General features: G+C 68.5%; 28 protein-coding genes, 1 tRNA gene and 3 pseudogenes. 9 read left to right on the top strand and 23 right to left on the bottom strand.

Features of this window, described 5'->3' with window-relative positions:
* The 3 genes and pseudogenes from ABD056_RS17450 to ABD056_RS17460 all read left to right on the top strand — a co-directional run.
* A pseudogene (locus ABD056_RS17450) lies at positions 1 to 777 on the top strand (hypothetical protein); the annotation flags it as partial.
* A complete protein-coding gene (locus tag ABD056_RS17455) occupies positions 777 to 1115 on the top strand; it encodes a hypothetical protein (protein WP_343868732.1) in 339 nt (112 codons plus the stop codon). The pseudogene ABD056_RS17450 and the gene ABD056_RS17455, both read left to right, overlap by 1 nt.
* A gap of 182 nt (positions 1116 to 1297) precedes the next feature.
* A complete protein-coding gene (locus ABD056_RS17460) occupies positions 1298 to 7267 on the top strand; it encodes an anti-phage protein ProA (RefSeq protein ID WP_343868734.1) in 5970 nt (1989 codons plus the stop codon).
* Positions 7268 to 7319: 52 nt separating this feature from the next.
* Here ABD056_RS17460 and ABD056_RS17465 read toward each other — a convergent pair whose 3' ends face one another.
* From ABD056_RS17465 to hsdR, 9 genes are all read right to left on the bottom strand, one after another.
* The gene (locus ABD056_RS17465) at positions 7320 to 8306 is read right to left on the bottom strand and encodes a restriction endonuclease (RefSeq protein WP_343868736.1); all 987 of its coding nucleotides are present in this window, start codon (positions 8304 to 8306) and stop codon (positions 7320 to 7322) included.
* A 14-nt stretch (positions 8307 to 8320) separates the two neighbouring features.
* Entirely contained in the window at positions 8321 to 10009 is a 1689-nt protein-coding gene (locus ABD056_RS17470) for a DUF262 domain-containing protein (protein WP_343868738.1), read from the bottom strand.
* 86 nt (positions 10010 to 10095) lie between these two features.
* Positions 10096 to 10629, bottom strand: coding sequence for a hypothetical protein (locus tag ABD056_RS17475; protein WP_343868740.1), 534 nt, complete (start codon positions 10627 to 10629; stop codon positions 10096 to 10098).
* A gap of 99 nt (positions 10630 to 10728) precedes the next feature.
* Positions 10729 to 12225 carry a restriction endonuclease subunit S gene (locus tag ABD056_RS17480; protein WP_343868742.1) on the bottom strand — a complete coding sequence of 499 codons (1497 nt, stop codon included), beginning with the start codon at positions 12223 to 12225 and terminating at the stop codon, positions 10729 to 10731.
* A complete protein-coding gene (locus ABD056_RS17485) occupies positions 12222 to 13682 on the bottom strand; it encodes a class I SAM-dependent DNA methyltransferase (protein WP_343868745.1) in 1461 nt (486 codons plus the stop codon). Before ABD056_RS17485 ends, ABD056_RS17480 begins: the two co-directional genes overlap by 4 nt.
* Before the next feature lies 1 nt (position 13683).
* Positions 13684 to 14430, bottom strand: a complete 747-nt coding sequence (locus ABD056_RS17490; RefSeq protein ID WP_343868747.1) for a TIR domain-containing protein — start codon at positions 14428 to 14430, stop codon at positions 13684 to 13686.
* A gap of 10 nt (positions 14431 to 14440) precedes the next feature.
* Complete coding sequence (locus tag ABD056_RS17495) at positions 14441 to 15046, bottom strand: hypothetical protein (protein ID WP_343868749.1); 606 nt, start codon at positions 15044 to 15046, stop codon at positions 14441 to 14443.
* Positions 15039 to 15368, bottom strand: coding sequence for a hypothetical protein (locus tag ABD056_RS17500; protein ID WP_343868751.1), 330 nt, complete (start codon positions 15366 to 15368; stop codon positions 15039 to 15041). Before ABD056_RS17500 ends, ABD056_RS17495 begins: the two co-directional genes overlap by 8 nt.
* A 98-nt stretch (positions 15369 to 15466) precedes the next feature.
* Entirely contained in the window at positions 15467 to 19018 is a 3552-nt protein-coding gene (gene hsdR / locus ABD056_RS17505; protein ID WP_343868752.1) for a type I restriction-modification system endonuclease, read from the bottom strand.
* Between the two features lie 520 nt (positions 19019 to 19538).
* Here hsdR and ABD056_RS22970 point away from each other — a divergent pair.
* Positions 19539 to 19706 (top strand): hypothetical protein, encoded by a 168-nt coding sequence (locus ABD056_RS22970; RefSeq protein ID WP_486303417.1) that lies wholly within the window; start codon positions 19539 to 19541, stop codon positions 19704 to 19706.
* Positions 19707 to 19756: 50 nt separating this feature from the next.
* On the opposite strand, the pseudogene ABD056_RS22975 reads toward ABD056_RS22970, so the two are convergent.
* The 3 genes and pseudogenes from ABD056_RS22975 to ABD056_RS17520 form a co-directional block, all read right to left on the bottom strand.
* Positions 19757 to 19846, bottom strand: a pseudogene (locus ABD056_RS22975) (hypothetical protein); the annotation flags it as partial.
* Between the two features lie 1220 nt (positions 19847 to 21066).
* A tRNA-Ala gene (locus ABD056_RS17515) sits at positions 21067 to 21142 on the bottom strand.
* Between the two features lie 145 nt (positions 21143 to 21287).
* Positions 21288 to 21617: a TIGR02300 family protein gene (locus ABD056_RS17520; RefSeq protein ID WP_343868753.1), complete on the bottom strand. Its 330-nt coding sequence runs from the start codon at positions 21615 to 21617 to the stop codon at positions 21288 to 21290.
* A gap of 252 nt (positions 21618 to 21869) precedes the next feature.
* Between ABD056_RS17520 and aroA the strand changes: the two genes are divergently transcribed.
* The 5 genes from aroA (at position 21870) to ABD056_RS17545 (ending at position 26763) form a co-directional block, all read left to right on the top strand.
* Positions 21870 to 23243, top strand: coding sequence for a 3-phosphoshikimate 1-carboxyvinyltransferase (gene aroA / locus ABD056_RS17525; protein ID WP_343868755.1), 1374 nt, complete (start codon positions 21870 to 21872; stop codon positions 23241 to 23243).
* A gap of 26 nt (positions 23244 to 23269) precedes the next feature.
* Positions 23270 to 23908, top strand: coding sequence for a (d)CMP kinase (gene cmk, locus ABD056_RS17530; RefSeq protein WP_343868775.1), 639 nt, complete (start codon positions 23270 to 23272; stop codon positions 23906 to 23908).
* Positions 23909 to 24025: 117 nt separating this feature from the next.
* Entirely contained in the window at positions 24026 to 25780 is a 1755-nt protein-coding gene (gene rpsA, locus ABD056_RS17535; RefSeq protein WP_343868777.1) for a 30S ribosomal protein S1, read from the top strand.
* A 310-nt stretch (positions 25781 to 26090) separates the two neighbouring features.
* Entirely contained in the window at positions 26091 to 26393 is a 303-nt protein-coding gene (gene ihfB / locus ABD056_RS17540; RefSeq protein WP_343868757.1) for an integration host factor subunit beta, read from the top strand.
* Between the two features lie 25 nt (positions 26394 to 26418).
* Positions 26419 to 26763, top strand: coding sequence for a lipopolysaccharide assembly protein LapA domain-containing protein (locus ABD056_RS17545; protein ID WP_343868758.1), 345 nt, complete (start codon positions 26419 to 26421; stop codon positions 26761 to 26763).
* Between the two features lie 116 nt (positions 26764 to 26879).
* Here the strand turns inward: ABD056_RS17545 and ABD056_RS17550 are convergent, their stop codons facing one another.
* The 11 genes and pseudogenes from ABD056_RS17550 to ABD056_RS17600 form a co-directional block, all read right to left on the bottom strand.
* Entirely contained in the window at positions 26880 to 28178 is a 1299-nt protein-coding gene (locus ABD056_RS17550) for a bifunctional folylpolyglutamate synthase/dihydrofolate synthase (RefSeq protein WP_343868760.1), read from the bottom strand.
* A 13-nt stretch (positions 28179 to 28191) separates the two neighbouring features.
* Positions 28192 to 29178 carry an acetyl-CoA carboxylase, carboxyltransferase subunit beta gene (gene accD / locus ABD056_RS17555; RefSeq protein WP_343868762.1) on the bottom strand — a complete coding sequence of 329 codons (987 nt, stop codon included), beginning with the start codon at positions 29176 to 29178 and terminating at the stop codon, positions 28192 to 28194.
* Positions 29179 to 29359: 181 nt separating this feature from the next.
* Positions 29360 to 31375 (bottom strand): methyl-accepting chemotaxis protein, encoded by a 2016-nt coding sequence (locus ABD056_RS17560; protein WP_343868764.1) that lies wholly within the window; start codon positions 31373 to 31375, stop codon positions 29360 to 29362.
* 256 nt (positions 31376 to 31631) lie between these two features.
* Positions 31632 to 32558 (bottom strand): DMT family transporter, encoded by a 927-nt coding sequence (locus tag ABD056_RS17565; RefSeq protein WP_425545054.1) that lies wholly within the window; start codon positions 32556 to 32558, stop codon positions 31632 to 31634.
* A 71-nt stretch (positions 32559 to 32629) separates the two neighbouring features.
* A complete protein-coding gene (locus tag ABD056_RS17570; RefSeq protein WP_343868766.1) occupies positions 32630 to 34288 on the bottom strand; it encodes an ABC transporter ATP-binding protein in 1659 nt (552 codons plus the stop codon).
* A complete protein-coding gene (locus tag ABD056_RS17575) occupies positions 34285 to 35322 on the bottom strand; it encodes an ABC transporter permease (protein ID WP_343868768.1) in 1038 nt (345 codons plus the stop codon). Before ABD056_RS17575 ends, ABD056_RS17570 begins: the two co-directional genes overlap by 4 nt.
* Positions 35323 to 35336: 14 nt before the next feature.
* Complete coding sequence (locus ABD056_RS17580; protein ID WP_343868770.1) at positions 35337 to 36440, bottom strand: microcin C ABC transporter permease YejB; 1104 nt, start codon at positions 36438 to 36440, stop codon at positions 35337 to 35339.
* 24 nt (positions 36441 to 36464) lie between these two features.
* Positions 36465 to 38402, bottom strand: coding sequence for an extracellular solute-binding protein (locus tag ABD056_RS17585; protein WP_343868771.1), 1938 nt, complete (start codon positions 38400 to 38402; stop codon positions 36465 to 36467).
* Between the two features lie 155 nt (positions 38403 to 38557).
* Positions 38558 to 39355: a histidinol-phosphatase gene (gene hisN, locus ABD056_RS17590; RefSeq protein ID WP_343868772.1), complete on the bottom strand. Its 798-nt coding sequence runs from the start codon at positions 39353 to 39355 to the stop codon at positions 38558 to 38560.
* A gap of 95 nt (positions 39356 to 39450) precedes the next feature.
* Positions 39451 to 40182, bottom strand: a complete 732-nt coding sequence (locus tag ABD056_RS17595; RefSeq protein ID WP_343868773.1) for an SIMPL domain-containing protein — start codon at positions 40180 to 40182, stop codon at positions 39451 to 39453.
* Between the two features lie 82 nt (positions 40183 to 40264).
* Positions 40265 to 40680: pseudogene (locus tag ABD056_RS17600) on the bottom strand (hypothetical protein); the annotation flags it as partial.

Consider the following 40680-nt stretch of genomic DNA (forward strand, 5'->3'; position numbering starts at 1 on the left):
GTCGCCTGGGACGCCACCACCGACTGGGCCAAACCGACCACCAGCCCGTGGCTGAAGGAGAAGGGCGTGCCCGGCTTCGGCGTCCGGTCGACGCCCGACGGCGGCATCGCCGTGCCCCTGCGCACCCTCGCCGGCCGCATTGAGGACGTGCTGCTGATCGACCCCGCCGGCGTCGGCCGCCGCGTCGTCGGCGCCGAGGTGCCCAAGCCGCTGGTGCATGTCATCGACCCGCGCGACCGCCTCGGCAGCGGGCCGGTGGTGATCGCCACCGGCTACGCCGAAGCCGCCGCCATCCACCGCGCCACGGCGGCGCCGGTGGTGATGGCCGCCGATGCGGCCGACTGGCCCGCAATCGCCAAAGCCCTGACGGACAAGCACCCCGACACCCGCATCGTCCTCGCCCTGCCACCGACACTCGCCGTAGCAGCGGCCGAGCCCGCCGCCGAGCTGGGCGTGACGGTGGTCGCCGAGGACGTGGCAAACCGCACACGGCCGGAGCACGCCAAGGACCTCCGCCGCCTGTTCGCCGCAGCGCTGGACGACCAGGTGCTCCTGCGCTGGGACGCTGCTCGCCCCGCCACCCGCGACGACATCGCACCCACCCCTGGCTCGCCGCCGGCCGGATCACCGCCGGCGCCCGCATCGACGACGCCGGCGACGTCCTGCTGCCGCTGCGCGACGCCGACCTGCGTCACGCCGGTCTGCTGGCCGTCGACACCGCAGGCCGCGAACGCTGGCACCTCGACGACCTGCCGGCCGACGCGCCCAAGACCCTGATGCACGTCCTCGGCGGCTGGCTGGGCGGCAAGGACAGCGGCCCGCTGGTGGTCGCCGACAGCCTGCCGGCGGCGCTCGCCCTCCACCGCGAAGTCAAGGCGCCGGTGGTGCAGGCCGCCGGCCACTTGGCCGCCACCGTGGCGGCCCTGCGCAGGCGCTTCCCGGAACGGCGGATGCTGCTCGCGTCGGCATCGCCAATGCCGCTACCAGCACCCCGGAAGGTCGAGCCGCTGGCGATGCCGGTTACCTGCGATTGTCGCCGGCAGATCCATGCCGCCGCGAGAGCGCGTGGCTTGAATCCGCGTGACCAACGAAAAGTGATTGCCATAGTACCCTAAAATGCGCCGACCGGCTGCTGGACTGCGCTAAGATCTGGCTGCTCCGCTTGAACTGAGCGCTCCTGCAGGAAAGCGTCATTAAGACGGTATCGCTTCACTTCGCACCGTCACCCTAATATTTGCTACCGTAGTGCTCTGTGGTAGAGGTGGACTCCTCACGATATTCCTGGGGGAGGCGGGTAATGGAAGGTGATGCCGTCGTTGCGGAACTCGAACAGCGTCCGGCGCTGGCGATTTCTGTCTCGCTAGCGCCGAAGCTGAATCTGGCCTTTCATCAGAACGCGGTCCCGTTTCTCCGGGAACTGGCCCTGGTGAATGCGGCCGAGACACCCATAGCCGACGTGACGCTCACCTTGACGTCCGAACCGGCATTCCTGAAGCCCCGATCCTGGTCGCTTCAGGAAGTCGGTGCCGGCCAGACATATCATCTGCGGGATCTGGACACGGCACTGGACAGCGCCTTGCTGGCGACGTTGACCGAGGCGCAGGCGGCCCGGGTGACGATCACCGCCTCGGCAGGGGGTGATGTCCTGGCTCGCCTCGACCATCCCGTCGAACTGTTGGCGCGCAACCAGTGGGGCGGCGTCGGCCACATGCCCGAACTTGTGGCGGCTTTCGTGCAGCCGAACGATCCGGCGGTCGACCGTATCCTCAAGAAGGCGGCGGACATCCTGCGCGACCACGGCAAGTCGGCCGCCCTCGACGGTTACACGCACGACGCGAAGCGCGCCTGGGAGATCACCTCGGCGATCTGGAGTGCGCTCGGGTCCATGGGTCTTGACTACGCCCTGCCGCCGGCGAGCTTCGAGCAGACCGGCCAGAAGGTCCGCAGCCCGTCGCAGATCGCCGACGGCGGCCTCGCCACGTGCCTTGAAACGACGCTTCTTCTCTGTGCGGCCATCGAGCAGGCCGGCCTCAATCCGCTGATCGTCTTCACGCGGGGGCACGCCTTCGCCGGCGTCTGGCTGAAGGACGAGCAGTTCACGACGGTGGTCGTCGACGATGTTACGGCGCTCCGCAAGCGCGTTCGCCTCAAGGAACTGGTTCTGTTCGAGACGACGCTGACCACCCAGCGCCCCTGCCCGGCTTTCAGCATCGCATCGGAGCGGGGAGCGCGTCAGGTTTCGGAGGCCGAGGAAGACGCCTTCGAGTTGGCCGTCGACCTGCGTCGCGCCCGCATGCAGCGCGTGCGGCCGCTGGCGAGTGATGCCGCCCCGAAGATCGCCGATGCGGCTCCGGCCGTCGCAGATCTGGTGCCCGTCTTCGAGGATGCACCGGATCTTCCGGCCGACGACATATCCCGGCCGCAGGAGGATGCGCCTCAGACGCCGAAGGGAAGGCTCGACCGCTGGCAGCGCAAGCTGCTGGACCTGTCGCTGCGGAACGCACTGCTCAACTTCAAGGTCGGCAAGCGCGCCATCCGGCTTGATGCGCCGGATCCCGGACGCCTGGAAGACCTGCTGGCCGATGGCAAGGCCGTGCGCCTGCTGCCCCGCCCGGACCTGATGGACGGGCAGGACCAGCGCAGCCGGGCCATCCACGAGAGCCGCACGCTTGAGGACGTCCGGCGGGGTCATGCGCTCGATGCACTGTCGCGTGCCGAGGTCCTGGTCGACATGCGCCAGGACGAGTTGGACACCCGGCTGGTCGATCTCTACCGCACCGCCCGCGCCACGCTTCAGGAAGGCGGCGCCAACACGCTCTTCCTTGCGCTTGGCTTCCTGTCGTGGACGCGGGACGAGCGCGACGACAAGCGGTACCGGGCCCCCCTGATCCTCATCCCGGTGACTCTGAACCGCAAGAGCGTGCGGTCGGGCTTCAGCCTGACGCTGCACGACGACGAACCGCGCTTCAACCCAACCCTGCTGGAGATGCTTCGGCAGGACTTCAAGCTGACGATCCCGGTCGCGGAGGGCGACCTCCCGAAGGACGCTAGCGGCCTGGATATCGACGGCATCTGGCGTTCGGTGGCGGAAGCCGTCAAGGATATCCGCGGCTGGGAGGTTTCCGAGGAGGTGGTGCTTGCCACGTTCTCCTTTGCCAAGTACCTGATGTGGAAGGATCTGGTCGACCGCACCGACCAGCTGAAGCAGAATCCCGTTGTCCGCCACCTGATCGACACGCCGCGCGACCCGTATCCTTCCGACCTTGCCTTCCCCGACCCGCGACGGATTGATGCGGACCACGGGCCGGAGCAGGTGTTCTGCCCGCTCCCGGCGGACTCGTCGCAGCTTTCCGCGGTGCTTGCGGCGGCCAAAGGCAAGGACTTCGTCCTCGTCGGCCCGCCGGGCACCGGCAAGAGCCAGACCATCGCCAACATCATCGCGCAGTGCCTCGCCGAAAAGAAAACGGTGCTGTTCGTATCTGAGAAGATTGCGGCGCTCGATGTGGTCTACCGCCGCCTGCGCGATGTGGGTTTGGGCGAGTTCTGCCTGGAGTTGCATTCGAGCAAGGCACGCAAGCTCGATATTCTCGACCAGCTCCGCAAGGCGTGGGAGGCGAAGGGCGCCGTCGATACCGCGGCTTGGCGCACTGAAGCGGCACGCCTGAAGGATCTGCGGGACCATCTCAACCGCTACGTCGCTCGGTTGCACCATCGGTATCGCAATGGCCTGACGCCACATCAGGCGCTTGGTCGTGTCATCGCCGGGCGCGACATGCCGTCAGTGGCCCTGTCCTGGCCGTCGCTCGACGCACACGACGAAGCCGCCATGCAGGCGCTGCGGGATCTGGCCGAGCGCCTCGACATCAACGCGACGGAAGTCGGCGGTGTGGCCGACAGTCCGTTGTCGGTCATCGCCCGCGGCGACTGGTCGCCGAGTTGGCAACAAGCGCTCCTGACGGCGGCCGGCGAGGCCGTGCCTGCCGCGCAGGACCTGGAAACGGCGGCGCGGGCACTGCGCGAGGCAATCGGCCTGCCCGACCTGCCGCTCGACCGACGCACACGGGACGCCCTGGCAGGCCTCGCCAAGGTACTGCCCAAGGCGTCCGGCCGTGACTGGCGCTTCGTCCTGCGGCCCGATATCCGCTCCCTCGCCGACCAGATGGCGCAGGGTCTGGACCTCATCCGGCGCCACGACGAAGCGCGGGATCGACTGTCGATTGCCTATCCTGACGCGGCGCTGTCGACTGATCTCGACGGTCTGAAGGCACAGTGGCAGGAGGCCGATCAGGCCTGGTTCCTGCGCGCCTGGTCGCTCCGCCGGGCGGTACGATCGGCCCTGGCGGCGGCGGCAGGCGGGCGCCGCACCGAGGCGGTGGCGCCGGACCTTGATGTCCTGCTGCAGATACGGGCGCTACGGGCGGAGATCGCCGAACTCGATCCGCTGCAGGCTCAGACCGGCGGACTCTGGGCCGGTCTGAAGACCCGGCGTGAGGATCTCGACGCCGCCCTGACCTTCCAGCAGGACTTGGCCTCCGCCATGGCCGCCCTCGCGCGGACGGCCGATGAACTCGCCGCCGTGCGGGGACCGATCGAGCGGTTGCTCGGCGAGGGCAATGCGCTGCTGGACCCCGCTGGCCCCATCGTCGGCGCCGGACGCGCCTACGCCGAGGCCGCCGCACGATACCAAGAGAAGTTCGACTCCTTCGCCGGCTTGGTCGGTGTAGCGGCCGATGAGCTATCCTCAGCGCACTGCACGACGCCGGCGGATCTGGTGGAGGTATGCCGCGGCATCCTGCCGCTGGCGCCGAAGCTGCATGCATGGTGCGCCTGGCGTTCCGTGCGGCGCGACGCGGCGGCACTCGGGCTCGCGCCCCTTGTCGAGGCGCTGGAGCGAGGGCAGCTCGCGCGCGGAACCGTCGCAGAAGTCTTCGAGGTCGCTTACTGCCGCTGGTGGATCAATGCAGTGGTGGACGCCGATGACGTGCTCCGCAGCTTCGTCTCCGCCGAGCACGAGAAGCGTATCGCCGACTTCCGCCTTCTCGACGACCGTTTTACTGTCCTGACGCGCGAGTATCTCCGCGCCGGCCTGTGCTCCGAACTCCCTGACCGGGACGATGTGAGTCGATCGTCCGAATGGGGTCTGCTGCGGCGCGAGATGGAGAAGAAGAAGCGTCACCTGCCCCTGCGAGAGCTGGTCAGCAGCCTGCCCACGGCGCTGACCAAGCTGGCGCCCTGCCTGCTCATGAGCCCGCTGTCCATCGCCCAGTACCTGGCGGCAGGCACCGCCATGTTCGATGTTGTCGTCTTCGACGAGGCGTCGCAGATCCCGGTGTGGGACGCCGTCGGCGCCATCGCCCGCGGCAGGCAGGTGGTCATGGTCGGCGACCCGAAGCAGCTGCCGCCCACCAGCTTCTTCGACCGCGCGGAAGCCGATGCGGACGACGACGACATCGACGTCGAGGGTGATCTTGAGAGCATCCTCGATGAATGCCTCGGTGCCAACCTGCCCACCATGAACCTCTCGTGGCACTACCGCAGCCGCCACGAAAGCCTGATCGCGTTCTCCAACCACAACTACTACGGCGGCGGCCTGGTGACCTTCCCGTCGCCGGTGACGGAGGACCGCGCTGTCTCCTTCCATCACGTCGCCGACGGCGTTTACGAGAAGGGCGGAGCACGCATCAACAAACCGGAGGCGAAAGCGCTGGTCGCCGACATCGTCCGGCGCTTGAAGGATCCTGCGTTCAAGGCCGCCGGCATGACCATCGGCGTCGTCACATTCAACGGCGAGCAACAGCGGCTGATCGAGGACCTGCTCGACGAGGAGCGCCGCAAGGACCCGTCCATCGAGCCCTTCTTCGCCGAAGACGCCCTCGAACCGGTGTTCGTCAAGAACCTGGAGAGCGTGCAGGGCGACGAGCGCGACGTCATGTACTTCTCCATCACCTATGGGCCGGACAAGACGGGCCACGTCTCCATGAACTTCGGCCCGATGAACCGCGACGGCGGCGAGCGCCGCCTAAACGTGGCCGTCACCCGGGCGCGGCACGAATTGCGGGTGTTCTCCGGCCTGCGGCCGGAACAGATCGACCTGTCGCGCACCGCGGCCATCGGTGTGCGCCATCTCAAACACTTCCTCGAGTTCGCAGAGCGCGGCCCGCGCGCCATCGCCGAAGCTGTCATGGGCTCCATCGGGGACTTTGACAGCCCCTTTGAGGAGGCTGTCGCAGAGGCCCTCAATCGCAAGGGGTGGCAGGTTCATCCGCAGGTCGGTGTTTCGGCGTTCCGCATCGATCTCGGGGTGGTCGATCCCGATGCGCCGGGGAAGTACCTTGCCGGCATCGAGTGCGACGGTGCCACCTATCACCGTTCCGCCACCGCCCGCGACCGCGACAAGCTTCGCGAGCAGGTGCTGCGCGGCCTGGGCTGGGAGATCCTGCGCATCTGGTCGACCGACTGGTGGCACGACGCGGGCGGGGCGCTCGAAAAGGTCCACGTTCGCCTTCAGGCCCTGCTGGAGGAGGTGCGAACCCGGCGAGCGGCCGAAGAAGAACAGGCTCGCGCCGCGGCTGCCGAGGCGGAGACCGTGGTGGAGGGGCAGGACACGCCGGACGACACGGGCGTGCCGGGTGATGCCCCCCTGACCTCGGAAACGCAGGACAATCAGGCTGTCTGCGGAGTCGCAGCCGAGATCAAGCGCCAGCCTGCCTATGCCCGAAACGCAGCGGCTCCCGCCCCCGCGGCCTCGACTGCGACAGTGAACTTCGTGGAGGCTGATCCGCTCGCTGCCGTTCCCGCAGCCGATGCCAACGTCTTCTTCGAAGCCACCTATGACGACACGCTGCTTGCCATGGTGGCGCGCGTGATCACGGAGGAAGGCCCGGTGCGGGAGGATATTCTGGCCCGCCGCATCGCCCGTGCCCACGGGTGGGTCCGCACCGGCGGCCGCATCCGGGATCGCGTCAGCGAGATCGCCGGCCGCCGCCACCGTCACACGATGGAGGACGTCGGCCTGTTCTTCTGGCCGGTCGGGGCCGAGATGGGGTGGTGCGCCACTTTCCGCCGCCCCGGGATCACCGATCCCCGCAGCGTAGACGAGATCGCGTTGCCCGAACTCGTGGCGCTCGCGCGTGAGATGAGGGCATCCGGCCTGACGGACGAAGAGGCGATCACCGCCATGGCGCGAGAAGCCGGTCTCCAGAAGCTGCGCCAGACCGCGCGCGACCGCCTTGAGGCCGCCTGGCGGGCCGCCATGGCGGAAGCCTGACCGGAAGACAAAGCCCCTGGACCGTCTCCCGGTCCAGGGGGCTTCGTCTTTCCTACGCCGGCCACCACAGCCGCTTGAGTGGCAGCAGGCGTTGCGTGTCGACCGTAAGGCGGTCGTAATGCTCCAGCGTCAGTTCGACCATCATGTCGAGGTCGACCAGGGTGATTGGCACAGCCGCCCGTTCCGCCTCGTAGTGGGCCTCTCGCGCGAAGCCGCCGGTGCTGACGAACAGGCAACGATCGCCGGGCCGCCGGCCGCCGAGGAAGCGGCGAATTTCCGGCGCTCCCATCCGGCCGTTGCGGTGTCTCACCTCGACGAAGATGCGCGGGTCCTGCAAGCCGAGACCGTCGGGAGAGGCCAGTACGTCAAGGCCGCGATCGGGCCCGACCGGCGTCACCCGGCTCTTGTAGCCCATGCCGCGCAGGAGGCCGGCGACGAAGTGCTCCATGTCGCGCGCCGACAGGCGGGTCAGGCGGTCCTTGATGAACTCCACCGCCTTGACTTCCAGGTCATCGAACAGGACCTGCTCGGCCTCCTCCTCGGCCTCCGCCGGCGGTGAGACGGCTTTTCCGGCCAGCGCGGCGAGCAACTGCTCGGATACCGCAGGCGCGATCTGGAAAAGCGTCGACGCCGAGCCGAGCGAGTTCTTCGCGTCCATGGAAAGCGCATCGCGCGGCACCTCACCATCCCACTCCACCGCCCGACAGTTGGGATGCCGCTCGTCGAAGGTGGGATCGTAGACGTAGCCGCCGGTGATGCGGCCTACCAAGTAGGTGCGAGCGTCGGGATCGTAGGTAACCATCCGGTCGCCCACCTCCATTTCGCAGCGGAAGCGGTAAACTTGGCCAGCGTTCATGCCGACCTCGTACTGGTTGGACTCCGCCCAGACGGCCCGCACTTTCTCAGCCACGGCCTCGCGGGAGTCGAGGCCGTCAAGCGGGCCCAACTCGTGCCAGCCGATGGCAACCCTCTTTTCCTGCCGGAAGCGGGAGAACAGGGTGCCGCCGCGGCCGGAGCGGACCATCCAGGTGTTGGGCATGGAGGAGAGACTCCCTACAGCCGCCATTCCTTGCAAAGCGCCTTGATCAGAGTCCGTTGCCGTTTTTCCAGGACTTCCGGCGTCCATTCGGCTTCGTTCAGGACCTGCGACGTCAACGCGAAAGGGCTCACGCCTTTGCGCTGGAAGTATTCCTTCTTCTTGCGGTCGAAGTCGTAGTTCTGCGCCTGGCCGTTCTTCTGGCGGGAAAGGAGGACCAGGTTCGCCAGACGGTGCGTCCAGTAGTCGCGTTCGTCCGGATCAGGGAACCACTGATGCCAGACGGACCCGTTCACCGGCGATTGCGGCAGGACATGTTCGATCGAGATGACCTTGTGGTCGTAATTGACGCCCGCGTCGGCAAGCGCGCTGTCCAGGCGCAGCAGAAGCGGCGTCCGGACGCGGATCTGCTGGTAGATGGGTCCGTCGAGGGCCGTCGCAATGTCTTTCTGCTCTTCCGGTCGCAACTGCAGCGGACTGCCCTCGGCATAGAGATCGGCACCCGTCTCGAGAGCCTTCAGGACCTCGGCGTAGCGGTTGATACGCACGTTGATGTTGGCGCGCATCACGTACATGCCGTAGGCGAGGCGCTCCAAATCCTTGAAGAACTTAAGAAGCTCAGCGGGCGAGTGACGGTTATCGCGGAAGAAGACGAGTGCCGGCGGCACCCAGTCGTAGTTTTCCAGCCTGTTGAGGTGCTCCAGCGTTCGATTCACCGGCTCCGCGCCTGCCTTGCTTTCGTAGGCAGACCAACCGACGATGCCATAGGCGTCCGCGTATGGCTGCAGCACGCTGTCGATGAACTGGGCGGGATTATCCACCGCCTTCACGCCCTCGCGGAACTCCTTGGTCAGGGCCGCGCGCGCCTTCTGCTTCACGAAGATCATGCGAATGTGGGAAAACAGCTCGGCGAATTCGTCGCTGCCCAGCTCCTCCTCGATTCCTTCCCACGTTGCCGTGTAGACGTCTTTCTGCGCGTCCGGCAGCGCACCGATGATCTCTGCCTTGAGGATGTCAGTGGCGGACAGGTTGAGGCCACGGTCGTTCATCACAGAGAAGATGCGATATGCAGACTCCTGATCCGACGCCGAAACCACCACAAGGAAGCATCGCTGCATAAGGAAGGCCGAGAAGCGCAACCGCTCGTCCGGTGTCATCTCCACCACCGCTTTCCAGAAGAATCGAGCGTTCTGGATCAGGCGCTCCTGAACGTCGTTGTTGAAGCCGCCTTCGTGCACCAGCCGCTCGACCGCCCCCTGGACCTGGACGTTGCTCTGGAAGAACTCGCGATCGCGCGGGCGAAGTGTCAGACGATACCTATCCTTGTTGCCTTCAATCGGATTGCCGACTTCGCAGATATAGCCATGCAGGAAGGATCCCGCCGACGGACCTGCCATGTCGCGCAGCACGCACAGCAGCAGGGTCAGGGTCGTCAGGCGCTGCTGCCCGTCGACCACCTCCGCTTTGGTGCGCCCTTCCTCCTTGATGAGAACGATGCTGCCCAGGAAGTGGGGGGCCACCTCGTCCATCCGCCCGAGGTCCGCATCGGGATAATCGTCCAGGTGGGCCGTCAGATCCGCGAAGAGCTCCGAAGCCTGATCCTCGGTCCACGAGTAGGGACGCTGGTAGGGCGGAATCTCGAAAACATAGTCATTGCTGAACACACGACGGAGTTCCTTCTCCGTCGCCGTAATCTTCTGCATCATGGCCTTCTTCCCCCTCATAGCACCGAGACCCGGTACCGCCGAAAAGCGTCGCAGAAGACGATATTTCGGCGCTCATGGCAAGATCCTCAACCGGAGGATGCTTCCGCGTCCCTTGCCTCCCACCACTCCAGGATCGTCCGCAGGCGTGGGATGGCGCGGTCGTCGAGGATGAAGCGTTGGCGCTCCCATGCCGCCACGAAGTGGGCACAGGCGCGGTAGAACCACCATCGGCTCGGACCGCCGGGCAGAACTCCGCAACGCAGTCGACCGCCCCACGGCCACTCAAGGCAATAGACGGCCGCCAAGTAATTCTCCGCCAGCAGAAGGCGCCCGTCGGAGCCGCGGCGGCGGATGGCGCGCTGGGCGATGCGGGTTCTGCCCGGCTGCAGCGCCTCGATGCGCGCGTCAAGGTCGTAGGCGGCGAGGCGCGCCGAGGGGTGGATGGGACGCTCCAGGTCCGGCCACAGAGCCAGCGCCTCCGCCAGAAGCGCCGGCGCCTGCGGGTGGCCTTGCGGATCGGCGGCCGCCTCCGCCTGCGTCAAGTTAAGAAGGTGGTGCAGGAAGCGGCGCGACCCGGCGGCGTCTTCCGTGAGCCGCCACATGGGCAGGAGGCAGGTCACTTGGTCCCGCCCACCGGCCTCCAGCGTCGCAATAGCGCGCAACAGCCGCTGCCGCCAGTGCCGGGGGGTGCCCCGGCGACGGAGGCGGCGCCGGCGGCCTCACGCCGACCCGCTCCGCCAGCCCCGGCCGCGCCGTGCCGTGCCCGCGCCGGCCGCGGCCCGCTCCGCCCGGATGCGACCAAGCAGCACGCTCGCCGGCTCGTCCGCCGGGTCCTGCGGCACCAGCTCGCCGCGGAAGGCCTTGGCGAGGATGGATTGGGCGAGGGTGGCGAGGCGGGGGGCCGCCGCCTCTACCGTCCGCTTCTGCGCCTCCGCTTGATTAAGCGCGCGTTCGAGGCGTTCCAGGATCTTCAGCATTTCGTCCCGTGGCGGAAGCGGCATGGCGACTTCCCGCAGGCGATCCTGGGCGATGTTGCGCATGGACATCTGATTGCCCGAGCTTGACCGCTCCAACTGGAAGCGGCCAAAAGGCGACCGCAGCCACTGAAGAGCCCAACGCTTCACGAGATCGTCCACGAAGTCGAGCCGGAGCACCTTGTCGCTGAGGTAAAGCCGCTTCTCAACCTCGCGAACGATGACGCAGGCGCCGACCAGTTCAATCGTATTGGCGCGACTGAGGAGAAAATCGCCCCGCTTCACCCGGATCTTCTCGTCCAAGACCTCGCCGCCCCGCACGGTCTTGCTCTCTGCCTCGTCGAACTCGCCCCAAGTGACGGCGCTGATCTTGACGAGCCCGATCTCGTCCTGCTCCGGCGGCCGTTCGTCGCATCGGAAGCTTTTGCCGGCGACGATCCCCGAAAGAGCCTCGTCGAGCGACGCCCAAACCCATGAGCGCGGAAGCTCGGGCAGATCGAGGTCAGCGGGAATGGCCGCGGCGGGTTTGGGCCGCGACCGTCCGGCGACCGCTACGGCTCGGGTCTCGGAAAGCGCGCGCAGGAATGCGGAAGCATCGGTGCTGGGGTGAGCCGCCCGCCAGTCGGCCGTCACGTCGCCGCGGAAGGCGGCGGCGAGGACGGATTGGCGGTAGCGGTCGAGCAGTGCCGGTAGGGCGGCCAGCGCCTCCTTCGCCCGCCGCGACCGCGCCGTCAGCGCCTCGATCTTCTCCACGATCCGCCGCTGCTCGGCGAGGGGTGGGAGGGGGAGCGAGATGTTCTCGATCATCTCCTTTGTGAGCGCTTGTCTCGTGACGCCGTAGTTCTCGTCGTTGATCCACCTCTGCATGGCGGGAGCGGCAAGAAAAGCGCGCACGAATTCGGACAACACGCCGCTGCACGGCCGGATAATGCTCACATGCTGGTTCACGCGTGCGCCGGCAACTTCGGGAGGCGCCGTCGCGACGCGGCCGATAGACGCTCCGGTGATATTGAGCAGCACGTCGCCCGCTTCTACGACGACGTTTCTCAGCGCTTCGGCCTGCTCATCGTTGAGGAAAGCGATGCCATCGTGCCGAAAGCCGTCATAGTGGATGTTCAACGAGCGGATCAGAGGGATGCCCTGTTCCGAATACGCCGCCGCACCTCCCTTGGGCGTGGCTCCACTTCCGATCTTGGTGCTGATCTCGCCAAGCGGTGCGTCAACCCAATGCGCCGGAATCATTCCGCCGCCTCCGGCTCAACTGCATCCCCCTCGCCCTCCAGGGCCAGCAGGTCCGACAGGGCTTCCATTTCCTCTAGGGCGGTGCGCAGGGTGTCCATGATTTCGGCGGCGAGGATCTCCGGGTCGGGCAGGTCGTCGGCGCCGCTGCCTTCCTCGCGCAGCCAGGTGATGTCCAGGTTGTCGGCGCGGGCGGCGATCTGGTCGCGGGTGAAGGGGCGGAACCGGCCGGTCTCGCCCTGGTCGGTGCGGGCCGCCCGCCCCTGCGGATCGGTGCCGAAGGCAGCCTCGAATTCGGCGAAGTGGGCGCGCGTCAGTGGGCGGGTCTTGCCGAACTGCGGCATGTTGGTGCGCAGGTCGTAGATCCAGGTGACGCGGGTGTTGCCGTGCGCCTCCTGCCCGCGGGTGAAGAACAGCACGTTCGTCTTCACGCCCTGGGAATAGAAGATGCCCGTCGGCAGGCGGAGGATGGTGTGCAGGTCGCACTTCTCCATGAGGTCGCGGCGGATGTCGCGGCCGGTGTTGTCCTCGAACAGCACGTTGTCGGGCAGCACCACGGCGGCGCGTCCGCCGGGCTTCAGGGTGCGGTAGATGTGCTGCAGGAAGGCGAGCTGCTTGTTGGAGGTGGGATAGGTGAAGTCGCCGCGGCTCGGCAGGCCGCCGCCCTTCTTGGTGCCGAAGGGCGGGTTGGACAGCACGAGGTCGGCCTTCGGCAGGCCCTCGCCCATCTCCGACAGGGTGTCGCCGAGCAGCAGCGTGCCCTCCAGCCCGTGCAGCATGAGGTTCATGAGGCCGAGGCGGTGGGCATCCTGCACCAGTTCCACGCCCGTCACGGCGGAATGCTTCTGCCAGTAAGCCTCCGCCTGGGTGAGATCGAACAGGTCGTCGGTGGCGCGGCACAGGTGCTGGTGCGCGGCGATGAGGAAGCCGCCGGTCCCCGCCGCCGGGTCCTGGATGGTCTCGCCGGGGCGCGGGTCCATGAGTGCCACCATGCTGTCGATGAGCGGACGCGGCGTGAAGTATTGCCCGGCGCCGGACTTCTTCTCGCCGGCGTTCTTCTCCAGCAGCCCCTCGTAGAGATCGCCGAGCCCCTCCTCCTTGGCCGAGTACCAGTCCAGCCCGTCGATGGCCTCCACCAGCGTCTTCAGGTTCTTCGGCCGCGACAGCGCCGTCTGCGCACTGGCGAAGATCTGCTGCACCAGCGCCGACCCGTGCGTGCCGAGGTGGATGAGGAGGGTCTTGTAGAAGGTGAGCTGCTCGACGCCATCCTTCCCCCGCAGATCCCGCCAGCGGTGGCCGGCGGGAAGCTGCGCCTCGACGTCCTCGCCCCGCTCCTCCGCCATCTTGAGGAAAAGCAGCCAGGTCAGCTCGGTGACGTACTGATGATAGGTGATGCCATCGTCCCGCAGGACATGGCAGAGCGACCAGAGCTTGGCAACGATGTCTCGGGTGGGGGTCATATTAGCTCGCAGCGCGGCTGATCTGGCTGGGGTCAATATTAAAGCCGGCCTGCCGCAGCCGATCAACCAGTCGAGGAACGACCTCTTTTACGTGATCATTGAAATGCAGGTAGATGATGCCGTGCGCGTCCGACGGCTGCTCGATGTGTCCTTTGACCAAGATGGCGACCCGCTCCCGCGTCAACGACGACAACAGCATTCCCATCTCCAGGACGACATTCTGCCTCGGGCGTGGCTTCGCATTCGCCTCACCCTCTCGCTTGGCATAGCCGACGTCGTCCGGGGTCATCAGAACGATGCCAAACTCCGCCTCCGGCGTCTTCCCGATCTGCCGCTCGAGAGACTCGATGATTGTCAGGCCCTGACCGGACGTGTTTTGGAGGACGAAAGGTTCAAGGCCGAGAAGAAGGAGGATGCGTTCAAGCTGCTCCCGTGTGATGTCATCATGGCCGTGGACCACAAAGATCTTAGCTGGAGCGGCCCTGGCCGATTGGGCTGCGGGCGGGACCGCGATGGCAGCCGGAGCGCCCCCGAGGGCGGCCTCCAGGGCGACCTCAAGCTGGCGTTTCTCGCTTTCCGGCCCTTGGAAGTTAATCGTCTTCTTTCTGGCGTTCCACCAGTTAAGGACGGCGCCGTTATGCGCGCGGTACTGGTAATGGTTGTCGGCCGGGTTAGACCAGTCACCAGCAAAGCCTGTCAGAGCCACTGCAGCCTTCAGCTCCTCCAACGTCCCCAAGAACTTGTTCACTGTTCGCTCCTCATAAAGTGAAATCCCTTATACCACTCCGCATGCCCTCGTGGTTCGGCATGCCCGGCTTCGTCAGCCAGCCCTTCGGTTCGGCGTAGCTGTAAATCGTCCGCGCTGGCGTTTCGTGCCACGTGATGTTGAAGGCCGCCAGCTTCGGGAAGAAGCACAGCTCCGAGTACGGCAGGTGGTCGTGGATCCACCATGCCATGGCTTGCCACGGCGTGCCCGCCTCATAGCGGTCGGCGAACCAGGGGATCACGATGCAGGCCGTCGCTCCCATGCAGCCGGCGGCGTTGCATCGGTCCCAGATGTGGCCGGCGTAGTTGGCCTCGTTGCTGGCGCAGTTGAGCTTGTTGGCATTGCCGAAGCCGTTGACCTCGCAGCTCCGGTAGGCCGAGCGCACGGCGATCCGGCCGAAGGTGTCCTGTAGGGGCTCCAGCAACTCCTCGCACAGCTTCCGCCCGGCGGCGATCGCCAGGCCAGGGTCGTCGGGGACGTTCGGGATGCCGTGCCAGTTGGCGATCTCGCTGTAGAGGAAGTCGCGCATGAAGAAGGACTTCGAGAGCCGCACCCGCCCCAGATCTTCCAGCGCCTTGATGGAGCCGGGCTTACGCATCGGCGCTTCCTTCGCGCTCGGTCTTACGACGCGACCGCGCTTCTTCCCGGTTTTCCACCAAGCCGATTCTCACCAGCCGGGAAGAGATGGAGCCGTCGGTGCGGCCGAAGTCCCGGGCGATCTCGCCGATGGTGTCGCCGGCGTACCACCGCTGGGCCAGTTGCGTGTCCTGCTCCTCGTCCCAGGCCGCGCCGGCATTGGGCGGCAGGTCGTCCCGTCGCCGCGCGCGGGCGGGCGTCGCATCCAGCAGAGCGCTCAGGCCCTCTTCCAGATTGGCGGCCTCGTCCAGCGTCAGGTCGAGCGCCTGGGCACCGATGACCATGAGAACCCGCTCGCCGCCCTCATGGCTTTCTCTCTGAAGGCGCACGCGCCTACCGGCGACCGCCAACTGGACCGCCCTGGTAACCTGAACCTGCTCCCTCACCCCGTCCTCTCCCAGATCCCCTCGTTTATCTCCGCCAGCACTTCAGCCAGTCGGCCGCCGAACACCTTGTCGATGTGACGGAAGCCGCCCTTGTCGCGGAACGGGTCGGCGTCCAGTGCGCCGCGGTCCACGACCAGGTTTTCCTTGATCTGCTTGCCGATGCGCTTCAGCCACTCGCGCTGCGGCCCGGTCCAGTCAGGCCGGGCGAGTATCTTCGCGGTAGCACGTTCCACGCGCAAGTCCCATGGTTCCAGCGGGTCGCCGAGGGCGGCCTGACGGATGAAGCCGATGATGCCGGCGGCGATGTCCTCGTTCCTGGCTTCGCGCCACGCCGCCCGCAGGTCGGCCTCGCGGAAGCCGGCCCTGGCGAGTTCGAGCGCCACTTCCTTCAACTGCGCCCGCGTCAGGTCGCGGGGCCGCTGCGTGACCACAACAAGGGCCGGAAGGCTGTTGCCGCTGGTCTCCAGGAAGGCGTGGAAGCGCTTCAGGTAGTCCTCGGGCCGTTCGCGGTCGGCGCCGTAGCCGATGCTGGTGCGGCGGAAGGAGTCCGCGTGCTGGCTTATGGGGATGTGGACCGGCCCGCCGTCGCCGCCGCCGGCGTCGAGCAGGGCAACGACGTCGCCGTGGGCCGCCAGCCATCGGGCGGCCGCGTCCGGCGTGCCGTCCTTCAACCGCCGGATCAGCTCTTCCGGCGGGCAGCCGGCGGCGGTGCCGAAGATGTCGCGCTGCTCGCCGGTCAGGCGGCGGGCGCGGCGTTGCAGGCGGGCCAGGATCTGGTCGAGCAGGTAGCGGCCGCCCTCCGCCCGCCGCTGCGCGTCCTCGGCGGAGGCCTGGGCGGGCGCCACTGGCGGTCCGGCGAAGGGCGCCTGCCCGTCGCCGTCCTGCAATCCGGTGACGGGCGCCGGCGCCGGTGCGGGCGGCGTCTCGGCGTCGTGCTCGTCCGGCTCCGGCGCGGCGATGCCATAGAGCCGCAGCAGGTCTGCCGTCAGCCGCCCGAAGGAGACGTTGGGGTTGGCCGCGACCGGGCGCATCTCCGTCAGGTCCTGCATGGCGTCGTAGAGGCCGACGGCGTCGAACACGCGGAAGGCCGTCTTGCCGATCTCCGGGCACAGGCGGGTGGCGCGGCCGATCATCTGTTCGTAGAGGATGCGGCTGTTGACCCGGCGCAGGAACACGAGGTTGACGATCTTCGGCACGTCGATGCCCGTCGTCAGCAGGTCGACGGTGACGGCGACCTTCGGCATATCCTCGTTCTTGTAGTGGCGGATCTTCTCCAGCGGCTTGTCGGCGCGGCCAGTGATCTTCTGCACCAGGTCGTCGCGCACCGGGCCGTAAGCCTCGGCGAAGGCCGCCTTCAGCAACTCCACCACCATGTCGCAGTGCTGGTCGGTGGCGCAGAAGACGAGTGTCTTGCCTGGGTGGCCGGGATCGATCTCGGCCGCCAGGCGCTGGCAGATCACCCGGTTGAACGGTTCGGTGATGACGCGGCGGTTGAAGTCCTCCACCTCGAAGCCGAGGTCGTCGGGCGCCTCCGCCGTGTCGACGGAGCCGGTGCGGGCGTCAAACAGCTCCAGCGTCTCGCCCTTGCGCCAGCGAATGCCCTCGTCGGACAGGTCGGTGTGGAAGCGGACCGGCGGCTCGTGGTCCACCAGCCAGCCATCGACGACGGCCTCGCGGAAGCCGTAGGTGAAGACCGGCGGGCCGAAGATCTGCGTTGTGTGCAGGGCGGGCGTCGCCGTCAGGCCGATGCGCACGGCGTCGAAGCGGTCGAGCACCCGGCGGTACTTGGAGATGTAGTCGCGCTGGTCGCGGAAACGGATCTCGTCGTCGCCCATGTCGCGGTCGAGCAGGTAGCCGCGATGGCATTCGTCCACCACGACGCAGTCGTACTGGTCCACCGGCGGCGGGGTGCTGCCGTCCTCGGGGAAGAGGATGCGCTTGACCAGCGCCTGTACGGTGGCGATGTGGACCTTGGTGCCGGCCTCGACCACCGCGTCGCCCAGCTCGCGCACTTCGAAGATGTCGGCGAAGGGCTGCTGCTGCTCCATCCGCGTGTCCTTGAAGGCGTTGCCGGCCTGCTCGCCGAGCGCCGTGCGGTCGACCAGGAACAGGATGCGGCGGAAGCGCCGCGCCTTCAGCAGGCGGTAGACGAGCGTGATGCAGGTCCTGGTCTTGCCGGTGCCCGTCGCCATGGCGACCAGAACCTCGCGCCGGCCTGCGACGAGGGCCGCTTCCACGGCCCGGATGGCGCGCTCCTGGTAGTCGCGCAGGTCGAAGTTGTAGTCGAAGGGCTGAGCCGCGAGGTCGGCCTCCGCCGCATCTTCATCCTGGCGCAACAGCGCGAGCAGACCCTGCGGCGAGTACCAGCCCTCCAGCGGCCGCCGCAGGTTCGTTGCGCGCCGCAGGTCGCGGAACCAGATGCCTGACAGCGTCTCCATCTGCCGCAGGAACGGCCGGCCGTTGGTCGAGAAGGCGAAGGGGATGCGGTAGCCGCCCCACGGTCCGCCCTCGGGCGCCGTCATGCCGGCCTCGATCACGAAGCCCTCGGCATAACGCTGCGCCTGGTCGATGGTCTGGGAGACGTTGGCGTTGTGGCGCTTCGCTTCCACCACGGCGACCGGCGTGGTGTCGACGAACAGGACGTAGTCTGCGACGCCTGTTTCCGTCGGCCATTCGGCGATCGCCATGGCGGTACCCTTGCGCGGGCGGGCGCTGGCGGCGTGGGTGAGGGTGGCGGTGTCGGCCTGCCAGCCGGCATCGCGCAGGTGGTCGTCGATGAGGGCGCGGGTCGCCTGCTCGTCTAGATCGAGGGCCTGGCCCTGTCCCTCCGCCTCCTGCACGAGTGCCTGGATGTCTTGTGCCGATGCCGCCAGGGCGGCCGCCTGGACCTCGGCGAGGCGAGCCTCGGCGGCGGCGCGGTCGGCCTCCACCATATCGGCGAGGGCCTTCCACTGGACTCGCTCGCGTTCGGCGGCTGCGGCCCGCTCCTCGGCCGTCAGGCGGGCCGCGGCTTCCTCCTCCGCGAGGCGCCGGGCGCGATCGGCCTCGCCGAGCGTCTTGTCGAGTTCAGCCTTCAGACGGGCCAGTTCCGCCTCGACCGCCCGTGCGGCGGTGCGCGGATCGGGTGGCGGCACGAAAGGACCGGCTGTGAAGTCCCGCCGGCCGCCAAAGCTCCGGACGTACCAGACGCCCAGCATGCGGGCGTGCTTCAGGCAGGCCAGCGCCGTGCCGTGATCACCGTCGAAGCCGTGGCTGGCCTGGTTGCCAGCCTTGCGGATGTGGTGGAACAGGTCGGCGGCGTCGCGGGCGAGCACGCCGCGATCGGCAAGGCGTCGCAGACGGTCGAGCTGGTTCTCGCGCCCGTCGCTGTCGAGGCCGACACGGGCGCAGGCGAGCTGCGCCAGGTACTCGCCGTACTGCCGCAGCTTCAGCAGGCAGGTATTGGGGTCGTCTGCGAACGCCCGCTCCGCGAGCACGCCGAGGCGCGCCAGGCGGGCGTCATGCCCGTCCAGGAAGCCGAAGTTCCCCCTCTCCCCCGCGTTCCCCATCGGTTTGTTCCGCACCAGAAGCGACGGTGACGACTGGAACCGTACAACCTGCTGCGGATCCCCGCAACGTCGTCGCCGCGGCGAGCAGGCATGCGAGGCACGCTACAGGGCTCACTGATTTTTCATCCGTCGAGCGGGGCGGAGCGATGAGAGTCGGGCAGGACGTCCGCAGGGCGGGCCGGTAGTTCCACAGTTGGTCTACCGGACATATCCAGCCACGGGCGTAGCGGGATGAAGTGCGCGATATTTTGAGGCATTAATCTATCTTCAAAGAGATTCTACTAGGACACGTCGCCATCTTGGCATCTATGAACGATGTGCGGAAACCCGAAAGAAGGCGTCTGTCAGACCATATCTGTGGCCGCCATATCTGTGGCCGCCTTATCTGTGGCCGCCTTTATCTCATTGCCGTTGCCAGTCGAGGCTCGGCCACTCTTCGCTTCGGCGCGGTCTTCAAAGTTAGTAGCGACATCAATTACACAACAGCAGACGTACATAGACGTATTCCAAGAACAGCCGCATTTCGGCGAGTTCTAGCTTCTTGGAGTTTGAACCCGCCCTCGACGAACTGACGGGCAGGTTCGCGATACTTTACTCCGGGCTTGGCCGCCCTTCCATTCCGTCGGAGATGCTGCAGCAGGCAATGCTGTTGCAGGCTTTATACTTCCGTGGACATTCTCGAATGTAGCTCCCGAAACTCCCCCCCATCGAAAATCCGGGATCCGGAGTGAGAGCCTTCTCGGCCAACGGCGAGCCGGTTCCCTTCCAGACATCGTGGAAGTCGCGGCGTCCGTGGGCCCAGCACGCGGCCCCACGGACGCGCACCATGCCGGCTGCCTCGGCTCGTAGAGCTTGCGGAAGCCGGCATAGGCATCAGCCGGGCGGGCGCCGCTGAAACAGGCGAGGTGACACTGCGGGCGCTCGCCCTTGCCGTCGGGCGAGAAGTAATGGACGGCAGCCGGGGATCGGCGCCGGCCCAGCGCCGGTCCTCGCAGACAGATCCGGCTCTCCTTGACACCGCCCGGCTTGCCGGCCGCCTTCGGGCGGGACGGTCGAGCACCCTGATCAGGGTATAGTCGGCGTGCAGCCGCTCTACCGTCAAAACCGATGTCTTAATGCGCTCGGCCCTAGTGGTCGTGGGTGTTGCAGGTCGATCAGGTCGTGGGGGCGAGAGAAGCCACTGGAGACGCGGCGCGGCGTGGAGCATGCGGCTTACCAATTCGCCGCCAGCGCCAGCCTCGGTGCGCTGTACAGAAGCCGCAGGCTGGACTTCGAATGTATTTCAGGCGGACGAGAATGTCCTCCCTCCCGGACTCAGGTGTTCGGTTATCGATACCAGCGTCGTCACGCTCAGCATCCGAGTTGCGAGGGGTCTCCCGGCCTTCTTCCGCCACCCTCTCCACGGCCTCCCGCAGGTCGGCCAGCCGCGACCCCACGGGCGCTAGATCGATGCCCGCCAGATGCCACGCTCGCAGATCCCCAGCATGGCCGCGAGGCGCGCACTGCTGGCGACCACACGCAGCCGCCCGAGGCGCTTACGCCAGCAGATGCACCGCCACTGGCGTCAAGGCGGGGGGCACCTTCACGCCACGGAGGACCAGGCCGGTCACCGATGCTGTGGTGACCCAGGGGCGCTGGCGCCGCGCGCCGATGCCTCAAGATCTGGAAAGGTGTCGGAGCGATTCACCGATCCTGGCGCCCTGCTCCGGCTCGACCCTGAGGCGGCGCATTGCAATGCCTGTACAGTCATTCACGACCTCCGGGGCAGGAACCTGGCCCCACAAGATCGTCGCCATCCGAGAAAAATTCGACCGCTACTGTTATCCGTAAAGAAAAAAACTGTTAAGTCTCTTCTTTGGCGATGCGGCGAACCACGAAGAGCGGTACCGCATCATTTCGGCCCCCTGTAATAGTTTTATTAAAAGGGGTGGTGGAGCTGAGGGGAATCGAACCGTCACGCCGCAGGCGTGCCACCCAAGGACAGGGGTTCGATCGCCAACCCAAAACAAAACACCCGCCGTCTCGCGACAGCGGGTGTTTCTGAAACTTGGTGGAGCTGAGGGGAATCGAACCCCTGACCTCTACAATGCCATTGTAGCGCTCTCCCAACTGAGCTACAGCCCCATCGTTGTTTCCCAGCCGGTTGGGCGGCTGAGGACGCGGACCATAGTCGCTTCGCCGGCAGCCCGCAAGGGGAAAAATTCGCCCCTGCGAGAACCGGCTGCCGGCCCCCTCCGACAAGGCGGACAGGGGCCGGCGCGGCGGCTGGTCAGGTGTCGTCCTCTTCGGACTCCACGTGGTCCATCACCTCCGACATGTCCTCGTCGTCCTCGCCGAGGTCGGTGGTGTCTTCCATCACGTCCTCGCCGTCGTCATCGACGTCGACGTCAAGGGCGTCCTCATCCACTTCCTCGTCGGGCACCACGGCCTTGACCGGCTTGGCGACCTTGTGGTCCTTGGTGCGGCGGATCTTCAGCGGCACTTCGGCTTCGTTCTCGGCACCGCATTTCGGGCAAATGATGGGCGACTTGTTCAGATCATAGAAACGGGCGCCGCAATGCGTGCAGGTCCGCTTCATGCCCCATTCCGGTTTCGCCACGCGTGGTCCTCCCACTTCTGCTACTGGGGGGTAAGTCCTGGTGAAGCGGCCATTTGCCACGTCCGCCCGGCCCTGTCAAAGACCAAATGGCGGTGGTGGCGGCGGCCCGGCCCCAGGTCCTGCCCATCTTCCTGTTTGTCACGGACGCGCAGGCGGCGCAATGGCCTGTTGGCAGCCTTCCCGGGTGTGGTAAACACGAGCCTCTGCCGTTTCCCCCGGCCGCCGGCCGGGGCCTCAGTGAGAGATGCCGCCATGAGCACCGCCCCCAGCCAGCCCCACCCCCTGCGTTCCGATGCCGTACCGGGCCTGACGGGCGAGGTGCGGGTGCCGGGCGACAAGTCGATCTCCCACCGCTCGCTCATGCTGGGCGCGCTGGCCGTCGGCGAGACGGTGGTGCGCGGCCTGCTGGAGGGCGAGGACGTGCTGTCCACCGCCGCCGCCATGCGCCAGCTGGGGGCCGAGGTGGTGCGCGAGGATCACGCCGGCGAAGCGGTGTGGCGCGTCTGGGGCCGCGGCATCGGCGGCCTGACCGAGCCCGCCGACGTGCTCGACATGGGCAACTCGGGCACCAGCGCGCGGCTGCTCATGGGCCTGCTCGCCACCCACCCGATGACCAGCGTGATGACCGGCGACGCCAGCTTGCGCCGCCGCCCCATGAAGCGGGTGACCGAGCCGCTGCGCCGCTTCGGCGCCGATTTCTGGTGCCGCGAGGGCGGCCGCCTGCCGCTGGCCGTCAAGGGCACCGGCGAGGCGGTGCCGGTGACCTATGAAACCCCGGTCGCCAGCGCCCAGGTGAAGAGCGCCGTGCTGCTGGCCGGCCTCAATGCCCCCGGCGAGACGACGGTGATCGAGACGGTGGCGACCCGCGACCACACCGAACGCATGCTCGGCCACTTCGGCGCCACCCTGCGGGTGGAGCCGCACGGCGCCGGCGGCCGCATCGTCACCGTGGTCGGCCAGCCGGAGCTGATCGCCGCGCCGGTGGTGGTGCCGGGCGACCCCAGCTCCGCCGCCTTCCCGGTGGTGGCGGCGTTGATCACCGGCAACAGCCACCTGATCCTGCGCAACGTCGGCACCAACCCGCTGCGCTTCGGCCTTTACGAGACGCTGAAGGAAATGGGCGCAGACATCATCCTGCTGAACGAGCGCATCGAAGGCGGCGAGCCGGTGGCCGACCTGGAGGTGCGCTCCACCGGCCTGACCGGCATCGACGTGCCGGCCGAACGCGCCGCCTCGATGATCGACGAATACCCCATCCTGGCGGTGGCCGCCGCCTGCGCCTCCGGCACCACCCGCATGAACGGGCTGGAGGAACTGCGCGTCAAGGAATCCGACCGCCTGACCGCCATGGCCCAGGGCCTGGCCGCCTGCGGCGCCAAGGTGACGGTGGAGGGCGATGACCTCATCGTCGAAGGCACCGGCGAGCCGCCGCGCGGCGGCGCCACCATCGCCGTCAACCTGGACCACCGCATCGCCATGAGCTTCCTGGTGCTCGGTATGGTGACGCCGGAGCCGGTGGCGGTGGACGACGGCAGCGCCATCGACACCAGCTTCCCCGGCTTCGCGCGCATGATGAACGGCCTCGGCGCCAACATCCGCCCGCTGGTGGAGACGGCCGGCCCATGACCGCCGAACCCGCCACCGCCCGCCCCATGGTCGTCGCCATCGACGGCCCCGCCGCCTCCGGCAAGGGAACCCTGGCGCGGCGCCTTGCGCAGCATTTCGGCTATTCCTATCTCGACACCGGATCGCTGTACCGGGCGGTGGGCTTCGCCGTGCTGCAGGCCGGCGGCGACCCGGCCGACGCGGCGACGGCCGAAGCGCCGGCCCGGCGCCTCGACCCCGCCCTGGTCACCGACGACCGCCTGCGCACCGATGCGGTGGCCCAGGCGGCCAGCAAGGTGGCGGCGATTCCCGAGGTGCGGGCGGCGTTGCTCGACTTCCAGCGCCGCTTCGCGGCCGAGCCGCCGGACGGTGCGGCGGGGGCGGTTCTGGACGGGCGCGACATCGGCACCGTGGTCTGCCCCGATGCCGACCGCAAGATGTTCGTCACCGCTTCGCTCGACGTTCGTGCCCGCCGGCGATTCGAAGAGTTGCGCGGAAAGGGACTCGACGTTATAGAGTCCGCGGTCCTCCAGGACATGGTGGACCGTGATGCGCGCGATGCCGGACGCGCCGTGGCGCCGCTGGCGCCGGCGGAGGATGCGATGATCGTCGACACCTCCGACCTGGATGCCGAGCAGGTGTTCGCGCTGGCCGTGCGTTACGTGACGGATGGCAGGCTGGGGTGACGGGGCGACCCGTCGGCCCCGCGCTGTTTTTCGTCGCCGTTGCTTGAGAGGGACTGTCCAACGCAGCACCCCCGGATCGTCCGGGACGCCGCGATAAAGACCGCCGGATACAACCGGCTGGCCGGAAAAGACCAGTACACACGAAAGGAAGAAGTGAACATGGCTGAAGCCGCTGCCGATTTCGGCATGGAAGATTTTGCCGCCCTGCTTGAGGAAAGCCTCGGTCAGGAAAGCGGCCTGGAAGGCACCGTCATCCGTGGCACCGTGGTGTCCGTGGACGGCGACTTCGCGCTGGTGGACGTGGGCCTGAAGTCCGAAGGCCGCATCAACCTGAAGGAATTCTCGCGCGCCGGTGAGGAATCCTCCCTGCGCCGCGGCGACGTGGTCGACGTGTATGTCGAGCGGTACGAAGACCGCGACGGCATCATCGTCCTGTCGCGCGACAAGGCCCGCCGCGAGGAAGCCTGGAACGTCCTGGAGACCAAGTTCAACGAGAGCCAGCGCGTCGAAGGCGTGATCTTCGGCCGCGTCAAGGGCGGCTTCACCGTCGACCTGTCGGGCGCCGTTGCCTTCCTGCCGGGCAGCCAGGTGGACATCCGTCCGGTGCGCGACATCACCCCGCTGATGGGCAATCCGCAGACCTTCCAGATCCTGAAGATGGACCGCGCCCGCGGCAACATCGTCGTCAGCCGCCGCGCGGTGCTGGAAGAAAGCCGCGCCGAAGAGCGCGCCAAGCTGATGGCCGGCCTGAAGGAAGGCATGATCCTGGAAGGTGTTGTGAAGAACATCACCGACTACGGCGCCTTCGTGGACCTGGGCGGCGTCGACGGCCTGCTGCACGTCACCGACATCTCCTGGAAGCGCGTCAACCACCCGACCGAGGCGCTGTCCATCGGCCAGACCGTCAAGGTGCAGGTCATCCGCTTCAACCCGGAAACCCAGCGCATCAGCCTCGGCATGAAGCAGCTGGAAGCCGATCCGTGGGAAGGCGTGCAGGCCAAGTACCCGGTCGGCACCAAGTTCACCGGCCGCGTGACCAACATCACCGACTACGGCGCCTTCGTGGAGCTGGAGCCGGGCGTCGAGGGTCTGGTGCACGTCTCCGAAATGTCGTGGACCAAGAAGAACATCCACCCGGGCAAGATCGTTTCCACCTCGCAGGAAGTGGAAGTCATGGTGCTCGACGTGGATCCGGAAAAGCGCCGCATCTCGCTGGGTCTCAAGCAGTGCCTGGGCAACCCGTGGGAAGAGTTCAAGACCAAGTTCCCGGCCGGCACCATCGTCGAAGGCGAGATCAAGAACATCACCGAATTCGGTCTGTTCATCGGTCTGGAAGGCGAAATCGACGGCATGGTTCACCTGTCCGACCTGGACTGGAAGCTGCCGGGTGACGAAGCCGTCAAGAACTACAAGCGCGGCGACGTGGTGAAGGCGAAGGTTCTCGACGTCGACACCGACAAGGAGCGCATCTCGCTCGGCATCAAGCAGCTGGACGAAGATCCGTTCGACCGCGCTGCCGAAGGCCTGCGCAAGGGCCAGGTGGTCACCTGCGTGGTCACCGCGGTGCAGGACAACGGCATCGAAGTGGACGTCGGCGGCATGGGCACGGCCTTCATCCGCAAGTCCGACCTGTCGCGCGAGCGCAACGAGCAGCGCCCCGAGCGCTTCGCCGTGGGCGAGAAGATCGACGCCAAGGTTACGGCGCTCGACATGAAGGCCCGCAAGATCTCCGTCTCCATCAAGGCGCGCGAGATCGACGAAGAGAAGCAGGCGATGGCCGAATACGGTTCGACCGATTCGGGCGCCTCGCTCGGCGACATCCTCGGTGCCGCCCTGCGTCAGAAGCAGGAAGAGGACAACAAGGAAGACTAAGCGTCTTTCCTCTGCTGTCCGCGACCACCGAGTCGCAGCCCGGAAGCGCCCCGTTCCTGCCGGAACGGGGCGTTTTCCTTTGGCCCGGACGGGCCGCCGGCCGACCCCCGAAGTCGACCGGATGGTCAAAATGCTTTCCGGCGCAAGGGCTTAACCTTGACGCCCCGACAATGGTCTGGCAGGCTTTCAGGATACAGGCCGAGGCGCAGCGTCTTGTCGGCCGCCGTTCCGGGGGTTGGAGCGGGGCCGGAGCGGGGGACATGGGGTTCCCACCGCAGCGTGCCGGCTCATCTCGCGAGGACCGTGGGCCATGACCAAGTCGGAACTCATCGCCCGTCTGGCAGAGCGCAACCCGCATCTGTACCAGCGCGACGTGGAGCGTATCGTCTCGTGCATCTTCGACGAGATCGCGGCGGCCCTGGCCCGCGGCGACCGGGTGGAACTGCGCGGCTTCGGCGCCTTTTCCGTCAAGCATCGCGACGCCCGCACCGGCCGCAACCCGCGCACCGGCGCGGCCGTAGACGTCGACGAGAAGGCGGTGCCCTACTTCAAGACCGGCAAGCAGCTGCGCGAGCTTCTCAACGACGAGGATGACCTGGACGCGGCGGAATGACCGCCGGCGTCCGACGGAGGATCGGGTGAAAGTCATTCGCTGGCTCATCGGCCTGCCGCTTGCGGTGGTGGCCATCGTGTTCGCCGTCGCCAACCGCGATCCGGTGACGGTGGAACTGTGGCCGTTCCCGTGGACGGCGACGCTGCCGCTCTACCTGCTGTCCCTGGGGACGCTGGCGGTGGGCATGATCGTCGGCGGCCTGCTGGCCTGGGCCTCGGGCGGCCGCCGCCGGGCGCAGACGCGGCGCGAGCGCAAGGGCCAGGAACGCAAGATCCAGACCCTGGAGCGCGAGAACGCGACGCTGAAGGAAGAAACCATCCGCCTCGCCGCCCCGGCGGACGAACAGAAGAGCCTGCCGCCCGCCGCCTGAAGGCGGCGACACCTGCCAGCAAGCCCTGACGCAGCGGCAACGGCGGCCTCATCGCCAGGGGGCGCCGGATGCCGTGGCCCCCTCCCCTGCCCCCGATCCCCCGTACGCGGGCGCGGCTAGTCGTTGTCGGCCAGCACCGTTCCGGCGAGATAGAGCGACCCGCAGATCAGCAGCCGCGCCGGCCCCGGCAGCGCGGCCAGATCGGTCACCGCCTCGGCAAGACCGGCGGCGGTGGCGGCGGCCGGGACGCCGGCGGCGGTGGCCGCTGCCAGCAGGTCGGCCGGCGGCTTGCCGTTGTCCTCGCCGGGAATGGCGATGGCGCGGAAGGCGGTCAGGTGGGGCACCAGCGGCGCCAGGAAGCCGACGGCATCCTTGTCGGCCATCATGCCGCAGACGGCATAGAGCGGGCGGTCGTGCCAGCGCCCCAGCGCCTCGCCCAGCACCCGGCCGGCGGACGGGTTGTGGCCGCCGTCCAGCCACAGCTCCCACCCCTCCGGCAGCGCCGCCGCCAGCGGACCGCGGCGCAGGCGCTGCAGGCGGGCCGGCCATTCCGCGGCGGCCACCCCGCGCGCCAGCGCCGTCTCCGGCAGGTCGAGCCCGGCCGCCAGGGCGGCGGCCAGGGCGGCGCCGGCATTGCCGTACTGGTGGGCGCCGCCGAGGCCCGGCGGTGGACACAGGATCTCCCGCCCGCCCATGCGGAAGCGCAGGCGGTCGTCGGCCAGCCGCTCGACGCTCCAGTCGCGCCCTTCCAGCAGCAGCGGCGCCCCGATGGCGGCGGCATGGGCCTCGATCACCGCCAGCGCCTCGGCCGGCTGACGGGCGACCACGCAGGGCACCCCCGGCTTCATGATGTGCGCCTTCTCGGTGGCGATGGCGGCGATGGTGTCGCCGAGGAACTTCTGGTGGTCGAGGTCGATGGGCGTCAGCACCGTTGCCGCCGGCCGCGCCACCACGTTGGTGGCATCCAGCCGGCCGCCGAGGCCGGTTTCCAGCAGCAGCACGTCGGCCGGGGTGCGGGCGAAGGCCAGCAGGGCGGCGCACGTGGTGATCTCGAAGAAGGTGATGTTCTCGCCGCCGTTGATGCCCTCCGCCTCTTCCAGCAGGTCGGTGAGGGCGTCTTCGGCGATCAGCGTGCCGGCCAGGCGGATGCGCTCGCGGAAGCGCACCAGGTGCGGGCTGGTGTAGACGTGCGGCCGGCGCCCCGCCGCCTCCACCATCGCCCGCAGCACGGCGAGCGTCGAGCCCTTGCCGTTGGTGCCGGCGACGTGGATCACCGGCGGCAGCGACCGTTCCGGGTGGCCCATGCGGGCGAGCAGGCGCCACACCCGGTCCAGCGACAGGTCGATGATCTTCGGGTGCAGGGCGAGCAGCCGCTCCAGCACCGCGTCGGGGCGACGGCCCGCGCCGGCGGTCATGGCGGGCGGAGCCTCAGGCCCGGGGCTCGCCCGGCAGGCCGTCGGCCGGCGACGCGGCGGCGGCCGGGCCGGCGGCATCGGCGCTGCCGGCGGCGGTGTCGTCGGCGCCCAGGCGGCCCTTGCGGTCGAACGGCACCACCTGCCCGGCCGGGCCGCGGTTGACCAGCAGGGTCAGCAGGTTGGCGATCTTGCCGCGCAGCTGGTGGCGGTGGACCACCATGTCGACCATGCCGTGTTCGCGCAGGTATTCCGACCGCTGGAAGCCTTCCGGCAGCTTCTCGCGGATGGTGGTTTCGATGACGCGGGCACCGGCGAAGCCGATGACGGCGCCGGGCTCGGCGATGTGGATGTCGCCCAGCATGGCGAAGCTGGCGGTGACGCCGCCGGTGGTGGGGTCGGTCAGCAGCACGATGTAGGGCAGGCCGGCGTCCTTCACCTTGTCGACGGCGACGGTGGTGCGCGCCATCTGCATCAGCGACAGGGTGCCTTCCTGCATGCGGGCGCCGCCCGAGGCCGGAATGACGATCAGCGGCGCATCCTGCAGCACCGCCAGCTCCGCCGCCGCCACGATGCCCTCGCCGACCGCCGCGCCCATGGAGCCGCCCATGTAGTCGAAGTCGAAGGCGGCGATCACCGTCTTGACGCCGCCGATGGTGCCGTGGGCGACCAGGATGGCGTCCTGCTCGCCGGTCTTGGCGCGGGCGTCCTTGATGCGGTCGGAATAGCGCTTGAGGTCGCGGAACTTCAGCGGGTCTTCCGGCACCTTGGGCAGCTCGATGCGCTTGTAGGCCCCGTCATCGAACAGCATGGCCAGGCGCTGCTTGACCGGCAGGCGCATGTGGTGGCCGCAGTGGGTGCAGACCTGCAGGTTCTTTTCCAGCTCGCGGTGGAACACCATCTGGCCGCACGCCGGGCACTTCTTCCACAGGTTCTCGGGCACCTCCTTGGGGCGCACGAGCTGCTGGATCTTGGGGCGCACGAAGTTGGTCAGCCAGTTCATCGCGTCTTCCGGTCTGGTTTGGCAGGACTGTCAGGGGCGCCTTATAGCGCACCTTGCGGCGGTCCGTCACGCCCGATGCCACACCGGCCGCCGCACCGGTTTCGCATGGCTGTCCAACGCACGGCGGCGGGCGGGCGGTGCCACCCGCCCTGCCCGCCTTCCAATCCGCCGCCGCCCCGCCTCAGGCGGCGCGCACGCTGGCGAGGAAGTCCTGCACCACGTGGCGCAGCTGGTCCGCCTGCCGCGACAGCAGGCCGGAGGCGTCCAGCACCTCGCCGGCGGCGCGGCCCGCTTCGCCGGCGGCCTGGGTGACGCCGGCGATGTTGACCGTCACCTCGTGGGTGCCGGTGCTGGCGGCGTGGGTGTTGCGGGCGATTTCGTGGGTCGCCGCGTCCTGCTCCTCCACCGCCGAGGCGATGGCCGACGACACCTGGCTGATGTCGTGGATGACCTTGCCGATGCCTTCGATGGCGGCGACGGCGGTGGCGGTTTCGTGCTGGATGCTGGAAATCTGGTGGGCGATCTCCTCCGTCGCGCGGCCGGTCTGGGTGGCGAGGCTCTTCACCTCGTTGGCGACGACGGCGAAGCCCTTGCCCGCCTCGCCGGCCCGTGCCGCCTCGATAGTGGCGTTCAGCGCCAGCAGGTTGGTCTGGCTGGCGATGTCGGTGATCAGGCTGACCACCTCGCCGATGCGCTGGGCGCTGTCGGCCAGGCCGCGCACCATGGTGTTGGTGTGTTCCGCCTGCTCCGCCGCCTGCCGCGACATGGTGGCCGACTGGTGGACCTGACGGCCGATCTCGGTGATAGAGGCCGACAGCTGCTCGGCGGCGCTGGCCACCGTCTGCACGTTGGTGGAGGCTTGATCGGCCGAGGTGGCGACGGCGCTCGCCTGCCGCGCCGACTGTTCGGCGATGGACGACATGCTGGCGGCGGTGGCCTCCAGCTGGCCGGAGGCGGCGCTGACGGCGGTAAGCACGCCGGAGACGTCGGCATCGAACTGGTGGGTCAGCTGTTCCAGCAGAGCGACGTGGCGTTCGCGGGCGGCGTGCTCGGCCTCCTGCTCGGCGGCCAGCTCGCCGGCGCGGATCATGTTGTCCTTGAACACCTGCACGGCGGCGGCCATCTCGCCCACCTCATCGCGGCGGGTGCGGGCCGGCACGTCGGTGGCATGGTCGCCGGCGGCGAGTCGGCGCATGGCCTCGGTCATGGCGGTCACCGGGTCGGCGATGCCGTGGCCGATGGCGAAGCCGGCGACGATGCCGATGGCCAGCGCCACCAGCCCCAGAACCACCGCCACCGTGGTGCCGGTGGTGATGCTGGCCGCCACTTCGGGGCCGAGGGCATCCTGGGCACTGCGGATCTCCGCCTGCACGGTGCGGATGTCCTCCGCCACCCGCGGGCCGATGACGTCCAGCGTGCCGGAAACCAGCTGCGACCGCGCCCGGATGGCGGCGGCCATGGCTTCGAAATGCTCGGAATAACGCTGCGACGACTGCTCCGCCGCCTGCGCCTGGCTGCGCATGGCCATGGTGCGCAGGGTCGGCACCAGTTCGGCGAAGCGCTGGTCGAACAGGGCCTTTTCCTGCTTCACCCGGTCGTAGGAGGCGGGGTCGTTGTCGGCCAGGAAGCGGTTGGCGTGCAGCCGCACCAGCAGGATCTGCCGCAGGGCCAGCCCGGCGCGGTAGGAGATTTCGGCGTCGCCGGCGCGGAAGGCGCCGTCCATGATCTCCACCAGCGCCGTCTCGATGTGCGGCCCCACCTTGCTCAGCTGCGACACCGCCTCGTTGCGGGCGGCCTGGGCCTCCGTCACCTGCCCGAAGGCGCGGCGGTAGTCGGCGATGACCGACTGCACTTCGTCCATCAGCGCCCGCTTGCGAGTTTCCTCCGGCGCGATCAGCGACCGCGCCGCCTCCGCCAGGGCGGCGGTGGAGGCGGCATACTCCTGCACGGCGGCAATGGCGGCATCGTTGTCGCGGACCAGATAATCCTTGGCCGCCATGCGGGTCTGCAGCATGTCCAGTTCGATGGCGGCGACGGCGCCGGTCTCGCCGGTCAGGTGGCGGTAGCGGTCGAACACCCCGCCCACCGTCTGCAGCGCCCAGCCGCCGGTGACGGCGGTGATGATCAGCAACACCAGCACGATGGCGAAGCCGAGGGAGACTTTCGCGCGGATCTTCAAGTGGTCGAACAGGGCCATGGTGACCTCCCGCAGCCGGCGGCCGCCCCCGTCACCCCGGCGGGCTTGGCCCGAAAACACGGAAGTTTTATACACCCATACACTAAAGACTGGCACCTATACGGATGTTATGGCTCACCGGCCCTAGACCTTCGTCTATGGCCGTCATGCTGCCAAAGACCTAGGCCTGCCGCCGTCTCCGGCGTCGTCAAGGGGGATGGGCCTGCCCCGGCGCAGCCCAGGCCCGCGCCGGGCGCAGGCCGGCGGCGGCGCGCTCTCAGCGCCGCCCGACTACCAGCGCCACCCCGGCCACCGCCAGCGCCATGCCGGCCAGGGCGATGAGGCCGAGGGTCTCGCCGAACAGCGCCCAGGCGGTGACGGCGGTTACCGGCGGCACGAGGTAGAACAGGCTGGCGGTGCGGGCCGCCTCGCCCCGGCGGATGAGCAGCATGAGCAGGCTGATGGCGCCGATGGACAGCACGATCACCAGCCAGCCGAGGGCGAACAGGAACTCGCCGGTCCATTGCACGTCGCGGGTTTCCACCGCCAGGGCGGCAAGGCCGGTGACGGCGGCGGCGGCGACGTACTGGATGAAGGTGGCGATGCGCAGGTCGGCACCGCCGCCGAACCGCTTCTGATAAAGGGTGCCGGCGGTGATGCCGAACAGCCCGACCACCGCCCCCACCAGGGCCACCGGCGCCACCGTGCCGACGCCGCTGCCGGCCAGCTTCTCCCCCACCACCATGCCGACGCCGGTGAGGCCGAGCACCAGGCCGAGCCACTGGCGGCCGCTCACCCGTTCGCCCAGCAGCGGCCCGACCGCCACCGCTGTCAGCAGCGGCTGCATGCCGACCACCAGCGCCGCCACCCCGGCCGACAGGCCGGCGCCGATGGCCCAGAACACGCCGCCGAGGTAAAGCCCGTGGACCAGCGCCCCGGTCACCAGCTGGTGCCCCGCCGCCCGCCAGCCACCGCGCCAGGCGGCGCGGGCCATGACGGCCAGCGGCGCCAGCAGCAGCAGCACCAGGGCGAAGCGGATGAACAGGAAGGTGAAGGGCTCGGCATAGGGCAGGCCGAACTTGGCGCCGATGAAGCCAGTCGACCACAGCAGCACGAACACCGCCGGCATCGCCCGCACCATCAGGGGCGGCGGCGGCGCGGTGATGGAGGACGGAGCGGCGGGCGCGGGGCGGCGGGCGGTCATGGCAGCGGCATGATGCGCGCCCGCCCCCGCCCCGGCAAGGGCCGTTCAGGCCGCGCCCCCCGCGGCCGTCGCTACAGCTCCAGCGCGAAGGCGGCGGCAATGAGGGCGCGGGTATAGGCCTCGCGCGGGTTGGCGAAGATGTCGGCGGTGGGGCCGGCCTCCACCACCTTGCCGTCCTTCATGACGATCAACGTGTCGGCCAGCGCCCGCACCACCCGCAGGTCGTGGCTGATGAACAGGTAGGCGAGGCGGTGGCGGGCCTGGATGTCGCGCAGCAGGTCGACGATCTGCGCCTGCACCGACACGTCCAGCGCCGAGGTCGGTTCGTCCAGCACCATGAAGCGCGGCTTCAGGGCCAGCGCGCGGGCGATGGCGATGCGCTGGCGCTGGCCGCCGGAGAATTCGTGCGGGTAGCGGTGGCGGGTTTCGGGATCGAGGCCGACCTCGCGCAGGGCCTCCACCACCAGAGCGTCGCGCCCCGCCTCGTCGCCGCCGATGCCGTGCAATTCCAGCCCCTCGGCGACGATCTGCGCCACCGACATGCGCGGGCTGAGGGAGCCGTAGGGGGCCTGGAACACCACCTGCATCTCCCGCCGCAGCGGCCGCATCTCGCCGCGCGACAGACCGTCAATGGGCTGGCCGCGGAAGCGGATCGGCCCCATGGAGGCGGTCAGGCGCAGCAGGCCCATGGCGAGCGTCGTCTTGCCGGAGCCGGATTCGCCGACCACGCCGACGGTCTGGCCCTCGTGCACGCTCACCGTCACCCCGTCCACCGCCTTCACGTGGCCGACGGTGCGGCGGATGATGCCCTTCTTGATGGGGAACCACACCTTCAGGTCGTCGGCCGCCATCACCTCGGCGGCATCGGCCGGTACCTGCGGCGGCGCCCCCTTGGGCTCGGCGGCCATCAGCATGCGGGTGTAGGGGTGCTGCGGCCGGTCCAGCACGTCGGTGACCGGCCCGTGTTCCACCACCAGCCCATCCTTCATGACGCAGACGTCGTCGGCCATCTTGCGCACCACCGTCAGGTCGTGGGTGATGAACAGGATGGCCATGCCGAAGCGGGCCTGAAGATCCTTCAGCAGCTTCAGGATCTGGGCCTGGATGGTGACGTCCAGCGCCGTCGTCGGCTCGTCGGCGATGAGCACGTCGGGCTCGTTGGCGAGCGCCATGGCGATCATCACCCGCTGGCGCTGGCCGCCGGACAGCTCGTGCGGCAGGGCGGTCAGGCGGCCCTCGGCATTCTGCAGGCCGACCAGCTCCAGCAGGTCCAGGATGCGGGCGCGGGCGGCGCGGCCGGTCATGCCCTTGTGGATGGCCAGGATCTCGCCGATCTGCCGCTCGATGCTGTGCAGCGGGTTGAGCGAGGTCATAGGCTCCTGGAACACCATGGCGATGCGGTTGCCGCGCACGTCGCGCAAGGTGCGGTCCGGCGCCCCCACCAGCTCGGTGTCCTCCAGCCGGATGGAGCCGCCGGGGTGCCACGCCAGCGGATAGGGCAGCAGTTGCAGCACCGACAGCGCGGACACCGACTTGCCGGACCCCGACTCGCCCACCAGCGCCAGGGTGCGGCCGCGGTGCAGGTCGAAGGAGACGCCGCGCACGGCGTCGATGCGGCGGTCGTCGCGGCCGAAGGCGACGTGCAGGTCGCGCACCGACAGGATGGGCGCGGCGGCACCGGCGGTCGCCGCCGGGGCGTCGTCGCGGCGGGGGAGCGGGGCTGCCGTCATGCCACCCTCTTGCGCGGATCGAAGGCGTCACGCACCGCCTCGCCGACGAACACCAGCAGCGACAGCATCACCGCCATCACCACGAAGCCGGCGATGCCGAGCCACGGGGCCTGCAGGTTCTCCTTGCCCTGGCGCAGCAGGTCGCCCAGCGACGGGCTGCCCGGCGGCAGGCCGAGGCCGAGGAAGTCGAGCGCCGTCAGGCTGACGATGGCGCCCGACAGGATGAACGGCGCGAAGGTCAGGGTCGCCACCATGGCGTTGGGCAGGACGTGGCGGATCATGATGCGCGTGTCGCCCATGCCGAGCGCCTTGGCGGCGCGGACATAGTCGAAGTTGCGTGCGCGCAGGAATTCCGCCCGCACCACCCCGACCAGGGCGGTCCAGGAAAACAGCAGCAGGATCACCAGCAGGGTCCAGAAACTGGGGGCGATGACGCTCGACAGGATGATGAGGATGAACAGCTGCGGCAGGCCGCTCCACACCTCCAGCACGCGCTGGAACACCAGGTCGAGCCAGCCGCCGAAATAGCCCTGCACGGCGCCGGCCAGGATGCCGATCAGCGACGACACGGCCGTCAGGATCAGCCCGAACAGCACCGAGATGCGGAAGCCGTAGATCAGCCGCGCCACCACGTCGCGGCCCTGGTCGTCGGTGCCGAGCCAGTGGCGGGAATCGGGCGGGCTCGGCGCCGGCTGGCCGAGCAGCGGGTCGGCGGTGCGGTAGTTGAAGCGGATCGGCGGCCACACCATCCAGCCGTTTTCCTCGATCATCTCCTGCACCGCCGGATCGGTGTAGTTGGCTTCCGTCGGGAAGAAACCGCCGAACTCGGTTTCCGGGTAGGCGACGAAGATGGGCACGTGCGGCCGGCCGTCGTACCAGACGAACACCGGTTTGTCGTTGGCCAGGAACTCGGCGAACATGCTGGCCGTGAACAGGATCAGGAACAACCACAACGACCAGAAGCCGCGCCGGTTGGCACGAAAGCGGGCCAGCCGGCGGCGGGTGATGGGGCTCAGGTTGGAGAACAGCGCCATGGTTCGCCGGCCTCCTATGTGCTCTGGGCTTCGAAGGTGATGCGCGGGTCGACCACGTGATAGGCGATGTCGCTGAGCAGGTTCAGCAACAGCCCGATCAGGCCGAAGACGTAAAGGGTGCCGAAGACCACCGGATAATCGCGGTTCATGGCGGCCTCGAACCCCAGCAGGCCGAGGCCGTCGAGGCTGAAGATCACCTCGATCAGCACCGAGCCGGTAAACAGCATGGTCACCAGCGCCGCCGGGAAGCCGGCGATGATGAGCAGCATGGCGTTGCGGAACACATGGCCGTACAGCACCTGCCGCTCGTTCAGGCCCTTGGCGCGGGCGGTGATGACGTACTGCTTGTTGATCTCTTCCAGGAAGCTGTTCTTGGTCAGCATGGTCAGGCCGGCGAAGCCGCCGATCACCATGGCGGCCACCGGCAGCGTCAGATGCCAGAAGTAGTCGACGATGCGCATGGGCCACGACAGGTCCTGCCAGTTGTCGGACGTCAGGCCGCGCAGGGGGAACCAGTCGAAGTAGCGGCCGCCGGCGAACAGCACGATCAGCAGGATGGCGAACAGGAAGGCCGGCACCGCATAGCCGACGATCACCACCCCCGACGACCAGGTATCGAACCGCGAGCCGTCGCGCACCGCCTTCATCACCCCGAGCGGAATGGAGACGAGATAGATGATGAGCGTCGACCAGATGCCGAGGGAGGCGGAGACCGGCAGCTTGTCCAGCACCAGGTCGAGCACGTCGCGGTCGCGGTAGTAGCTCTGGCCGAGGTCGAAGGTGGCGTAGTTGCGGATCATCAGCCAGAACCGTTCGTGCGCCGGCTTGTCGAAGCCGTACTGACGCTCGATGTCGGCGATGAAGTCGGGCGGCAGCCCCTGGGCGCCGCGATAGGTGCTGCCGTCGCCGGTCATGCCGCCGCGCGGGCCGCCGCCGGCCTCGCCGCCGCCGCCGCCGGTGATGCGGGCGGTGGCGTCGACGCCGGTGCCCTGGACGCGGGCGATCATCTGTTCCACCGGGCCGCCGGGCGCGAACTGCACGATGACGAAGTTGATCAGGATGATCCCGAACAACGTCAGCGGGATGAGCAGCAGACGGCGGACGATGTAGGCGAACATGAGCGACGGCCTCCGCTGGCGCCGTTACCGGGCCGGCGCCGGGGCGGCGGGGTCACCGCCATCGGCCGGCAGCGGATTTTCCTCCTGCGCCTTCTTCTGCTCGGCGGCCACCTGGCGGTCCTTGGCCGATTCCACCCACCACGCCATCAGGTCGATGCCGCGCATGGGCCGCGCCTCGGGGAAGCCGAACTTGTCCCAATAGGCGATGCGCTGCACCGGGCTGTGCCAGTGCGGGATCACCAGGAACTGCCACTGCAGCGCCCGGTCGAGCGCCCGCACGCGGGTGACCAGCGCCTCGCGGTCGGGGGCCTGGATGACCAGCTCGATCAGGCGGTCGATGGCCGGGTTCTGCAGGCCGGCATAGTTGCGGCTGCCTTCGTGGGTGGCGGCGTCGCTGCCCCAGAACTCCCGCTGCTCGTTGCCCGGCGACAGCGACTGGCCCCAGACGGTGGAGGTCATGTCGAAGTCGAAGCTGCGCAGGCGGTTGATGTACTGCGCCGTGTCGACGGTGCGCACGGTGGCGTCGATGCCGAGCGTCTTCAGGTTCTCGACGAAGGGCAGCGACACCCGCTCGAACACCGGGTCGACCAGCAGGATTTCGAAGGTCAGCGGCCGGCCGGTTTCCTTGTTCACCATCTTGCGGGTGCGCGGGTCGACCTCGTACCCCGCCTCCTGCAGCAGACCGAAGGCCTTGCGCAGGTTGTCGCGGATGTTGCCGGAGGGATCGCCGGCCGGCGGCGCGTAGGTTTCGGTGAACACCCGGTCCGGCAGCTGGTCGCGCAGCGGCTCCAGCAGCGCCAGTTCCTCCGGCGACGGCAGGCCGGTGGCCGACAGCTCCGAATTGTCGAAGTAGCTGCGGGTGCGGGCATAGAGGCCGTAGAACAGGGTGGCGTTGGTCCATTCGAAGTTGAAGGCGTAGGCCAGCGCCTCGCGCACCCGGGCGTCCTGGAACTGCGGCCGCCGCATGTTCATCACCCAGCCCTGCATGCCCGAGGGCAGGTCGTTCTCGAACGTCTCCTTCTTCACCAGCCCCTGCCGGAAGGCGGGGAAATCGTAGCCGACGGACCAGTTCTTGGCCGAGTTCTCCACCCGCAGGTCGTAGGCGCCGGCCTTGAACGCCTCCAGCCCCACCGTGCTGTCGCGGTAGTAGTCGTAGCGGATGCGCTCGAAGTTGTAGCGGCCGACGTTCACCGGCAGGTCCTTGCCCCAGTAGTCGGGCACCCGTTCATAGGTGATGTAGCGGCCGGGCTCGAAGTGGGAGATGCGGTAGGGGCCGGAGCCCACCGGCGGCTTCAGGGTGGAGGCGGCCGGATCGTTGCCCTCCGCCTCCCAGTAGTGCTTGGGCAGCACCGGCAGCTGGCCGAGGATGAGCGGCAGCTCGCGGTTGTCGGTGCCGTCGAACACGAAGGTCACCTGGCGGTCGCCGGTCTTTTCCACCCGCGCCACCGAGCCGTAATAGAACCGGTACAGCGGATCGCCCTTCTGGGTCAGGAACTCGAAGGTCCAGATGACGTCCTCGGGCTTGATCGGCTCGCCGTCGTGGAAGCGCGCCTGCGGGTGCAGGTTGAAGGCCACCCACGAACGGTCGTCGGGCACCTGCACGCTTTCCGCCACCTGGCCGTATTCGGTGAACGGCTCGTCCTCCGCATTGGAGAGCAGGGTGTCGTAGAGCATGCCGAGGCCGGCGGCCGGCGTGCCGCGGGTGATGTAGGGATTGAAGGTGTCCCAGGTGCCGAGCGCCAGCAGCCGCAGCCAGCCGCCCTTGGGCGCCTGCGGGTTGACGTAGTCGAAATGGGTGAAGCCTTCGGCATACTTGGCCTCGCCGTGCATGGCGATGCCGATGCGCGGCGGCACGGAGGCGATGTCAGGCAGCGCCGGCGACTCTGCAGCCGTATCCTGGGCGATGGCGGCGGTGGCGACTGTGGTGGCGGCCACGGCGGCTATGGCAAGGCGACGGAGCAAGCGGCGCAACAATCCCTCCCTGTCAGGAACCCATGTGGAGCAACGGGATAACCGGATAGTGGGCCCCGCAGGCAGGCACCGCAAGCACCTGCCGCACATTTTCCGCAAAGTCACTCAATAACGCCGCAGCCGGCGCCTGCGACGCAGGGGCGTCGTCAGCCGGCCAGACGGGCCAGCGCGGCGGCGTGCAGGCGGGCATCGCCGGCGGCCAGCACGCGGCCGTCGGAGGCGGGGGTGAGCGGCCGGCCCTGCCAGTCTGTGACGATGCCGCCGGCCTGTTCGATCACCGGCACCACGGCGGCCCAGTCGTAGACCTTCAGGTCCGCCTCGCACACCAGATCGACGAAGCCCAGCGCCAGCAGGCCGTAGGCATAGCAGTCGCAGCCGTAGCGCGGCAGCTTCACCGACTGGTAGAGGCGCTGGAAGGCCGGCCAGTCGTCGCCCCTGAACATCTCCGGCGCGGTGGCGTAGAGGGTCGCCTTGTCGAGGTCGGGGCAGGCGCGGGTGGCGAGCGTCCGGCCGGCGAGGGTGGTGCCGTGGCCGGCGGCGCCGATCCAGCGCTCGCCGGTGATCGGCTGGTCGATGACGCCAAGCCACGGGCGGCCGTTGCGCATCAGGGCGATGAGGGTGCCGAAGCTGGGCTTGCCGCTGATGAAGGCCTTGGTGCCGTCGATGGGATCAAGCACCCACACCAGTTCCGCCCCTTCGTTGGAGCGGCCGAATTCCTCGCCGATGATGCCGTGGTCGGGCACCGCCTCGGCCAGCACGGCGCGCATGGCTTCCTCGGCGCCGCGGTCGGCGATGGTGACGGGGCTGTCGTCGGCCTTGTCGTCCACCGCCACCGGGGTGCGGAAGTACTGCCGGATCAGCGCCCCGCTGGTATCGGCCAGACGGTTGGCGAGGGCGATCAGGTCGGCGGGAACGGGGGGGGCGGCGAGGCTGCTGACGGTCATGGCGGGCCTTGGGCGATGGATGGGGCGGCGCGGGCTGGCATGCTCCTGCGGTACCCCGTCCATCGCCGCTGGTCAATACGGCCGCGCCGCCGTCATCAATCTGTCAGACGGTAGTCGACGGTGGTGACCACCCGCAGGGTCTTGTCGATCTGGCGTTCCTCCATGATCCCCGGCGCCGGGTCGCGCGGCAGGATCTGGAACAGGCCCTGGCTGGCCGTCTGGATGGCGCCGAGCCGGCTGCCCGAATCGCGGGCGAACTGGTCGGCGGTGGCGCGGGCGTTGGCGGTGGCTTCGGCGATCATCGCCGGCTTGACGTCGTTCAGGCGGGTGAACAGGAAGATCGGCGCCGAGCCGCCGGCCATGTCCTCCGACGAGATGACGACGCCCTGGTTGACCAGGTCGCCCACCTTCTGGCTCGCCTCGAACACCCGCTGCACCTCGGTGGAGCGCACCAGCAGGGTCTGGGCGACGATGAAGCGCACGTCCACCGGGCCGGAGCGGTAGGGCTGGGCCAGCACGTCGATGACCTCCAGCCCCTTCACCTGGATCTCGCCGCTGCCGATGCCGTTGGTCTCCAGGAAGTCGCGCACGGTGGCAGCGTCGGCGGTGATGACGGCCTGCACCTCGGCCAGCGAATCGCCGGTGGCGACGAAGCGCAGCGGCCACAGCGCCAGGTCGGCGGACACCGGCCGCTCCGCCAGGCCCTTCACCGACACCACGCGCGGCGCCTCGCGGCCCTGCCAGAAGCCCCAGCCGACGAAGGCGCCGGCGACGGCCACACCCGCGGCCAGCAGGCCGGCGGCGAAAAGGGAGGAGCGGACGGTCATGATGATCCTCGAACGTTGATCGTCCGATGAAGGTGACACGTCAAAATGGCGCATCCAAGGCGCTAAAGCGGTGGTTTGAAGATCAGTCGCGCGCCGGCGTGCCGGCCAGCACGTGGGCGGCGCAGGTGCGGCCGTCGATGGCCGTCGAATCCACCGGCCGCACCGCCACATGCGCCACCTGCAGGCGGTTGCCCGGCCCGTCGGGATAAAGCACCAGGTCGAGGACGCAGGCGCCGGTGCGGTACTGCCACACCTCCGCCGGCGGTTCGCGGCGGCGCAGGGTGGCATCGCCCAGGGCCGCCTGCACCACCGTCGCCTCGCCGCCCACCCAGCGGGTGGGATCGGGCGCCCGGCGGGTGTCGAGGGGCTTGCGCTCCTGCTGCGCCGTGGCGGCCGGCGGGGCGACCGTCGCCACCCGCGGCGCCGGCACCGCCGCCAGGGCGAGCGCCTCGGCGGCCGGCTCGGGCAGGGCATCGGCCACCGAGGCGGCCTTGCGGG

This window comes from Caenispirillum bisanense (genome assembly GCF_039523075.1).
GTDB classification, from domain to species: Bacteria; Pseudomonadota; Alphaproteobacteria; order Rhodospirillales; family Rhodospirillaceae; genus Caenispirillum; species Caenispirillum bisanense.

What these genes read in the sequence shown, in the direction of transcription:
- ABD056_RS17455 (WP_343868732.1), top strand. Translation starts at nt 777, where the DNA reads ATGCACGTCCTCGGCGGCTGGCTGGGCGGCAAGGACAGCGGCCCGCTG.
- ABD056_RS17460 (WP_343868734.1), top strand. Translation starts at nt 1,298, where the DNA reads ATGGAAGGTGATGCCGTCGTTGCGGAACTCGAACAGCGTCCGGCGCTG.
- ABD056_RS17465 (WP_343868736.1), bottom strand. Translation starts at nt 8,306, where the DNA reads ATGCCCAACACCTGGATGGTCCGCTCCGGCCGCGGCGGCACCCTGTTC.
- ABD056_RS17470 (WP_343868738.1), bottom strand. Translation starts at nt 10,009, where the DNA reads ATGATGCAGAAGATTACGGCGACGGAGAAGGAACTCCGTCGTGTGTTC.
- ABD056_RS17480 (WP_343868742.1), bottom strand. Translation starts at nt 12,225, where the DNA reads ATGATTCCGGCGCATTGGGTTGACGCACCGCTTGGCGAGATCAGCACC.
- ABD056_RS17485 (WP_343868745.1), bottom strand. Translation starts at nt 13,682, where the DNA reads ATGACCCCCACCCGAGACATCGTTGCCAAGCTCTGGTCGCTCTGCCAT.
- ABD056_RS17495 (WP_343868749.1), bottom strand. Translation starts at nt 15,046, where the DNA reads ATGCGTAAGCCCGGCTCCATCAAGGCGCTGGAAGATCTGGGGCGGGTG.
- ABD056_RS17500 (WP_343868751.1), bottom strand. Translation starts at nt 15,368, where the DNA reads ATGGTCATCGGTGCCCAGGCGCTCGACCTGACGCTGGACGAGGCCGCC.
- hsdR (WP_343868752.1), bottom strand. Translation starts at nt 19,018, where the DNA reads ATGGGGAACGCGGGGGAGAGGGGGAACTTCGGCTTCCTGGACGGGCAT.
- aroA (WP_343868755.1), top strand. Translation starts at nt 21,870, where the DNA reads ATGAGCACCGCCCCCAGCCAGCCCCACCCCCTGCGTTCCGATGCCGTA.
- cmk (WP_343868775.1), top strand. Translation starts at nt 23,270, where the DNA reads ATGGTCGTCGCCATCGACGGCCCCGCCGCCTCCGGCAAGGGAACCCTG.
- ihfB (WP_343868757.1), top strand. Translation starts at nt 26,091, where the DNA reads ATGACCAAGTCGGAACTCATCGCCCGTCTGGCAGAGCGCAACCCGCAT.
- ABD056_RS17550 (WP_343868760.1), bottom strand. Translation starts at nt 28,178, where the DNA reads ATGACCGCCGGCGCGGGCCGTCGCCCCGACGCGGTGCTGGAGCGGCTG.
- accD (WP_343868762.1), bottom strand. Translation starts at nt 29,178, where the DNA reads ATGAACTGGCTGACCAACTTCGTGCGCCCCAAGATCCAGCAGCTCGTG.
- ABD056_RS17560 (WP_343868764.1), bottom strand. Translation starts at nt 31,375, where the DNA reads ATGGCCCTGTTCGACCACTTGAAGATCCGCGCGAAAGTCTCCCTCGGC.
- ABD056_RS17565 (WP_425545054.1), bottom strand. Translation starts at nt 32,558, where the DNA reads ATGACCGCCCGCCGCCCCGCGCCCGCCGCTCCGTCCTCCATCACCGCG.
- ABD056_RS17570 (WP_343868766.1), bottom strand. Translation starts at nt 34,288, where the DNA reads ATGACGGCAGCCCCGCTCCCCCGCCGCGACGACGCCCCGGCGGCGACC.
- ABD056_RS17575 (WP_343868768.1), bottom strand. Translation starts at nt 35,322, where the DNA reads ATGGCGCTGTTCTCCAACCTGAGCCCCATCACCCGCCGCCGGCTGGCC.
- ABD056_RS17580 (WP_343868770.1), bottom strand. Translation starts at nt 36,440, where the DNA reads ATGTTCGCCTACATCGTCCGCCGTCTGCTGCTCATCCCGCTGACGTTG.
- hisN (WP_343868772.1), bottom strand. Translation starts at nt 39,355, where the DNA reads ATGACCGTCAGCAGCCTCGCCGCCCCCCCCGTTCCCGCCGACCTGATC.
- ABD056_RS17595 (WP_343868773.1), bottom strand. Translation starts at nt 40,182, where the DNA reads ATGACCGTCCGCTCCTCCCTTTTCGCCGCCGGCCTGCTGGCCGCGGGT.